Origin of the sequence: Massilia scottii, from assembly GCF_030846495.1 — a bacterium.
Lineage (GTDB): Bacteria > Pseudomonadota > Gammaproteobacteria > Burkholderiales > Burkholderiaceae_D > Telluria_A > Telluria_A violaceinigra.
In genome coordinates this window covers 228,030-276,045 of sequence record NZ_JAVCWM010000009.1, presented here as the reverse complement: position 1 = coordinate 276,045, position 48,016 = coordinate 228,030, and the positions used below count along the sequence as shown (strand labels likewise).

The 48,016-nt window shown below is 61.7% G+C and carries 54 protein-coding genes (1 of these 54 running past the window's edge); 41 read left to right on the top strand and 13 right to left on the bottom strand.

The annotated features are described in order from the left end of the window. Positions 1 to 88 precede the first annotated feature (88 nt). On the top strand, positions 89 to 1,522 hold the full coding sequence (gene creD, locus RBA41_RS15520; protein WP_306624952.1) for a cell envelope integrity protein CreD: 1,434 nt from the start codon (positions 89 to 91) through the stop codon (positions 1,520 to 1,522). Positions 1,523 to 1,575: 53 nt separating this feature from the next. On the opposite strand, the gene RBA41_RS15515 is transcribed toward creD, so the two are convergent. From RBA41_RS15515 to RBA41_RS15480, 8 genes are all read right to left on the bottom strand, one after another. Then, positions 1,576 to 2,766 (bottom strand): TerD family protein, encoded by a 1,191-nt coding sequence (locus RBA41_RS15515; protein WP_306624951.1) that lies wholly within the window; start codon positions 2,764 to 2,766, stop codon positions 1,576 to 1,578. A 28-nt stretch (positions 2,767 to 2,794) separates the two neighbouring features. Continuing rightward, complete coding sequence (locus tag RBA41_RS15510) at positions 2,795 to 3,709, bottom strand: HpcH/HpaI aldolase/citrate lyase family protein (RefSeq protein ID WP_306624949.1); 915 nt, start codon at positions 3,707 to 3,709, stop codon at positions 2,795 to 2,797. Continuing rightward, on the bottom strand, positions 3,702 to 4,793 hold the full coding sequence (locus RBA41_RS15505) for a cysteine protease StiP family protein (protein ID WP_306624948.1): 1,092 nt from the start codon (positions 4,791 to 4,793) through the stop codon (positions 3,702 to 3,704). The genes RBA41_RS15510 and RBA41_RS15505 overlap by 8 nt, the downstream gene beginning before the upstream one ends. Continuing rightward, on the bottom strand, positions 4,790 to 5,557 hold the full coding sequence (locus tag RBA41_RS15500) for an HAD family hydrolase (RefSeq protein WP_306624946.1): 768 nt from the start codon (positions 5,555 to 5,557) through the stop codon (positions 4,790 to 4,792). Before RBA41_RS15500 ends, RBA41_RS15505 begins: the two co-directional genes overlap by 4 nt. Next, positions 5,538 to 6,701 (bottom strand): phosphoribosyltransferase domain-containing protein, encoded by a 1,164-nt coding sequence (locus RBA41_RS15495; protein WP_306624945.1) that lies wholly within the window; start codon positions 6,699 to 6,701, stop codon positions 5,538 to 5,540. Before RBA41_RS15495 ends, RBA41_RS15500 begins: the two co-directional genes overlap by 20 nt. Before the next feature lie 2 nt (positions 6,702 to 6,703). Further along, positions 6,704 to 7,738, bottom strand: a complete 1,035-nt coding sequence (locus tag RBA41_RS15490; protein WP_306624944.1) for an ATP-grasp domain-containing protein — start codon at positions 7,736 to 7,738, stop codon at positions 6,704 to 6,706. Positions 7,739 to 7,776: 38 nt separating this feature from the next. Next, positions 7,777 to 9,111, bottom strand: coding sequence for a VWA domain-containing protein (locus tag RBA41_RS15485; RefSeq protein ID WP_306624942.1), 1,335 nt, complete (start codon positions 9,109 to 9,111; stop codon positions 7,777 to 7,779). 242 nt (positions 9,112 to 9,353) lie between these two features. Next, a complete protein-coding gene (locus tag RBA41_RS15480; RefSeq protein WP_306624941.1) occupies positions 9,354 to 9,929 on the bottom strand; it encodes a TerD family protein in 576 nt (191 codons plus the stop codon). A gap of 254 nt (positions 9,930 to 10,183) precedes the next feature. On the opposite strand from RBA41_RS15480, the gene RBA41_RS15475 reads away from it, so the two are divergent. The 29 genes from RBA41_RS15475 (at position 10,184) to rplQ (ending at position 25,305) form a co-directional block, all read left to right on the top strand. After that, positions 10,184 to 10,687 (top strand): hypothetical protein, encoded by a 504-nt coding sequence (locus RBA41_RS15475; protein ID WP_306624940.1) that lies wholly within the window; start codon positions 10,184 to 10,186, stop codon positions 10,685 to 10,687. A 270-nt stretch (positions 10,688 to 10,957) separates the two neighbouring features. After that, positions 10,958 to 11,614, top strand: a complete 657-nt coding sequence (gene rplC / locus RBA41_RS15470; protein ID WP_099873834.1) for a 50S ribosomal protein L3 — start codon at positions 10,958 to 10,960, stop codon at positions 11,612 to 11,614. A gap of 2 nt (positions 11,615 to 11,616) precedes the next feature. Further along, the gene (gene rplD / locus RBA41_RS15465; protein ID WP_099873835.1) at positions 11,617 to 12,237 is read left to right on the top strand and encodes a 50S ribosomal protein L4; all 621 of its coding nucleotides are present in this window, start codon (positions 11,617 to 11,619) and stop codon (positions 12,235 to 12,237) included. Continuing rightward, positions 12,234 to 12,551 carry a 50S ribosomal protein L23 gene (gene rplW, locus RBA41_RS15460; protein ID WP_054265822.1) on the top strand — a complete coding sequence of 106 codons (318 nt, stop codon included), beginning with the start codon at positions 12,234 to 12,236 and terminating at the stop codon, positions 12,549 to 12,551. Before rplD ends, rplW begins: the two co-directional genes overlap by 4 nt. Next, positions 12,551 to 13,378 (top strand): 50S ribosomal protein L2, encoded by an 828-nt coding sequence (gene rplB / locus RBA41_RS15455; protein WP_054265823.1) that lies wholly within the window; start codon positions 12,551 to 12,553, stop codon positions 13,376 to 13,378. The genes rplW and rplB overlap by 1 nt, the downstream gene beginning before the upstream one ends. A gap of 9 nt (positions 13,379 to 13,387) precedes the next feature. Continuing rightward, the gene (gene rpsS / locus RBA41_RS15450; protein ID WP_054265824.1) at positions 13,388 to 13,663 is read left to right on the top strand and encodes a 30S ribosomal protein S19; all 276 of its coding nucleotides are present in this window, start codon (positions 13,388 to 13,390) and stop codon (positions 13,661 to 13,663) included. After that, a complete protein-coding gene (gene rplV, locus RBA41_RS15445; protein ID WP_181002795.1) occupies positions 13,660 to 13,992 on the top strand; it encodes a 50S ribosomal protein L22 in 333 nt (110 codons plus the stop codon). The genes rpsS and rplV overlap by 4 nt, the downstream gene beginning before the upstream one ends. A gap of 9 nt (positions 13,993 to 14,001) precedes the next feature. Continuing rightward, positions 14,002 to 14,850 (top strand): 30S ribosomal protein S3, encoded by an 849-nt coding sequence (rpsC, locus tag RBA41_RS15440; RefSeq protein ID WP_054265826.1) that lies wholly within the window; start codon positions 14,002 to 14,004, stop codon positions 14,848 to 14,850. Between the two features lie 2 nt (positions 14,851 to 14,852). Further along, positions 14,853 to 15,272 carry a 50S ribosomal protein L16 gene (gene rplP / locus RBA41_RS15435; RefSeq protein WP_054265827.1) on the top strand — a complete coding sequence of 140 codons (420 nt, stop codon included), beginning with the start codon at positions 14,853 to 14,855 and terminating at the stop codon, positions 15,270 to 15,272. A gap of 12 nt (positions 15,273 to 15,284) precedes the next feature. Then, the gene (gene rpmC, locus RBA41_RS15430) at positions 15,285 to 15,476 is read left to right on the top strand and encodes a 50S ribosomal protein L29 (RefSeq protein ID WP_054265828.1); all 192 of its coding nucleotides are present in this window, start codon (positions 15,285 to 15,287) and stop codon (positions 15,474 to 15,476) included. Next, entirely contained in the window at positions 15,473 to 15,745 is a 273-nt protein-coding gene (gene rpsQ / locus RBA41_RS15425) for a 30S ribosomal protein S17 (protein WP_054265829.1), read from the top strand. Before rpmC ends, rpsQ begins: the two co-directional genes overlap by 4 nt. A 436-nt stretch (positions 15,746 to 16,181) precedes the next feature. Next, positions 16,182 to 16,550 (top strand): 50S ribosomal protein L14, encoded by a 369-nt coding sequence (gene rplN / locus RBA41_RS15420; RefSeq protein WP_008444317.1) that lies wholly within the window; start codon positions 16,182 to 16,184, stop codon positions 16,548 to 16,550. 9 nt (positions 16,551 to 16,559) lie between these two features. Next, positions 16,560 to 16,874 carry a 50S ribosomal protein L24 gene (gene rplX / locus RBA41_RS15415; protein WP_106756344.1) on the top strand — a complete coding sequence of 105 codons (315 nt, stop codon included), beginning with the start codon at positions 16,560 to 16,562 and terminating at the stop codon, positions 16,872 to 16,874. A 6-nt stretch (positions 16,875 to 16,880) separates the two neighbouring features. Beyond that, positions 16,881 to 17,420, top strand: coding sequence for a 50S ribosomal protein L5 (gene rplE / locus RBA41_RS15410; protein WP_054265831.1), 540 nt, complete (start codon positions 16,881 to 16,883; stop codon positions 17,418 to 17,420). Positions 17,421 to 17,424: 4 nt separating this feature from the next. Continuing rightward, positions 17,425 to 17,730 (top strand): 30S ribosomal protein S14, encoded by a 306-nt coding sequence (gene rpsN, locus RBA41_RS15405; protein ID WP_054265832.1) that lies wholly within the window; start codon positions 17,425 to 17,427, stop codon positions 17,728 to 17,730. A gap of 14 nt (positions 17,731 to 17,744) precedes the next feature. Then, the gene (gene rpsH, locus RBA41_RS15400; protein ID WP_054265833.1) at positions 17,745 to 18,140 is read left to right on the top strand and encodes a 30S ribosomal protein S8; all 396 of its coding nucleotides are present in this window, start codon (positions 17,745 to 17,747) and stop codon (positions 18,138 to 18,140) included. A 12-nt stretch (positions 18,141 to 18,152) separates the two neighbouring features. Then, the gene (gene rplF, locus RBA41_RS15395) at positions 18,153 to 18,686 is read left to right on the top strand and encodes a 50S ribosomal protein L6 (protein ID WP_099873837.1); all 534 of its coding nucleotides are present in this window, start codon (positions 18,153 to 18,155) and stop codon (positions 18,684 to 18,686) included. Positions 18,687 to 18,697: 11 nt separating this feature from the next. After that, complete coding sequence (rplR, locus tag RBA41_RS15390) at positions 18,698 to 19,060, top strand: 50S ribosomal protein L18 (RefSeq protein ID WP_054265835.1); 363 nt, start codon at positions 18,698 to 18,700, stop codon at positions 19,058 to 19,060. 12 nt (positions 19,061 to 19,072) lie between these two features. Continuing rightward, the gene (gene rpsE / locus RBA41_RS15385; RefSeq protein ID WP_054265836.1) at positions 19,073 to 19,591 is read left to right on the top strand and encodes a 30S ribosomal protein S5; all 519 of its coding nucleotides are present in this window, start codon (positions 19,073 to 19,075) and stop codon (positions 19,589 to 19,591) included. A 10-nt stretch (positions 19,592 to 19,601) separates the two neighbouring features. Then, on the top strand, positions 19,602 to 19,790 hold the full coding sequence (gene rpmD / locus RBA41_RS15380) for a 50S ribosomal protein L30 (protein ID WP_054265837.1): 189 nt from the start codon (positions 19,602 to 19,604) through the stop codon (positions 19,788 to 19,790). A gap of 28 nt (positions 19,791 to 19,818) precedes the next feature. Further along, positions 19,819 to 20,250, top strand: a complete 432-nt coding sequence (rplO, locus tag RBA41_RS15375) for a 50S ribosomal protein L15 (protein ID WP_054265838.1) — start codon at positions 19,819 to 19,821, stop codon at positions 20,248 to 20,250. A 32-nt stretch (positions 20,251 to 20,282) separates the two neighbouring features. Then, positions 20,283 to 21,617: a preprotein translocase subunit SecY gene (secY, locus tag RBA41_RS15370; protein ID WP_306624938.1), complete on the top strand. Its 1,335-nt coding sequence runs from the start codon at positions 20,283 to 20,285 to the stop codon at positions 21,615 to 21,617. A gap of 36 nt (positions 21,618 to 21,653) precedes the next feature. Then, the gene (gene infA / locus RBA41_RS15365; protein WP_005663428.1) at positions 21,654 to 21,872 is read left to right on the top strand and encodes a translation initiation factor IF-1; all 219 of its coding nucleotides are present in this window, start codon (positions 21,654 to 21,656) and stop codon (positions 21,870 to 21,872) included. Between the two features lie 37 nt (positions 21,873 to 21,909). Then, complete coding sequence (rpmJ, locus tag RBA41_RS15360) at positions 21,910 to 22,023, top strand: 50S ribosomal protein L36 (RefSeq protein WP_010394471.1); 114 nt, start codon at positions 21,910 to 21,912, stop codon at positions 22,021 to 22,023. 28 nt (positions 22,024 to 22,051) lie between these two features. Continuing rightward, positions 22,052 to 22,417, top strand: a complete 366-nt coding sequence (gene rpsM, locus RBA41_RS15355) for a 30S ribosomal protein S13 (RefSeq protein WP_054265840.1) — start codon at positions 22,052 to 22,054, stop codon at positions 22,415 to 22,417. A gap of 12 nt (positions 22,418 to 22,429) precedes the next feature. Then, a complete protein-coding gene (rpsK, locus tag RBA41_RS15350; protein WP_008444339.1) occupies positions 22,430 to 22,834 on the top strand; it encodes a 30S ribosomal protein S11 in 405 nt (134 codons plus the stop codon). Positions 22,835 to 23,063: 229 nt separating this feature from the next. Continuing rightward, positions 23,064 to 23,687 carry a 30S ribosomal protein S4 gene (gene rpsD / locus RBA41_RS15345; protein ID WP_054265841.1) on the top strand — a complete coding sequence of 208 codons (624 nt, stop codon included), beginning with the start codon at positions 23,064 to 23,066 and terminating at the stop codon, positions 23,685 to 23,687. A 133-nt stretch (positions 23,688 to 23,820) separates the two neighbouring features. Then, positions 23,821 to 24,798 (top strand): DNA-directed RNA polymerase subunit alpha, encoded by a 978-nt coding sequence (locus RBA41_RS15340; RefSeq protein ID WP_054265842.1) that lies wholly within the window; start codon positions 23,821 to 23,823, stop codon positions 24,796 to 24,798. A 111-nt stretch (positions 24,799 to 24,909) separates the two neighbouring features. Further along, the gene (gene rplQ / locus RBA41_RS15335) at positions 24,910 to 25,305 is read left to right on the top strand and encodes a 50S ribosomal protein L17 (protein ID WP_099873839.1); all 396 of its coding nucleotides are present in this window, start codon (positions 24,910 to 24,912) and stop codon (positions 25,303 to 25,305) included. Between the two features lie 172 nt (positions 25,306 to 25,477). On the opposite strand, the gene RBA41_RS15330 is transcribed toward rplQ, so the two are convergent. Continuing rightward, positions 25,478 to 25,672, bottom strand: a complete 195-nt coding sequence (locus RBA41_RS15330) for a hypothetical protein (RefSeq protein WP_306624936.1) — start codon at positions 25,670 to 25,672, stop codon at positions 25,478 to 25,480. 621 nt (positions 25,673 to 26,293) lie between these two features. Between RBA41_RS15330 and dsbD the strand changes: the two genes are divergently transcribed. Both dsbD and RBA41_RS15320 read left to right on the top strand, forming a co-directional pair. Continuing rightward, the gene (gene dsbD, locus RBA41_RS15325; protein WP_306624934.1) at positions 26,294 to 28,159 is read left to right on the top strand and encodes a protein-disulfide reductase DsbD; all 1,866 of its coding nucleotides are present in this window, start codon (positions 26,294 to 26,296) and stop codon (positions 28,157 to 28,159) included. A gap of 800 nt (positions 28,160 to 28,959) precedes the next feature. Further along, complete coding sequence (locus RBA41_RS15320; protein WP_306624932.1) at positions 28,960 to 31,182, top strand: bifunctional SulP family inorganic anion transporter/carbonic anhydrase; 2,223 nt, start codon at positions 28,960 to 28,962, stop codon at positions 31,180 to 31,182. A 75-nt stretch (positions 31,183 to 31,257) separates the two neighbouring features. On the opposite strand, the gene RBA41_RS15315 is transcribed toward RBA41_RS15320, so the two are convergent. Both RBA41_RS15315 and RBA41_RS15310 read right to left on the bottom strand, forming a co-directional pair. After that, positions 31,258 to 31,917, bottom strand: coding sequence for a hypothetical protein (locus RBA41_RS15315; RefSeq protein WP_306624930.1), 660 nt, complete (start codon positions 31,915 to 31,917; stop codon positions 31,258 to 31,260). Positions 31,918 to 32,162: 245 nt separating this feature from the next. Further along, positions 32,163 to 32,648, bottom strand: a complete 486-nt coding sequence (locus RBA41_RS15310; protein WP_306624928.1) for a Spy/CpxP family protein refolding chaperone — start codon at positions 32,646 to 32,648, stop codon at positions 32,163 to 32,165. Positions 32,649 to 32,822: 174 nt separating this feature from the next. Here RBA41_RS15310 and RBA41_RS15305 point away from each other — a divergent pair, with 174 nt between their 5' ends. From RBA41_RS15305 to RBA41_RS15280, 6 genes are all read left to right on the top strand, one after another. Continuing rightward, entirely contained in the window at positions 32,823 to 33,551 is a 729-nt protein-coding gene (locus RBA41_RS15305; protein ID WP_099873846.1) for a response regulator, read from the top strand. Next, entirely contained in the window at positions 33,548 to 34,912 is a 1,365-nt protein-coding gene (locus RBA41_RS15300) for an ATP-binding protein (RefSeq protein ID WP_306624926.1), read from the top strand. The genes RBA41_RS15305 and RBA41_RS15300 overlap by 4 nt, the downstream gene beginning before the upstream one ends. A gap of 80 nt (positions 34,913 to 34,992) precedes the next feature. Next, positions 34,993 to 36,165: an efflux RND transporter periplasmic adaptor subunit gene (locus tag RBA41_RS15295; RefSeq protein ID WP_306624925.1), complete on the top strand. Its 1,173-nt coding sequence runs from the start codon at positions 34,993 to 34,995 to the stop codon at positions 36,163 to 36,165. Continuing rightward, entirely contained in the window at positions 36,162 to 39,254 is a 3,093-nt protein-coding gene (locus RBA41_RS15290) for an efflux RND transporter permease subunit (RefSeq protein WP_306624924.1), read from the top strand. The genes RBA41_RS15295 and RBA41_RS15290 overlap by 4 nt, the downstream gene beginning before the upstream one ends. Before the next feature lie 95 nt (positions 39,255 to 39,349). Further along, a complete protein-coding gene (locus RBA41_RS15285; RefSeq protein WP_306624923.1) occupies positions 39,350 to 41,245 on the top strand; it encodes an FAD/NAD(P)-binding protein in 1,896 nt (631 codons plus the stop codon). 175 nt (positions 41,246 to 41,420) lie between these two features. Continuing rightward, entirely contained in the window at positions 41,421 to 42,320 is a 900-nt protein-coding gene (locus RBA41_RS15280) for a hypothetical protein (protein WP_306624922.1), read from the top strand. Between the two features lie 77 nt (positions 42,321 to 42,397). On the opposite strand, the gene hemB is transcribed toward RBA41_RS15280, so the two are convergent. After that, positions 42,398 to 43,408 carry a porphobilinogen synthase gene (gene hemB, locus RBA41_RS15275; protein WP_306624921.1) on the bottom strand — a complete coding sequence of 337 codons (1,011 nt, stop codon included), beginning with the start codon at positions 43,406 to 43,408 and terminating at the stop codon, positions 42,398 to 42,400. A 42-nt stretch (positions 43,409 to 43,450) separates the two neighbouring features. Further along, the gene (yihA, locus tag RBA41_RS15270; protein WP_099873853.1) at positions 43,451 to 44,167 is read right to left on the bottom strand and encodes a ribosome biogenesis GTP-binding protein YihA/YsxC; all 717 of its coding nucleotides are present in this window, start codon (positions 44,165 to 44,167) and stop codon (positions 43,451 to 43,453) included. A gap of 199 nt (positions 44,168 to 44,366) precedes the next feature. On the opposite strand from yihA, the gene RBA41_RS15265 reads away from it, so the two are divergent. The 3 genes from RBA41_RS15265 to ccsB all read left to right on the top strand — a co-directional run. Beyond that, a complete protein-coding gene (locus RBA41_RS15265; RefSeq protein WP_306624920.1) occupies positions 44,367 to 45,044 on the top strand; it encodes a c-type cytochrome in 678 nt (225 codons plus the stop codon). 132 nt (positions 45,045 to 45,176) lie between these two features. After that, positions 45,177 to 47,279: a cytochrome c biogenesis protein ResB gene (locus tag RBA41_RS15260; RefSeq protein WP_306624918.1), complete on the top strand. Its 2,103-nt coding sequence runs from the start codon at positions 45,177 to 45,179 to the stop codon at positions 47,277 to 47,279. Between the two features lie 36 nt (positions 47,280 to 47,315). Further along, positions 47,316 to 48,016, top strand: partial view of a c-type cytochrome biogenesis protein CcsB gene (ccsB, locus tag RBA41_RS15255; RefSeq protein ID WP_306624917.1) — the 5' portion only. It continues 478 nt past the right edge of the window; 701 of the gene's 1,179 nt are visible here — the first part of the coding sequence; its start codon is at positions 47,316 to 47,318; its stop codon lies beyond the right edge, outside the window.

Genomic DNA, 48,016 nt, shown 5'->3' with positions numbered 1-48,016 from the left:
AAACTTTCATGCGGGCGACTTCACACGCAGCGCATACCCAGCGCATACACGCTCCCTACACTGGCTCCACCACCAATCGGGAGCCTTCATGCAAAAAACACTGCTGTACAAAATACTCGCCATCCTGGCGCTCACCCTTGTGATCTGCCTGTTACTGGCGATGATCCAGGGCACCATCCACGACCGCTCCGAATTCCGCGCCGAGGCCGTGGCCAGCATCGCCGCCGATTCGGTGCGCGAACAGTCGATCATCGGTCCCGTCATGGTCATCCCGTACACCGATGAGTTCGATGTGACCGTGCCCGCCACCACCGATGCCGCCAGCAAGACCGAAACGGTGCGGCGCTCGGTCAGCCGGGTGCACCTGGTGTTTCCGAACCAGTTGACGGTCGATGGCCGCTTCGATACCGATTACCGTTACCGCGGCATCCACCGGGTCTTGTATTACAGCGGCCAGCACGCGCTGTCGGGCGACTTCGACCTGCCGCTCAAGTCTTCCCTGCCGCGCACCAACTCGCTCTCGCGCATTACCGTGGGCCAGGCCAGCATCGCGGTCGGGATCGAGGATGTGCGCGGCATCCGCAATATTCCGACCATTACCTGGGGCAAGCAGCCGATCGAATTCCAGCAGGGCACCGGCAGCATCGCCCTCGGCAGCGGCTTGCATGCCGATCTGCCGCCCATGGACATGGAGCAGAGCGGGCGCGTCAACTTCGCGTTCAACCTGGGCCTGGACGGCATCGAACGCCAGCATTTTTCGCCCGTCGCGCGCAATAACCAGATCACGCTGGCATCGAAGTGGCCCCATCCGCAATTCGGCGGCCGTTTCCTGCCGTCGACCAAGGACCGCAGCATCAGCGACGATGGCTTCAAGGCCAACTGGTCGATCTCTTCGCTGTCGACCGCCACCCAGCAGCAGTTGCGCGCCCTGCAGGAAGGCAGCGCGCCGGCCGCCAACGCCACCCCGGCCGAGCGCATCGCCGCCGCCGTCGCCGTGGGCGGCGGCACCGACCCGCGCGCCGACCGCTTCAGCGTGGCCTTCATCGAACCGGTGAATGTGTATTCGCTGGCCGGGCGCGCCACCAAGTACGGTTTGCTGTTCGTGGCGCTGACCTTTGCCGCGTTCTTTATTTTTGAAATTCTCAAGCGCCTGCCGATTCACCCGGTCCAGTACCTGCTGGTGGGGCTGGCGCTGGTGCTGTTCTTCCTGCTGCTGGTGGGCTTGTCGGAACATATCCCGTTCGTCACGGCGTACCTGATCGCCAGCACGGCCTGCATCCTGCTGCTGGGTTTTTACCTGAGTTTCGTGCTGCGCAACCGGCTGCGCGGACTGGGTTTCGGCGTGGCGCTGACCGTGCTCTACGGCGCGCTGTATGGCTTGCTCAGCTCGGAGAACAATGCGCTGGTGCTGGGCAGTATCCTGCTGTTCGCGGTACTGGGCGCGATCATGGTCGCTACCCGCAAGGTGGACTGGTATCAGGTCGGCAAGACCGAGCCGGTCGCGGCCGGGGAAGTGAACTGAGCAACAGCCGCCGGCCGGCCCGAGGGCGGGACCGGCGGCGCGCGCACCTGGTCTTAGTTCTTCGAGCCGGTGGTCCAGCGCAGGCCGAAGCCGAAGCGCCGGTCCATCAGCTCGTGCCCGCTTTCGCGGCCTTGCTGCGAGAAATATTCGGCCAGCTTGGTCACCTGCATGCTGCCGCCGCGGTTTTCGATCATGGCAATGGCGCACATCATCTGGTTGCCGCCCTGGTCGAGCCGCACTTCGATCGGTGCCTGGTCGGGCATGTTGATGGTCGCCACGCCATCGGTGGCGGCCCAGTTCGGCGCGCCTTCGTAGATGAAGGCGAAGATCAGGGCCCGCTTCATGTCGTGGAAGTGGTCGCCGTTGATGGCCAGGTTTTCGCCTTCGGCCGAGCGCCCGGTGCGGTCGTCGGCCGCCAGGCGCATGTAGGGCGGACGGTCGAAGTCGCCCCAGGCGTTGCCCAGCGCCTGTACCAGGCCCGGACGGCCATCGGCCAGTTCGTACATGCAGCCCAGGTCGAGGTCGATGCCCTTGCCGGCGCCGCCGCTGGCGCCGCGGTTCCAGTTCAGGTTGACGTGGATGCGCCCGAAGCCCTTGCTGCCGCCGCGCTTGTCGAGCGAGACCTTGTCGCCGCGCTTGTCGAGCGTGACTTTCGACAGCGATACCGTTTTTTGCTGCTGCTGCTGCTGCTGCTGCTGTTGCTGCGGCGCGGGCGGCACCGGCACGTTCGCCGGCGCCGCCTCGGTGCCGCCGAAATGCTTGAGCAGGGCCGACAGGCCGCCATTAAACCCCTGGCCGACCGCGCCGAAGCGCCAGATGCCGTCTTTACGGTAAATTTCGCCGACGATGACGGCTTTTTCATCCTGGAAATCGGCGCCCGACCAGGGGAATTGCACGCTGTCGCCCAGCTTCAGGCTGCTGGCGCCCACCTTGCGCATGGTGCCGCCGCCGTCGATGGCGGCCACGAACACCAGCTTGGCGACCGAGGCCGGCAGCGCGTCGAGGTTCACGGCGAAGCTGGCGCCACGCCCGCCCAGGGTCATCCTGATTTCATTGGCGGGGCTGGCCAGCTGGTTGTAGAACACCATGTAGCGCTCGTCCGAGAGCTTGTCGGCGCTGTCCAGGCCGAAGCAGGAGATGTCGATCACCATGCCGGCGGTGTCGATATCGAGCACCACATTGAAGGGCGCTGCCAGGCCGAGGTCGGCCAGCTTGCCTTTTTGTCCGCGCGAAAAATTTGTCACGATAGCGTCCTTTTCACTCAAATCAGGTTCAAAGTTCCCGTGGAATTGCCGAGCTCATCGGAGGGTGCTCATGATGAGCGCCAAACACGTTCGACTGTTCGATGGTGCGTTCGGCCCAGGCGCGGTGGGTGGCCACTTCGCACATCGAATTATGCATCTTGAACACGGCCGGCGCGTCGACGTCGAGAATGGCCCTGGCCGCCGCCAGGTCGTTCGGCTTGACCCGGTAATGCTGCTCGATCGGCGCGATCTGGCTCGGGTGGATGGCGGTCTTGCCGACCATGCCGTGGGCCAGGTCTTCGGCCACTTCCTGGTCCAGCAGTTCGGGCAGGTCGAGGTGCTCGAACACGGGCGCGGTCAGCACGAAGCCGTACGGACGGAAGGTGGTGACCAGGCGCGCGATCACCGGCCCCAGGGGAGTGCGGTACAGAGTCATGGTGCGCGGACGGCGCAGGCCCAGCAGGGCCAGCAGGTCGTTGCCGCCGATGCGCAGCGCCAGGATGCGCTGGCGCACGCCCGGCCCTTCGAGCATCTTGCGAAATTGCCGCATTTCCCAGTCGTTGAACACTTCGGCCGTTTCCAGCGTGGGCATGAGCATGTGATCGGTATTGCGGATCTGCTTGAAGTAGGCATCGAAGTTGTAGCGCGTGGCCTTCGGGATCACGAAGCCGGCCAGCTTGTCGGCGCCCGGCATGGCCAGCACGCGCGCCATCACTTCGGGATTGCGCACGCGCACGAAGCGCTCGGCCACGCCCTCGGTCCGCATATTGGCCAGCACCACGGACAGGTTGAACAGCGCCCAGCTCAGGTCGGCGTCGGCGACCGCGTCCTCGGTGCAGAAAATCAGCGAGCGCACGTGCCCCATGCGCTCGCCATTGGCCACTTCCATCAGGTATTTGTGATTCGCCGGCACGTACAGCGACGCTCCCATCGACTTAACCATCCAGTGCACTCCTGATCAATGAAACGGCGTGATACGGCAACGCGCGGTCGACGATCACGGGGATATTCTTTTCCTGCGCCAGCAGGGCCAGGTGGGCCACGTCGGGCGCGCCGGCGTCGCGCAGGATCAAGAGCCGCGGGCTGCGGCGCAACAACACGCGGGTCGCTTCGCCGATGCCGGGCTTGATCATGTTGACGTCGGTAATGCCATGCTGGTCCAGCGCGGCCAGCATGTAGGCGCGCGAAACGGCGCCGGCCTGTTCGCGGTCGACCGCCTGGACCTGCTGCGCGCCGCCGGCCGCGGCGATGTCCAGCGCGGCGGCCACCAGGCCGTCGGCGAAGCTTTGCGACTGGTCGTGCGCCTCGAACTGCTGATAGTACACGCAGCCGTGGAAGTCGCCCGGGCCGATCGCTTCGTTCAGGATCGAGCGGCTGATCAGGCCGGACACGGTGGCGTTCAGTATGCTCGACGGAATCAGATAGTCGTCGCAGGAAGCGGCGCAGGCGGCGCTGCCGGCCAGGTCGGACAGCACGTACAGGCCGCCGTCAATCGCCGTGCCGCGGCGGGTGTTGAATTCATCGATGGCGGCCGACAGCTCGCGTGAAATCACGCCCTTGCCGGTCCAGCCGTCGATGAAGACGATCGATTCGGGCGCGTGGCCCTGCGCCAGGATGTGTTCGAGCGCGACCAGGTCGATGCCGCGGTCGCGGATGATCGAGACCGAGTAATGGGTGCTGGCGCGGGCGTAGACCTTGGGCAGCAGGCTGTTGAGCACCACGCCGACCGGGGTACCGGCGCGCGCCAGCGAGACCAGGGTCACCGGGCCGCTGCGGCGCTGGGCGATCAGGCCGGCCAGGGTCAGGCAGTCGCGCGCCATGCGCGCCGTGTTGGCGGCGCATGCTTCGCGAAATACCGCCAGGTAGCGTTCCGACGGCAGCGATTCGGGCGAGAGCATTTCGCTGTAGTGGCGCTGGCCCGACTGGATCAGGAATTCTTTTTCCGGGACATCGACGAAGTCCTGCATCGCCAGCGGCTTGAGCAGGAAGCTGACGTCTTCCGAACGGTAACTGCCGGAAAAATTCATAGGGTCTCCAGGGTCAGGCCGGCGAGCTGGGTGCGGCTCGGCACGATGGCGTAGTCGCAGGCGGCCATGAAGCGCGCGTCCGATTTGCTGTCGCCCATGCCGAAGGTCAGGATATCGCCATGTTCGGCGCGCAGGCGCGCGCTCACGTGCGCCACCGCGTGCGATTTGTTCAGCGCTTTCGGCAAGATCGCCAGGTTGTTGCCGTTGCGGTGGATGAAGTAGTCGCGATTGCCGTCGTCAATCCATGGTTGGACCACGTCGCGCTCGATCGGCTCCAGCTTGGCCGCGATTTTTTGCGGGTCCTTGACCACCAGATAGAAGGGCGTGCCGAAATCCTCGATCAGGCGCGCGCGGTTGCCGAAACCGGTGCGCTCGGCCCAGGCGTCGATCAGCCCGGCTAGTTCCCGCAGGCCGGGCAGGGCGGCTTGCATGGCGCCGCGCATGTGCTCCAGCCATTCCTGGTCGACGCTGCCGTCGGGCAGCAGGATGATGCCGCCGTAGTCGAGCACGGCATAGCTGTGGAAGTCGATGCCCACCCTCTGGAACGCGTTCAGGTTGCGCGCCGTGGTGGGGATCATCGTCATGCCATCCTGGGCAAAGGCGAGAAAGGCGCGCTGGCCGGGCGTGGTGTAGGAGATCGGGCTGCCATCCTTGAGGAAGGCGGCCGCTTCGATCGGCAGGCCGCGGCCCTCGCACTTTTCCAGCGACTGGAACAGGGTGTCGTCCAGGTCGGCGAACAGGAATTTATGAAACTTCTTCAACATGGGTCTCGGTCTTAAAGTGGAGAAGACGCGCTTTGAGCGTGTCTGCAAGGTCCAGCAGCGCCTGTTTTGGCGCAGTTTCGTGGCAAATGAATACGTGCTCGTATTGGCCGGGGGTGACGTTATACAGGAAATTGGCGACACCCTCGCCATAATTGTCCGGGAACGTGAGCGCGGCTGTCACCGCGCCCCAGGTCAGGATCGGCGAGCGTGTGGTCGATTGCACAACGACGTTCACGCCCAGTTGTTCCAGGGCCGCGCCGAGCAGGTAGGACGGGTGCATGAATTCGCCCGTGCCCAGCACCAGCACGCGCTCGCCCGGCTTGACATCGCCCGCCAGGCGTTCGGCCAGGCCACCTGGCACGGTCAGGGCGCGGTGCAGGCCGTAGCGGCCGAACTCGCCGCTGGCACCACGGTCGGCGGAGGCATCGAACAGCTGGGCCGGGGCGCTGGCGCTGGCCAGCTGGCCGGGCGTGAAACGGTATTCGCCGCTGACCGGGGCGCCCATCGTCACCGGCAGGCCGAAACGCTCGGACAGGGCGGCGGTGGCGGTGGCGCCCATGAAGTTGGTGATCGTCGCCAGGTGCACGTGGGCGATGCCGGGATTGAGCTTGCGGCAGGCGTCGGTCAGGTTGAGGAAGGTGTTGCCGGTGCTCGCTTCATCGTCGACCAGCACCAGCGCCTTGGCATTGAGGAGCAGCTCGCGCGTGTGCGCGTCCGGCGGCATGTGCAGGAACTGGCGCGGGGCGTGGCTGTGCGCTTCCTCGAATTCGATGATGGGGGCGGCGCCGACCCGGTAGCGCGAGGTGTGCAGGAACAGGCCTTCGCGCCCGGGATGGGCGGCCAGCCAGGCTTCGAACACGCCCTGGCCCAGGCCGATGGCGGTTTCGGCCATGGCGATGAAGACCACCGGGCCGGGCAGTTCAGGCACGGTGTCGGCCAGGCTGGCGTGGACCTTGCGCATCATGCCCGGGGTGACCGGCCAGTGCTTGCCCAGCACCTTGCTCAGGAACAGGAAGCCGCGCTTGGCGTTGGCGCGCGCGGCAAAGCCCATCACGTCGTCCAGCGCAAACTGACTGTCGTGGATGTCGAGTTCGAGTTCGCCCGTGGGCAGGCTCAGGCGATGGCGCTCGGGTGCTTGCAGCATGCTCACACCAGGTCCACCGAGGTCAGCTCGGCCGGGGCAGTCAGTTCGGCCACGCGGATGCCGTCGCGCACCGGCGGCACGGCGACCTTGTCGAAACCGTCGGCGAAGCCGCACAGGGCGATGTAGGGCAGGTTGGGGCCGGCCACGCAAGCCATGCCGATGCCGCCCGACATGCGCGGGTTGATTTCGAGCAGGTGCAGCTTGCCGTCGCCTTCGCGGAACTGGACGTTGAACACGCCGTTCAAGCCATGGATGCGGGCCAGTTCGGCGGTCGCTTCCATGATGTCGTCGCGCATGTCGATCAGCTGGCCGCGGCCGGGCTTCATCGGCTTCTTGCGCGCCACCGCGCACACCAGGCGGCCATGGTCGCCCACGCAGTCGACGCTGTATTCGACGCCGTCGAGGTAGGCCATCAGCAGCATGGTGCGAAATTCGCCCAGCTCGGCCAGGCCGCGGCGCATGTCGTCGCGGCCGATATGGTATTCGGCGCCGGCCAGCAGCAGGGCGGCGCTGCTGCGTTCCTCGTCGAGGATGGCAAAGCCCAGGCCGTACACCGAGCGCGAGGGCTTGACGCACAGCTTGGGGTAGCGCGCGCGCAGCTCGGCGTAGGCGGCGTCGAACTGGGCGACGTTGTCGAACACGCGGAATTCGGCCACCGGTGCGCCGGCCAGGTTGGTGGTGGCGTAGAAACGCGCCTTGTCGTGGATCAGTTCGAGCTGTTCCTGCGAGGCGGCGCTGAGCACGCGCGTGCCCTGGGCTTCAAAGCGCGCGTGCGCGCTGGCCAGCTCGCTCGACAGGCGGCCGGGGATGAAGATGTCGACCTGGTGTTCGCGGCAAAAGTCCAGGCACCAGCCGATGTAGGCCTCGTTGTCCAGGCCGGTCGGCTCGACGAAGAATTCGTGGGCGACGCGCCCGGCGACGGCGTGCGGATTGGCATTGGTGTAAATGAGATGGAAACGGCCTTCCAGATCGGCTTCGCGGATGAGGCCGATTGCCGCGTACACGGACGAGAACGTCCTGTTGAACCAGACACGCATGTTTGCTTTCTTATTGAATCGTAATTGTTGCCGTCGTACTAAGCGAGCAGGCGGTGTTGTTTGGCCAGTTTTATCCAGCCCGGGTATTCTGCCATGAGCAGGTCGTACAGCTCGGAATCGGAATGTTCGTCGGGCGAGCTGACCGAAAAGTAGCCGGCATTGTCGACCAGGCGTCCGGAGAGCTCGTCGAGCTGTTCCAGGAAGGGGAAGTCGGAGTCGGCGAACTGGAACAGTTTCTTGCTTTTCGATTTCTTGCCCTTGCCGATGCCCATGAATTGCCAGAAGATCGGTTCGTAGCTAGCCCAGCGCAACTGTTTCTCGGTGAGCGGCTTGTCGGAGGTGCCGCCATCGGTGACGAACATGACGAACACCGGCAGCGGGGCCGACACCGCGCTCTTGCGCTCGCCACCCTGGGAATCCGGAAAGTAAAAGCGGCGTACCGCTTCCATCGCGCGGCCGTAGCGGGTGTCGCCTTCGAGCGGGTGGGCTTCGACGACGTCGCGGATGTAGGCGCGCGCGTTGCCGAGGTTCATGGGCGCCGGCTGGTGCACTTTCGACCCGAACAGGAAGACATCGATTTCGCCATCGTCGTCGAACTTGCAGCCCAGGGCCAGGATGCGGTCGGCGAATTGCTGTACCAGCCCCTTGCGGTAGAGGGTGCCCATGGAGCCGGAAATGTCGAGTACCAGCGCGACCTTGGCGCGGTGGTTGGCCAGGCCCGCTTTTTCCAGCGAGACGGTGGCATGCTTGACCAGGCTGACCAGGTGGGGCGCTTTGCTTTCGATGCGTTTTTCGAGCGAGATGCGGCCTGGTTCGGCAGCCGGGCGCGGCGCCGGCGCGGCCACCGGAGCGGGGGCGGCCACGGCACCGCCGAAGTGGGCCACCAGCGCGTCGAGGCCGCCGTTGAAGCCCTGGCCGACCGCCATGAAGCGCCACTGGCCATCCTTGCGGTACAGATTGCCCAGCATGATGGCGCGTTCCCGGGCGAAATCGGCGCCGGAAAAGGCGAAGCGCGCTTTTTCGTCGGTGCCGGCGAGCAGGCGCAGGTAGCCGCTGGTCAGTTGCGACATGGTGCCGTCGCCGTCGACGCTGGCGGTGATCGCCAGCTGGTCGATGTTGGCCGGCAGCAGGCGGGTATCGATGCTGAAACCGAGCAGGTCGCCGGGGACGTCGATCAGTTCGGCGCCGCCGCAGGGCGTGCGCGGCTGGTTGAAGAAGGTCATGTACGACTCATCGAGCAGCTTGCCGTCGGCGCCGAGGCCGAAGCAGGCGAAGTCGAGCCGCAGGCCGGCGGCGTTCAGGCCGATGTCGATGCGGCCGTTGGGGGCAATGGTGGCCAGCGGCAGACGCTGCCCGCGAGATAAGTTTTCCATGGTGTCCGTTCGAAAGGTGCAGGTATATGGAGATCGATGAGCTTGGAACCGTCGTCGCTGGCACTGCCAGAACCGACGTCGCGCCGAGTGCCGCCTTGGCGCGGGAAGTCATTTCTGCCAATGGCAGCAATGACAAGGCAGAGGGCGGCGCTTATACATACGCACCCTCCACACGTCACAACGCCCGCAAGGCGCCGCCCTGGGGCAGCCATCCTTGCGGGCGAGGACCAGCGGGTCGTGCTTTACGCGTTGACGCCGAACGACTTGGCCAGTGGCCCCAGGCCGCCCTTGAAGCCCTGGCCGATGGCCTTGAACTTCCATTCCGCGCCGGCGCGATAGAGCTCGCCGAAGATCATGGCCGTTTCGGTCGAGCCGTCTTCCGACAGGTCGTAACGGGCCAGTTCCTTGTCGCCGTCGGCGTTCAGGCAGCGGATGTACGCCTTGCCGACCATGCCGAAGTTCTGCTTGCGCGCTTCGGCTTCGTGGATGGTCACGCAGAACGAGAGCTTGTCGATCTCGGCCGGCACCGCGCTCAGGTCAACCATCACCTTCTCGTCGTCGCCTTCGCCCGCGCCCGAGGTGTTGTCACCGCCGTGCACGACCGAACCGTCGCTCGACTTGAGGTTGTTGTAGAAAATGAAGTCGGCGTCGGCGCGGACCTTGCCGTCGGCCTTGAGCATGAAGGCGCTGCCGTCGAGGTCGAATGCGCTGCCGTCGGTCGCGCGTGGATCCCAGCCGAGGCCGATGACGACCTTGGTCAGTCCCGGAGCTTCTTTGCTCAGGTTGACGTTGCCGCCTTTTTGCAAACTGATTGCCATGTATAACTCCTTGTAACGGTTGAGGGACACTTCACGCCAACGCTGTGGCGCTCGATAACAAAATTACAGTGTTGCAATTTCCGGTCGTAATATACAACGTGCTTGCCAGCCTGTATATGGGCGCACTTGATTCGTAGGCAAGCCTTATATTTTTGTTTTGAGGTTTTCCGGTCACGCCGACTGGGCGTTGCTGGACAGAAATCACCGCTGGCCATAAACTGGCGAGGTTACCCAGAAGCTTCGCCACCCTGTCCATGACCCCAGATCTTGCTATCCGCCGCTCCATCCGCAAGGTCACGCATGCCGACTTTGCCTCCTATCCCATCTGGGAATGGGCGATCGATGAAGAGGTCAACCTGGGCAATGGCGAGTCCTTCGTGCGCCCGACCAGCCTGGACGCGGTGCCGCTCGACCCGCTCGGCCACTATATTGTGGCGGCCAACACCACCCTGAGCGACGGCGTGATCCTGCCTTCCTGCGTGGAAGTGAGCATGCGCGGCAAGAAGCAGCATATCGAGCCGATGTTCGTGTTCCTGCTGGACCGGCACCTGGATTTTGCCGGGGTGGAAACCACCGCGCTGCTGAGCCGGTACACCAAGCGCGTGAATATTTATCCGGTGCGCTGGGAAATGGCCGTGCCGATGGCGGGCGAAACGCGCCTGCGCACCGGCAAGGTGCGGCGCGGGCTGTGGGAGCGGCTGATGCAGTTCTGGCTGCGCTTGCGGATCGGGTCGGGCGGACAGCCGCTGGCGCGGTAGCGGGAATGACGGGGGGGGCGAAACCAGTTGGCTTTACCCGCTTTCCAACGCTGCTGATCCCGTAAAACACCCCGCTTGCGCCCCTCGCAACACCCCCCGCATCCTCCGCAGTACAACACATCGACATACCTCCAACTAAGTTGTTGCGTCAAGCCTTTTTGCATGCTATCCTAGCCGGCTTCGGTATGGATTCGTGTGTTTTTGAATCTGTCCTTTACTTGGTAGTTAAACAGTCAGCCCCGCCCAATCGCAGGTGGGAATGGAGAAAAAATGAGCCTAGGCCTTCTCGGTCGCAAGGTTGGAATGATGCGCATCTTTACGGATGAAGGGGATTCGATCCCTGTCACCGTTCTGGACGTGTCGAACAACCGTGTCGCACAAATCAAAACCCCTGAAACAGATGGTTACTCCGCTGTTCAGGTCGCATTCGGTCAACGTCGCGCTTCCCGCGTGAACAAAGCTGTTGCGGGTCACCACGCCAAAGCTGGCGTCGAAGCCGGTACCATGTTGCGCGAATTCCGCGTCGACGCTGGTAAAGCTGCCGAACTGAAAGCTGGCGACGTTGTCGCCGCTTCCCTGTTCGAAGTCGGTCAGAAGATCGACGTCCAAGGCGTCACGATCGGTAAGGGTTACGCCGGCGTCATCAAGCGTTACCACTTCGCTTCCGGTCGCGCAACGCACGGTAACTCGCGTTCGCACAACGTTCCAGGTTCCATCGGTATGGCGCAGGATCCAGGTCGTGTTTTCCCTGGTAAGCGCATGACCGGTCACCTCGGTGACGTGAATCGTACCGTACAGAATCTCGAAATCGCCCGTATCGACGCCGACCGTCAGCTGTTGCTGGTCAAAGGTGCCGTACCAGGTGCGAAAAATGGCCAGGTGATCGTTTCGCCAGCCATTAAATCCAAAGTTCAGAAGGGAGCTTAATTATGGAACTCAAGCTTCTGAATGAGCAAGGTCAAGCAGGTTCGAACGTCGCCGCAGCCGATACCGTTTTCGGTCGTGACTACAACGAAGCGCTGATCCACCAGATCGTCGTCGCCTACGCTGCCAACGCACGTAGCGGTAACCGCAAGCAGAAAGATCGTGAAGAAGTTCACCACACGACCAAGAAGCCATGGCGCCAAAAAGGTACCGGCCGCGCGCGTGCTGGTATGTCGTCCTCGCCACTGTGGCGCGGCGGCGGTCGGATTTTCCCGAACTCGCCTGACGAAAACTTCACCCACAAAGTGAACAAGAAGATGTACCGCGCAGGTATCTGCTCGATCTTGTCGCAACTGGCACGCGAAGAGCGTCTGGTCGTGGTTGAGGGCATGAACCTGGATGCGCCAAAGACCAAGCTGCTGTCGCAAAAGCTGCAGGGCATGGGCCTGGAATCGGTCATGATCATCACCGACAAGCTCGAAGAAAACCTGCTGCTGGCATCGCGCAACCTGCCGAACGTGCTGGTCGTCGAGCCGAAGCACGCTGATCCGATGTCGCTGGTGTTCTACAAAAAAATCGTGGTCACCAAAGCAGCACTGGCCATGATCGAGGAGATGTTCGCATGAGCGGCGTAATCAAATTTTCCGAAGAGCGCCTGATGAAGGTGCTCCAGGCGCCAGTCATTTCCGAGAAGGCCACCATGGTCGCGGAAAAGAACGAGCAGATCGTGTTCCGCGTATTGCCGGATGCGACCAAGCCTGAAATCAAGGCAGCCGTTGAACTGTTGTTCAAGGTTGAAGTGCTGTCGGTGCAGACAGCCAATCGCGAAGGTAAGCAAAAGCGTTCGGGCCGTTTCAATGGCCGTCGCAACCATACCAAGCGTGCTTTCGTGTGCCTGAAGCCTGGCCAGGAAATCAACTTCTCCGAGGAGGCTAAATAATGGCACTCGTAAAGATGAAACCAACCTCGCCAGGCCGTCGCGGCATGGTGAAGGTTGTGAACCCGGACCTGTACAAAGGTCGTCCGTTCGCAGCCCTGGTTGAAAAGAAATCGAAAACTGCCGGCCGTAACAACAACGGTCACATCACCACCCGCCACATCGGCGGTGGTCATAAGCAGCACTATCGCCTGATCGACTTCAAGCGTCAGAAGGATGGTATTCCGGCAAAGGTCGAGCGTATCGAATACGATCCAAACCGTACCGCGAACATCGCCCTGCTGTGCTATGCAGACGGTGAGCGCCAGTACATCATCGCAACCAAGGGCATGTCCGTTGGCGATTCGGTGATGAATGGTTCGGAAGCGCCTATCAAGTCGGGCAACTGCCTGCCTATCCGTAACATCCCAGTCGGCACCGTGATGCATTGCGTCGAGATGCTGCCAGGTAAAGGTGCCCAGATGGCACGTACCGCCGGCGCTGGTGTTGTTCTGATGGCGCGCGAAGGTACCTACGCTCAAGTGCGTCTGCGCTCGGGTGAAGTGCGCCGCGTGCACATCGAATGCCGTGCAACGGTTGGCGAAGTCGGTAATGCCGAGCACAGCCTGCGCAAGATCGGTAAAGCTGGCGCGATGCGCTGGCGCGGTGTTCGTCCTACCGTTCGCGGTGTGGTCATGAACCCGGTCGATCACCCGCACGGTGGTGGTGAAGGTAAAACCGCAGCTGGTCGTCATCCAGTGTCGCCTTGGGGCCAACAGACGAAGGGTAAGAAGACGCGCCGTAACAAGCGTACGACTTCGATGATCGTCTCGCGCCGCGGCAAGAAATAAGGATAAGACATGACACGTTCATTGAAAAAAGGGCCGTTTATCGACGCCCACCTGGTGAAAAAAGTCGAAACCGCGCAAGCGAACAAAGACAAAAAGCCAGTCAAAACCTGGTCGCGCCGTTCGACGATCTCGCCAGACTTCATCGGCCTGACGATCGCAGTGCATAACGGCAAGCTGCACGTGCCGGTATACATCTCCGAGAACATGGTTGGTCACAAGCTCGGCGAATTCGCACTGACCCGTACGTTCAAGGGCCATGCCGCTGACAAGAAGGCGAAGAAATAATGGAAACCAAAGCTATCCTCAAAGGTGTGCGCCTGTCCGACCAAAAAGGTCGTCTGGTTGCCGATCTGATCCGTGGCAAGAAGGTTGATGCAGCACTCAACATCTTGCAGTTCAGCCCGAAAAAAGGTGCAACGATCATCAAGAAGGTTCTGGAGTCCGCGATCGCGAACGCCGAGCACAATGATGGCGCTGACATCGACGAGCTGAAGGTCGTCCAGATCTACGTTGAAAAGGGCCCGATCCTGAAGCGCTTCACTGCACGCGCTAAAGGCCGGGGTGATCGCATCTCAAAACAATCCTGTCACATCTACGTGACTGTCGGCAACTAAGGGGTCACGATGGGACAGAAGATTCATCCAACAGGCTTTCGCCTGTCAGTAACCCGTAACTGGGCATCGCGTTGGTACGCGGGCAATGGTAACTTTGCCCAAATGCTGAACGAAGATCTCAAGGCACGTGCGTTCCTGAAAAAGAAACTGAAGAACGCCTCGGTTGGCCGCATCGTCATCGAGCGTCCTGCCAAGAACGCGCGCTTCACGATCTACAGCTCGCGTCCAGGCGTGGTCATTGGTAAAAAAGGCGAAGACATCGAAGTACTGAAGTCGGCGCTGACCAAGATCATGGGCGTTCCCGTGCACGTGAACATCGAAGAAATCCGCAAGCCGGAAATCGACTCGCAGCTGATCGCCGATTCGATTTCGCAGCAGCTGGAAAAGCGGATCATGTTCCGCCGCGCCATGAAGCGCGCGATGCAAAACGCCATGCGTCTGGGTGCCCTGGGCATCAAGATCATGTCGTCGGGCCGCTTGAACGGTATCGAAATCGCCCGTAAAGAGTGGTATCGCGAAGGCCGCGTGCCTCTGCACACCCTGCGCGCCGATATCGACTACGGTACCAGCGAAGCAGCAACGACCTACGGCATCATCGGCGTCAAGGTCTGGGTATACAAGGGTGACCGCGCGCCAAATGGCGATGCACCAGTCATCGATACCCCGGCCGACGAGAAGAAGAGCCGCGGTCCGCGCCGTGACGATGGCAAGCCAGCAGGCCGTCCGCGTCCAGCCGGTGCTCCAGGCCGTCCAGGTTCAACCCCAACTGGCGCTCCAGTCGTCCGTGCTCGTCCTGCAGTCGCAGTGAAGAAGCCGGAAGCGGCTGCTGCTGCACCAGCTGAGAAAGCAGGAGAATAATCATGCTGCAACCAGCACGCAGGAAGTATCGTAAAGAGCAGAAAGGCCGTAACACCGGCATTTCGCACACCCGCGGCACCGCTGTCTCGTTCGGTGAATTCGGTCTGAAGGCAGTTGCCCGCGGCCGTATCACAGCACGTCAGATCGAAGCAGCTCGTCGTGCCATGACCCGTCACATCAAGCGCGGTGGTCGTATTTGGATCCGTATTTTCCCGGACAAGCCAATTTCGAACAAGCCAGCTGAAGTCCGTATGGGTAACGGTAAAGGTAACCCGGAGTACTACGTCGCTGAAATTCAGCCAGGCAAGGTACTGTACGAAATGGACGGCGTCGATGAGACGCTGGCCCGGGAAGCGTTCCGTCTGGCCGCCGCCAAACTGCCACTGGCGACGACGTTTGTCATCCGCCAAGTCGGCCAATAAAAGGAGTCGTATATGAAAGCAACAGAACTCCGCGGCAAAGACCAGGCAGCTCTCCAGAAAGAGCTGAATGATTTGTTGAAGGCACAGTTCGGCATGCGCATGCAAATCGCTACGCAACAGCTGAGCAACACTTCGCAACTCAAGAAGGTACGCCGCGACATCGCGCGTGTGAAGACTGTCATGAACTCGAAGGAAGCCAAATGACCGAAACTACTAAAGTCGCCCTGAAGCGCACCTTGGTCGGTAAAGTGGTTTCCGACAAGATGGACAAGACTGTTACCGTCCTGATCGAGCGTCACGTCAAGCACCCGTTGTACGGCAAGATCATCATGCGTTCGAACAAGTATCACGCGCATGACGAGACCAACTCGGTCAAGACCGGCGATACGGTCGAGATCCAGGAAGGTCGTCCGATCTCGAAGACCAAAGCTTGGACTGTTACGCGTGTCGTGCAAGCGGCGCAGGTAATCTAAATCGTTGCGGGACAGGGCATGGTTCATCGCCGTTGCCCTGTCCTCAACTGATCAGATAGGTTGCGGGACAGGGCGGGGTTCATCGCTTTCGCCCTGTCCTCAACTGACTAGAGACGGAGGGACGGTCCAGGCGCAAGCGGGGCGGTTCTTCCAGTAAGACCAGTGGTGCCGGATGGGGGTGTTGCACATTTGTTGTGCAGCAGCCAGCTTCCGGATAAAAGTTCTTGCGGGCCCGCCAGTATTGTGTGATACTAGCGGGCTTCGTTCATGTAACGCCGCATTTATCAGTCACCCCGGTGGCAGCGGCCTGCAACGAAAGTTTTTGGAAAGTCCATCACCCAATCAATCGACCCAGCAGGGGAGGTTGGCGGGACCAAGACTGACCGCAGGCCCACATTGTGGGGATTCTTCGGCTTAAGTTGGGAAAGAGAATACTATGATTCAAACTGAAAGCCGGCTCGAAGTAGCCGACAATACAGGTGCCAAGGAAGTCATGTGCATCAAGGTATTGGGCGGTTCCAAGCGCCGTTATGCTGGCATTGGCGACGTGATCAAGGTAACCGTCAAGGTTGCTGCGCCACGCGGCCGTGTCAAAAAAGGTGAAATTTATAACGCTGTGGTTGTGCGTACCGCTAAAGGTGTGCGCCGCCAAGACGGCTCCCTGGTGAAGTTCGACGGCAATGCTGCTGTTTTGCTCAACGCCAAGCTCGAGCCGATCGGTACCCGTATTTTTGGACCAGTCACGCGCGAACTGCGCACTGAAAAGTTCATGAAGATCGTGTCCCTGGCACCTGAAGTCCTGTAAGGAGTCGTAATGGATAAGATTCGTAAAAACGACGAAGTCATCGTTCTGACCGGGAAAGACAAGGGCAAACGCGGTGTTGTTCAGCAACGTATCGATGCTGAGCATGTCGTGGTTGAAGGCGTCAACATCGCTAAAAAAGCGACCAAGCCGAACCCAATGACCGGTGTAACTGGTGGTATCGTCGACAAGACAATGCCGATTCACGTGTCCAACGTTGCATTGTTTAATGCAGCGACTGGCAAGGCAGACCGCGTGGGCTTCAAAGACGTAGACGGCAAGAAAGTCCGCGTTTTCAAGTCCTCCGGCGAAGTAGTGAAGGTTTAAGACATCATGGCCCGTCTCCAAGCATTTTATAAAGATAAGGTCGTTGCCGACCTGGTCGCCAAATTTGGCTACAAATCGGCAATGGAAGTGCCGCGCCTGACCAAGATCACCCTGAACATGGGTGTTGGTGAAGCAATCGCCGACAAGAAGGTTCTCGAGCACGCTGTCGCCGATCTGACCAAGATCGCCGGCCAGAAGCCAGTGACCACCAAGTCGCGCAAGGCAATCGCGGGTTTCAAAATCCGTGAAGGCTATCCAATCGGTACCATGGTCACCCTGCGTGGTGCCCGTATGTACGAATTCCTGGATCGCTTCATCACCGTGGCCCTGCCGCGCGTGCGTGACTTCCGTGGCGTCAATGGCCGTTCGTTCGATGGCCGTGGCAACTACAACATCGGTGTCAAGGAACAGATCATTTTCCCTGAAATCGAGTACGACAAGATTGACGCGTTGCGCGGTATGAATATCAGCATCACGACAACCGCCAAGACCGACGACGAAGCGAAAGCTCTGCTCGCCGCCTTTAAATTTCCGTTCAGAAACTGAGATCATGGCAAAACTAGCACTGATTAACCGCGAACAGAAGCGTGCAGACCTGGTGGAGAAATTCGCCCCGAAGCGTGCCGCTCTGAAAGCCATCATCGACGACCAGTCTAAGTCGGAAGAAGAGCGCTATGAAGCCCGTCTGAAGTTGCAGGCATTGCCGCGCAACTCGGCCCCGACCCGCCAGCGTAACCGCTGCGCCGTGACCGGCCGTCCACGTGGCACATTCCGTAAATTCGGTCTGGCCCGTATCAAGCTCCGTGAATTTGCCATGCGTGGTGAGATTCCGGGTATGACTAAAGCAAGCTGGTAATAGGAGAATATGCAATGAGTATGAGCGATCCTATCGCCGATATGCTGACCCGCATTCGCAACGCACAAGGTGTCCAAAAAACGACCGTGGCCATGCCATCGTCGAAAGTTAAAGTAGCGATTGCTGTCGTCCTCAAGGACGAGGGTTACATTGAAGATTTCGCCGTCACCGCAGCTGGTGGCAAGGCGGAACTGAAGATCGGTTTGAAGTATTACGTTGGCCGTCCCGTCATCGAGCGTTTAGAGCGTGTGTCCCGTCCGGGCCTGCGCGTCTACAAAGGCAAAGATGACATCCCTACCGTGATGAATGGCCTGGGTGTGGCGATCGTGTCGACCCCGCAAGGCGTCATGACGGACCGCAAAGCACGCGCCACCGGTGTCGGCGGCGAAGTTATTTGCTACGTGGCTTAAGGAGTATCGACAATGTCCCGAGTAGCTAAAATGCCGATCGCTGTCCCAGCTGGCGCCGATGTGGCGATCACTGCAGCAGCGATCACCGTCAAGGGCCCGCTGGGCACCATGACCCAGGCCCTGAACGGCCTGGTAAAAGTAGAAAACAACAATGGCACGCTGAGCTTCGACGTCGTCGACGACAGCCGTGAGTCGAACGCGATGTCCGGCACCTTGCGTGCCCTGGTCAACAATATGGTGACCGGCGTGACCAAAGGCTTCGAGAAGAAGCTGTCCCTGGTCGGCGTGGGCTACAAAGCCCAGGCCGCCGGCGACAAGCTGAACCTGTCGCTGGGTTTCTCGCACCCTGTTGTGCATTCGATGCCAGCAGGCGTGACTTGCGCCACCCCAACCCCGACCGAAATCATCATCAAGGGTATCGATCGTCAACAGGTTGGTCAGGTCGCTGCAGAAGTGCGCGCTTACCGCTCCCCTGAGCCTTACAAAGGCAAGGGCGTCCGCTATGTGGACGAAGTGGTTAAGCTTAAAGAAACCAAGAAGAAATAATAGGGCTGACCATGGACAAGAAAGAATCACGTCTGCGTCGTGGACGCCAGACCCGCATCAAGATCGCGGAACTGAAAGTAAATCGTCTGTCGGTACATCGTACCAACCAGCACATTTACGCCAACCTGATCAGCCCGGACGCGAAAATCCTGGTGTCGGCGTCCACCGCCGAAGCCGAAGTTCGCGCCGAACTGGCAGGCAAGTCCGGCAAGGGTGGCAATGCCGCCGCTGCCGCACTGATTGGCAAGCGCGTCGCCGAGAAAGCACTGAAAGCAGGGATTACCGAAGTTGCGTTCGACCGCTCCGGTTTCCGTTACCACGGCCGTGTGAAGGCGTTGGCAGAAGCCGCGCGTGAAGCCGGTCTGAAGTTCTAAGGAAGAATCGTCATGGCAAAAATGCAAGCGAAAATGCAAAGCGACAAGCCGGATGATGGCATGCGCGAAAAGATGATCGCGATCAACCGCGTGACCAAAGTGGTCAAGGGTGGTCGTATCATGGGTTTTGCAGCACTGACCGTTGTGGGCGACGGCGATGGCCGTATCGGCATGGGCAAGGGCAAATCGAAAGAAGTGCCAGTGGGCGTGCAGAAGGCAATGGAAGAAGCCCGTCGTAACCTGATCAAGGTTCCTCTGAAGAACGGTACTTTGCACCACACAGTCACCGGCCGTCACGGCGCATCGAAAGTAATGATGATGCCTGCCAAGCCTGGTACCGGAGTCATCGCGGGTGGCGCAATGCGCGCTATCTTCGAAGTCATGGGCGTAACCGATGTCGTGGCGAAATCCACGGGCTCGTCGAACCCTTACAACCTGGTCCGCGCTACCCTGGACGGTCTGTCGAAAATGAGTACTGCAAGCGACATCGCCGCCAAGCGCGGCAAGTCGGTTGAAGACATTCTGGCTTAAGGCGGACAAAATGACACAAGCTACCAAAACAGTCAAAGTTCAGTTGGTCATGGGCCTGATCGGCACGCGCGAATCGCATCGCGCTACCGTTCGCGGTCTGGGTCTGCGTCGCGTCAACTCGGTTTCCGAGCTGGAAGACACCCCTTCGGTGCGCGGCATGATCAACAAAGTTTCGTACCTCGTTAAAGTTGTTTCGTAAGCCTTCGGGCTTATGAACGGAGAAAACAATGGAATTGAATACAATTCAACCAGCTGAAGGCGCCAAGCATTACAAGCGCCGCGTAGGCCGTGGTATTGGTTCGGGCATCGGTAAAACCGCTGGCCGTGGCCACAAAGGTCAGAAGTCGCGTTCGGGCGGTTTCCACAAGGTCGGCTTCGAAGGCGGTCAGATGCCTCTGCAGCGCCGTTTGCCCAAGCGTGGTTTCAAGTCGCTCAATGCAACGTTCAAGGCTGAAGTGCGTCTGTCCGACTTGAACAACCTGGCGGTCGGCGATGTCGACATCCTGGTGCTCAAGCAAGCAGGCGTTCTGCAAGTGCTGGCGCGCGATGTGCGCGTGATCCTGTCCGGCGAGATCACCAAAGCGGTGAACCTCAAAGGCTTGAAAGTAACGGCAGGCGCGAAAGCGGCCATCGAAGCAGCTGGCGGCACGGTAGCGTAAGTTGCAGGCTAACAGCTTGATCGGAGCATAAATTGGCGACTAATTCACAACTTGGTAAAAGTGCAGCGTCCGGTTTCCCCTGGAGCCGGCTCTGGTTTTTGCTCGGCGCATTGGTCGTGTACCGTCTGGGTGCCCATGTCCCTGTTCCAGGGATCAACCCAGAGGAACTGGCAGCGACGTTTAGCAGGAATCAAGGCGGCATCGTGGGCATGTTCAACATGTTCTCCGGTGGCGCGCTGGAGCGCGCGGCAGTATTCGCACTCGGTATTACGCCGTACATTTCGGCTTCGATCATCATGCAGCTGGCCGGCCTTGCAGTTCCGGCCATCGAGGCATTGAAGAAAGAAGGCGAATCCGGGCGCCGCAAGATCACGCAGTACACGCGCTACTTCACGGTGGTGCTGGCACTGTTCCAGGCGATGGCGATTGCCGTGGCATTGGAATCGCAGCCGAATCTGGTGGTCGAGCCTGGCATGGCTTTCCGGTTCGTGGCGGTGGTATCGCTGTTGACCGGTACGATGTTCTTGATGTGGCTCGGCGAGCAAATTACCGAGCGTGGTCTGGGCAACGGTATTTCGATCATCATCTTTGCCGGCATTGCCGCTGGCCTGCCGTCGGCGCTGAGTAGTCTGTTCTCGCTCGTGTCCAGTGGCGCTATCGGCAACCTGTCAGCGATCTTTATCGTGATCCTGGTCGGATTCGTTACTTTTGGTGTTGTTTTTGTTGAACGTGGCCAGCGCAAGATCCTGGTCAACTATGCGAAGCGCCAGGTTGGCAACAAAGTCGTTGGCGGTCAGACCAGCCATCTGCCTTTGAAGCTGAACATGGCCGGCGTGATCCCGCCGATCTTCGCATCGTCGATCATCTTGTTCCCTGCCACCATCGTGGACTGGTTCACGAAGGGCAAAGACTCCAGCAGCCCAGTGATCGGCTTCCTGAAAGACTTGGCGGCATCGATGGGGCCAGGCGAGCCTATCCATGCTCTGTTGTATGCAGTGGCAATCGTATTTTTCTGTTTCTTCTATACGGCGCTGGTCTTTAACAGCAAGGAAACAGCGGATAACCTGAAGAAGAGCGGTGCTTTCGTGCCGGGGATTCGTCCCGGCGACCAGACGGCGCGCTATATCGACAAGATCCTGATGCGCTTGACACTGGCCGGTGCGGTGTACATCACTTTAGTGTGCTTGTTGCCGGAATTTATGCAAGCCCGTTGGAAAGTGCCATTCTACTTTGGCGGTACTTCCCTGTTGATTATTGTGGTTGTCACCATGGACTTCATGGCTCAAGTACAAAACTACGTCATGTCGCAGCAATATGAATCGCTGCTGCGCAAGGCAAATTTCAAGGGCGGAATTCCGACGCGCTAACCGGCGGTTACCGCGAACCAGGAGTGTACAGACCGAATGGCAAAAGACGACGTCATACAAATGCAGGGCGAGATTCTTGAGAATCTCCCTAATGCAACGTTTCGAGTAAAGCTGGAAAACGGGCACGTGGTGCTCGGACACATTTCGGGTAAAATGCGGATGAACTACATCCGCATCCTGCCCGGCGACAAAGTCACGGTGGAGTTGACGCCGTACGACCTGAGCCGGGCCCGCATCGTGTTCCGGACCAAGTAAATTTAAGTAATCAATCCGAACATAAGAGAGTGCAAATATGAAAGTTCTCGCATCAGTCAAGCGGATCTGCCGCAACTGCAAGATCATCAAGCGCAAAGGCGTCGTCCGCGTAATCTGCGTGGAACCGCGTCACAAGCAGCGTCAAGGTTAATTTAACGTTATTTATTGAGGAATAACGAATGGCACGTATTGCAGGGGTTAATATCCCCAATCATCAGCACACCGTAATCGGCCTCACGGCTATCTACGGTGTTGGCCGCCCGCGCGCACAGAAGATCTGCGCACAAACGGGTGTTGCGACCAATAAAAAGGTCAAGGACCTGGACGACAGCGAACTGGAAAAACTGCGTGATGCCGTCGGCACTTTCGTAGTCGAAGGCGATCTGCGTCGTGAACTGTCCATGAACATCAAGCGCTTGATGGATCTGGGCTGCTACCGCGGTATGCGTCACCGTAAGGGTCTGCCTTGCCGCGGCCAGCGTACACGCACCAATGCCCGTACTCGCAAGGGTCCGCGCAAGGCCGCACAATCGCTTAAGAAATAATAGGACAACACCATGGCTAAGCAACAAAGCAGCGCCGCAGCAGCGCGCGTTCGCAAAAAAGTTAAAAAGAACGTCGCTGAAGGCATCGCACATGTCCACGCATCGTTCAACAACACCATCATCACGATCACCGATCGTCAGGGCAATGCCCTGTCGTGGGCGACGTCCGGCGGTGCTGGCTTCAAGGGTTCGCGTAAATCGACCCCGTTCGCAGCGCAGGTTGCGGCTGAAGCAGCAGGCAAGGTCGCTGTCGAATGCGGCGTGAAGAACCTCGAAGTACGTATCAAGGGCCCAGGTCCTGGTCGTGAATCGGCTGTTCGCGCTTTGAACAACCTGGGTATCAAGATCACCGAAATCCAGGACGTGACGCCAGTGCCGCACAACGGCTGCCGTCCACCAAAGCGTCGTCGTATCTGATACGGCCCGCTGGCGACCGGAACGTTGTTTCCGGCCGTTCGTTGTAAATTAGTCGTTGATGATCGCCGGCGCAGTCCCCGAATAGGGTATACTGCCCGGCTGTTGTCGCCTGCCGCGTTCTCGCGTGCGGGTTTATTGTCAGCCACCGTCCGACGCTGTTGGGTACGGACTAGCGCCTGGCCAGCATCACAGGATGCCGCCGGGGCGTCATTATTCTAAAGGAAACATTGTGGCACGTTATATCGGACCTAAAGCAAAACTGTCCCGCCGTGAAGGTACGGACCTGTTCCTCAAGAGCGCACGTCGTTCGCTCGATTCGAAATGCAAACTGGACGTCAAGCCAGGCCAGCACGGTGTCAAATCCGGTGCCCGCACGTCGGACTACGGCAACCAGCTGCGCGAAAAGCAAAAAGTCAAGCGCATGTACGGCGTTCTCGAGCGTCAGTTCCGCCGCTACTTCGCTGAAGCAAACCGTCGCAAGGGCAACACCGGCGAAGCGCTGCTGCGTTTGCTGGAAGCGCGTCTCGACAACGTTTGCTACCGCATGGGCTTCGGCTCGACCCGCGCTGAAGCGCGTCAGCTGGTCAGCCACAAAGCGTTCACGGTCAACGGTAACGTTGTGAACATCGCTTCGTACGCTGTCAAGACCGGCGACGTCATCGCTGTTCGCGAAAAGTCGAAAAAGCAAGTGCGTATCGTTGAAGCCCTGTCGCTGGCTGAACAAGTCGGTATGCCTAGCTGGGTTTCGGTTGACTCGAAGAAAATGGAAGGCACCTTCCGTTCGTTCCCAGAGCGTAACGAGATCGCTAACGACGTCAACGAATCGCTGATCGTCGAACTGTATTCGCGTTAATACTCGGCTCGATTGCGCGGCTTTTGGGCCGCGCAATGACCCGATTCCCCGCCCGCTCCCTGGAGTGGGCGTTTTCACTAATGCCATCAGCCTTATCGGTGTAATGAGCCGAGGGTATTGAAAAGGACATTTCATGCAAAACAGTCTGTTGAAGCCACGTATTATCGATGTAGAAGCCCTCGGTGCCGGTCACGCCAAAGTCGTGATGGAGCCGTTCGAGCGTGGCTATGGCCATACATTGGGTAATGCGTTGCGCCGCGTACTGCTGTCGTCGATGGTCGGCTACGCGCCAACCGAAGTGACGATCGCTGGCGTTGTCCATGAGTATTCGTCGCTGGACGGCGTGCAAGAAGACGTGGTCGACCTGTTGCTGAACCTGAAGGGCGTTGTGTTCAAAGTGCACAACCGCGATTCCGTCACGCTGACCCTGAAAAAGGAAGGCGAAGGCGCGATCCTGGCTTCCGACATCGACCTGCCGCATGACGTCGAGCTGATCAATCCAGACCACGTGATTGCCCACCTGACCGCTGGCGGCAAGCTGGACATGCAGATTAAGGTCGAAAAAGGCCGTGGCTATGTGCCGGGTAACGTGCGCCGCCTGTCGGAAGACACCAACAAGACGATCGGCCGCATCATTCTGGACGCCTCGTTCTCGCCGGTGCGCCGCGTGTCGTACTTCGTTGAATCGGCCCGCGTCGAACAGCGTACCGACCTCGACAAGCTGGTGATCAACATCGAAACCAACGGCGTCATCACGCCGGAAGAAGCGATCCGTCAATCGGCGCGCGTGCTGGTCGATCAACTGAACGTGTTCGCGGCGCTGGAAGGCACCGAAGCGGCTGCCGAAGCGCCTTCGCGCGCACCGCTGGTCGATCCGATCCTGCTGCGTCCGGTCGACGACCTGGAACTGACCGTGCGTTCGGCCAACTGCCTGAAAGCAGAAAACATTTACTACATCGGCGACCTGATCCAGCGTTCGGAAAACGAACTGCTCAAGACGCCGAACCTGGGCCGCAAGTCCCTGAACGAAATCAAGGAAGTGCTGGCGTCGCGCGGCTTGACCTTGGGCATGAAGCTCGAAAACTGGCCACCAGCCGGCCTCGAGAAGTAATTTGCAGCACTGTCCGGGACAGGTGTTCCGGGCATTTATCACTCCATACAAACCGGCCCGCGCTGAAAGGCGATCGAAGAGCTGGATTTAAACAACTCGAAAGGAATTACCATGCGTCACCGTCACGGCCTTCGCAAGCTGAATCGTACTTCGTCCCACCGTCTGGCAATGCTGCGCAACATGACCGTTTCCCTGCTGCGTCATGAAGCCATCAAAACCACCGTGCCAAAAGCCAAGGAACTGCGCCGCGTAGTCGAGCCGATCCTGACGATGGGCAAGACCGACACGCTGGCAAACAAGCGTCTGGCATTCGCCCGCCTGCGCGACCGCGAAATGGTGTTGAAGCTGTTCGCCGAACTCGGCCCACGTTACGCAAACCGCAATGGCGGCTACCTGCGTATCCTGAAAATGGGTTTCCGCGTTGGCGACAATGCACCAATGGCTTACGTTGAACTGATGGACCGTCCAGAAGTCACCGAAGTTGAAGACGCACCAACCGCTGAGTAATCGGCGCGGTACGTAAAAAAAGCCAGGCTCAGCCTGGCTTTTTTACGTTTGGGGCAGCCTGATTGCTGCTCGATGAAATCGCGGGCTGGTTCTTGTCCAGTCTGAACCTTGGCTGTGACGCGCTGCTGTGACGGGCGACGCTGGGGCTCCGGCTCCGTGTGGATGAGAGCAGTCACGAAAATACCTCGTCATGATGACATATTGCATCGGCCAGCGAATCAAACCAGGTACATCGCTCGCGTGGTGGAGTCTCGATGAAAAGCTCGGCAAACTGCATCGCGAAGTCATTTGTTGAGTTCGTCGTTAGGGGCAATCGGATAAAGTCTGCACTTTGCACCGCAAATTTGCCGTTTTCTAAATCGTTCACGCAAGAATATCGAACTGCCGACAAGGCGTACCAGTCGCAAATGTGATAGGAGGCATAAAAAGTTTAGTTATTATGCCATGGGATTATCCGGTGGCGTGCGGAGGCCCGCGCGCGCTTTTCCACTTGCGGTACCACGTCCGGTACGCCATCGAATTCATATCGATTGTAAGCGCTCGCCGGTGGTTAGCGGGTGAATGAATTGAAGCGATGTCCTGACTCCTCCGCTCACATCCATTATTCCGCTACCCGCGCGTAATCGAGAGTTTCCGCCGCGTACGCTGAAGCGTAGTTTTACTGTGCCAGGCTAGGAGTTATTTTCGTGCTGCAATCGGTGACCCCGCTAGCGTGCGAAACCAGAATTGGGGGAAGGGCGTCCGGACCCCGGCTTGGCGCTCAAATGTGCCGATGGCTGTTGGTCGACATTGAGGTGCCCGCCCCAGCTCGCTGACTCCGACGCCGTGCGTCGTAATGTAAGTGTTAAACGCGCCCGCTTCCAATACGTCAAACGCGCCTACACGCCGGCCGGCCCTCCGGTCATCCGTTGGCCGTCGTATGACCCTGCCGCAGACGAGACCTCTTCCCCCGGTGTACTATTCTGCTTCGCGTCCCGCTAAGGAAGTCATGTTTGCCTTTTCGTTGAAAGCGCCGGCTCACGCCCTCGCGCTGCTCCTGCTTGCCCTCTCGTTCCTGTTCGCCAGCCCGGCGCGCGCGGAGGAGGATTACCTGGCCCCCGAGGTGGCCTTCAAGTTCTCGGCCCGCATGGTCGATCCGCAAACCATCGCCGTCACCTACCAGATCGCCGACGGCTACTACATGTACCGCGAGCGCTTCAAATTCACCGCCGCCAACGCCACCCTCGGCACCCCGGTCATCCCGCCCGGCAAGGTCAAGTTCGACGAAACCTTCCAGAAGGAGGTCGAAACCCACCGCAAGACCATCACCATCACGATTCCGGTCCAGTCGTCCGGCATGTTTACGCTGACGGCCACCTCGCAGGGCTGCGCCGACGCCGGCCTGTGCTATGCGCCGCAGGATGCCGAGGCGCGCCTGGTGGGCGCTGCCGGCTCGTCGCCAGCGCCCGGCATGTCCAAGCCACCGATGTCCATTCCGGCCGCATCCATTCCCGCCGCCCAACCGAAGCAGGACCCCGGCAACGCCGACTTCACGTCCAAGGCGTCCACGCCCGCAGCGCAAGCCCCGGCCGCGGTCCAGCCCCCGGCCGCAACGCCCGCCACCGGCGACGGCGCCGCACTGCTCGGCGGCGGCAAGCTGTGGCTGATCATCCCCACCTTCATCGCCCTCGGCCTCGGCCTGTCCTTCACCCCCTGCGTGCTGCCGATGGTGCCCATCCTGGCATCGATCATCGTGGGCGAGGGCGCTGGCACCACGCGCGCGCGCGGCTTCATCCTGGCGCTAGCCTACTCGCTGGGCATGGCGCTGGTCTACACCGCTCTCGGCGTGGCCGCCGGCCTGATGGGCGAAGGCCTGGCCGCCGAGCTGCAAAAGCCGTGGATCCTGATCGGCGTCGGCATCATGATCGTGGCCCTGTCGCTGTCCATGTTCGGCGTGTATGAGCTGCAAGTGCCATCCTTCCTGCAAAACCGCCTGGTCGACGCCTCCGGACGCCAGTCGGCCGGCAAGCTGGTCGGCGTGTTCGTCATGGGCGCCATTTCCGCCCTGATCGTCGGTCCCTGCGTGGCCGCGCCGCTGGCCGGCGCGCTGACCTTCATCTTCCAGTCGCGCGACGGCGTCATCGGCGGCGTCGCGCTGTTTTCGCTGGCCATGGGCATGAGCATCCCGCTGCTGCTGGTCGGCCTGTCGGCCGGTTCCCTGTTGCCGCGTACCGGCGCCTGGATGAACCACGTCAAACGCTTTTTTGGCGTCACCATGCTGGGCATGGCCCTGTGGCTGACCTCGCCCGTATTGCCTCCGCTGCTGCAGATGCTGCTCTGGAGCGCGCTGCTGCTCGGCTACGGCGTCTACATGCTGCGTCACGTCCGCCATTGGGCCGGACTCGCGCTGGGCGTCGTTTGCGCCATCCTGGGGGCGATCCAGCTCGTCGGCGCGGCTACGGGCGGGCGCGATCCGCTCGCGCCGCTGGCCCATCTGGGCGTCGGCGGCCAGCAGCATGGGCTGGCCTTCACCCGCATCAAAACAGTGGCCCAGCTCGACGCCGCGCTGGCGCAAAACGCCGGCAAGACCGCCATGCTCGATTTTTATGCCGACTGGTGCGTGTCCTGCAAGGAAATGGAAAAGCTGACGTTTGTGGATGCGCGCGTCAAGCAGCAACTGGCCGGCACGCTATTGCTGCAGGTCGACGTGACGGCCAACGATGCCGACGACAAGGCCATGCTCAAGCGCTTCGGCCTGTTCGGGCCGCCAGGGATCATCTTGTTCGACAAGGGCGGCCAGGAAATTGCCGGCAGCCGCGTCATCGGCTATCAGAACGCGGACAAGTTCACGGTCTCGCTGAACAAGCTGAACTAATGTGGTGAGTCAGGGGGCGGGCGGGGGCCTACGGCGCCGCTGCCGGCGTCCGTCGAGCGGGGGCTGCCTCGCATGCCTGCCAAGTCCCTTCCTTGCCCCATGGCTGGCCATGGGGCCTTCTCGCGCCCTTGTGCGCTCTTGCCACCCATCGCCATGCACTTTGCCCTATCAGCTTGAATAGGCGTCAGGCCGCCGCTGGTGGCCCACGCGCATGTCACAATGAACCGCAATGCACTGTCACGCCGGGCCGCAAGCGCTGCTTGCGATGGCCGGGAATAAGCAGCCGCGTTTACGTCGTCGGCTGCGTCCCGAAGAAACGGGGGCGCATGCCTTCAGGTGGCAACCCACCGGCTTCGAGCCATCGTCAAGCGCACTCGCCAGTCTCCAACCCCGGCGCTGCCCGGATGACAGCCATATAACGCGTTTCCATACGCCTGCCGAGATTTGCGCCACCCGTCATGGGTAAATACGCATCCATAAGAATTATATATATCCGTTATCACGGGTTTTTATGCCGGAATTATTAACCATGCGCTCGCGGATAATATATTCAGATCGCATAAAAATGGGTTTCGTGAAACGGTTCTTTCAATATAGCTATAGTTTATTGTGCATCCCCCGACTTCAATGAACGTGTTATATTTCGCCGATTGAAAAATTCTCGCCCAACCGATAGGACGCAATATGTTCGCGCATGGGTTTTATTTGTAGGAATGTATTAATTTTCCTTGTGGCATGGCAACTGGTGCCGGCAAGCCGGCGCGCGTCCGCTTGATAACCGTTCGTAATCACGCAATCACATGAATATTCAAAATCTCAAACACGATCTGCCGGCGAGTATTGTCGTCTTTCTGGTTGCCTTGCCTTTATGCCTGGGCGTCGCCCTGGCTTCCGGCGCGCCACTGATTTCCGGGATTATCGCCGGCATTATCGGCGGCATCGTCGTCGGAATAATCAGCAAATCGCAGACCAGCGTCAGCGGCCCGGCCGCCGGCCTGGCTGCGGTGATATTGGCGTCGATTACCAAGCTGGGATCGTTCGAGCTCCTGCTCACGTCGATTCTTATCGCGGGTTGTCTGCAATTGGCGATGGGTGTTTTCCGTGCGGGCTTTATCGCGAACTATATACCCTCCAATGTAATCAAAGGCCTGCTCGCGGCTATCGGCATTCTCCTGATACTCAAGCAGATTCCGCATGCGGTCGGCTATGATAAACAGAGCGATGACGGTTTCTCGTTTATCCAGCCGAACGGAGAAAATACGTTCTCGGATATTATCCGCGCCTTCGATGTGCTCACTCCGGGCGCCGTCGTCATTGCCGTGCTGTCGGTGCTGGTCCTGTATTGCTGGGATAAAACGCCGCTGAAGAATCTCAAGTTGCTGCCCGCCTCGCTGTTCGTGGTCGTGATGGGCGTATTACTCAATCTGGTGTTCACGAGTTCCATGCCCTGGCTGGCGATCGGCAATGACCATCTGGTGCACCTGCCGCCTATCGACACCAGCAACCTGGGCACTTATCTGCACCTGCCCACCCTCGGCCATTTCACCAACGGCGATGTGTGGGTGGTCGGCATTACCATTGCGATCGTCGCTTCCCTGGAAACGCTGCTCAATATCGAAGCGGTCGACAAACTCGATCCCCATAAACGCGAAACCCCGCCGAATCGCGAACTGCTCGCACAAGGCGTGGGCAATATTTGCGCAGGGTTGTTCGGCGCCCTCCCGGTGACGTCGGTCATCGTGCGCAGCTCGGTCAATATCCAGACCGGCAACAAGACCAAGGCATCCGCCATCCTGCATGGCCTGTTCATGCTCGCCAGCGTCCTGGTTTTAAGTCCGGTACTCAATCTGATTCCCCTGTCGGCACTGGCGGCGATCCTCATCATGACCGGATACAAGCTGGCAAAAGTGTCGCTGTTCCGTGACATGTACCAGAAAGGCTGGTCGCAATTCCTGCCGTTTGCCATCACCGTGGTCGCTATCGTGTTCACCGACCTGCTGATGGGCGTGCTGATCGGCCTTGCGACCAGTATGTTTTATCTGGCGCGCAGCAATTTCCGCAATCCCTACTCGCTTGAGCAGTACCGTCTGCACATCGGCGAAGTCATCAAAATGGTCTTGCCGAACCAGGTGTCGTTCCTGAACAAGGCCACCATCAAAACCGCGCTGTGGGAGACGCCCAACGGCTCCAAGGTGCTGATCGACGCAAGCAATGCGGACTTCATCGACCACGATGTACTGGAAACCATCCAGGACTTCCGCGATGTGGTGGCGGCCGAACGTAACGTTCAGCTGAACGTGATCGGCCTGCGCGAGAAGTACAGCCTGAGCGATCCGATCCAGTTCGTCACCGTGCTGGATAAGGAAACCCAGAAAAGGCTGCGTCCTGAAGAAGTGCTGCAACTGCTGCGCGATGGGAATCAGCGGTTTTTCGAGGGACGCTGCACCGAAAAGTACTATCACCATCAGGTTGGCGCCACGGCGGCCAGCCAGCACCCCATGGCCGTGGTGGTCAACTGCATCGATTCGCGCACATCCCCGGAAGTGATTTTCGACGCCGGCCTGGGCGATCTGCTGACGATTCGCATTGCCGGCAACATCATCAGCCGCGAGATTATCGGCAGCCTGGAAATCGCGTCCAAGCTCGGCGCCAAACTGATTATCGTGAAAGGGCACTCCAACTGCGGCGCGATCGGCCTTGCGATGAAGGGCGAACAGGCTTACAGCATCGGCGCGATCACCGGCAAAATCGAGCTGGCCATCCGGCAGTGCCAATGTTCGGCGCACGATATCGCCGCTGGCGAGAAGGCGGTGCTCGAAAAGGTCGCGCTTCAGAACGTCGAAAATTCGCTCGCCGAAATCGTCAACAGCAGCGAATACCTGCGTGGATGCCTGCAGCGGGGCGAGATCGGCCTGGTCGGCGCCTACCACGACATCGCCGTGGGCAAAGTGCAGTTCGGCGAACTCGTTACGGACGAGAAGATCGCTCGTTTCCGGCAATTGCATACGCCCGCCGCGGCCTGAGCCGTCGAGCGCGTACTCAGGTCATCGCGACGCCCGGGTCGGGAAACGCATGCGGCCGCTGCGGGCCGCAGGAACTTAATTGTCCGGGAGGGTGAAGTCGTCGTGCACGGGCTTGCCGCCCAGGAGCTCGTCGAGGCGGCCGCGCAGGCTGCGCGCCATTTCGCTGCCCTTGGCCTTGAGCACCGCTTCCAGGTACTGCAGGCGCAGCGCGCGGAAGTCGTCGACGTTATTGCACTTTTCCACCTTGAGCTGCAGCATGATGCCGCGCAGCCCGATCGTGCTCTTGATGGTCTGGTTGTAGAAGTCGTACAGATGGCGAAAGCGCGTGGCGTCATCGAGCTGGCTCTCGGCCAGCGCCTGCGCGGACGGCGCCTCTGCGCTGGCGACTGCGGGCAACGGCGCTGCGCCGTCGTCGTGCAGGTCGTCATGGTGGGCGCCCTCGGCCCCGGCCGCGCGCCGCGCCACCTGGCGCGCACGCGCCGATGCCGGCAACTTGGGCGCTGCCGCTGCCGCCGGCTCTTCACCGCTGGCGAGGAAAATGTAGCCTTCTTGCAGTAATTCCTTGACGCTGTCCGCGGTCACGCCCACGCCGGCGAAATTGCGCAGCAAGTCCTCGAGCGAATGGCGTCCGTCGATCATCACCAGGATCGTACGCAGGCGCGACGACAGTTGATTTTTGCGCGTGGAAATTTCCTCTCGACCCTTGTCGGTCTTGTCGTACACCATTGTGCTCATGCTGCCCCCGGAATATGGTTTGATACCGCAGCCGGAAAACGGTTTGGAATTGCCGCGCGGATAGATTTTCCTGAGGATACACCACGTTACACTTTGCAGGAATGCCCGCACGGCTTTATTTGGTGCAGCGCGCAACAAGTGAGGTGTAAGTACAACGTTGCAGCGGATGAAACCCCTCCGCGCGAGGCCGGCGCGGAGGGCGCCGGCCTCGTTGCGCGCAGGGAATGGCCGGAATAAAACGCCGATCAGGCCTGGCGTTTGTGTTTGCCGTGATGGCCGCGCCGCATGCTTTGTTCGTCAAAAACTTTCTTTTGCTCCGCCGTTAGTGTCGAATAGAAAGTGTTCAGCGCGGCCAGCCGGGTTTCCATGGCCGCTACATGCTGCTTGGCCATCTCCAGCTGCTTTTCCATGCGCTCCGGCGCCGTCAGGCTGGCCCACTGGCCGCGTTCGCCGCGGGCAGGGCGCTGGCCCGGTTTGCTGGCGGCGGTGAAGGCGGCCCAGGCCGGTTCCTGAGCCGCAGTGAGCTTGAGCTGGTCGTGCAGGCGCGCCTGGCGCGCGGCCATGTGCGCGGCCCGGTTGCCATGGTCGCCGTGGTGGCCGCGGTGGCCTTCCACGCTGGCCGCTTTCGGGTTGACGTTCTCCTGTGCGTGTACGGCAACGGCGGCGCCGCCCATGCCCAGCACGGCAAGACTGATCACGAGGTTTTTGCGGACGGTATTGAGTACGTTCATGGCGTTTCCTTTTGGATGAATGGTGCGGGGTGCAACTGCATCATGTTCCCTGCATGTTTCCAAGCCGTGTCCGCTGCCAAAGAGTTTGTATCAATATGTATCGGCGCCATGGCAATATACATGACGATACAAAACCGCTATCCGGGGCCACGCTAAGTGGCGATAATTGCGGACATGGATACTCCTTCTACCATTCTCATCGTTGACGACGACCGCGACATCCGTTCCCTGCTGGCCGATTACCTCGAATCGAACGGCTACCGCGCCCTGGCCGCGGCCGACGGCACGGCCATGTGGAAGACGCTCGACGAAGCGCGTCCCGACCTGATCGTGCTCGACCTGAACCTGCCCGGCGACGACGGCCTGACCCTGTGCCGCAAGCTGCGCGCCACGTCGACCCTGCCGGTCATCATGCTCACCGCCCGCAACGAGCCGCTCGACCGCATCCTGGGCCTGGAAATGGGCGCCGACGATTACCTGCCCAAGCCGTTCGAGCCGCGCGAGCTGCTGGCGCGCATCCGCAGCGTGCTGCGCCGCAGCCACGCCATGCCGTCCAACGCGCCGTCCGACAATGCCCAGCAGATGCGCTTTGCCGGCTGGACCCTGGACCTGACCGCGCGCCACCTGCTCAATCCCGAGGGCATCGTCATCATGCTCTCCGGCGCCGAATTCCGCCTGCTGCGCGTGTTCCTCGAGCATCCCAACCGCGTGCTCAACCGCGACCAGCTGCTCAACCTGACCCAGGGCCGCGACGCCGATCCCTTCGACCGCTCGATCGACATCCAGATCAGCCGCCTGCGCCAGAAGCTCGGCGAAGATGCGCGCCTGCCGCAGATCATCAAGACAGTGCGCAACGGCGGCTACGTGCTGGCCGGCCAGGTGACGGTGGAGCCCGGCACGTGAAGGCCTTCTTCGGTTCGATGACCGGGCGCGTGTTCCTCACGCTGCTGCTCGGCGTCGTCATCACGGCCGTGCTGACCCAGCTGCTGGCCGAAAACGAACGCCAGCGCGTGATCGAAGCCTTCCGCGACCAGCACGCCATGGACCGCGCCGAACAACTGATCACCGCCACCGAAACCGTGCCCGCCTCGGCCCGCCTGGCCTATTTGTCTGCGGCCAACCGCCCCGGCATCCAGCTGGTCGTCATCAGTGACGAGCTGCCGGTCAAGCCGGCCCCATCGCCGTTCACGGCGGCGCTGGGGGTGCGCATGGGGCCGCAGTACAAGCTGGCCACCATCGCGGCCCGGCCCGCCGCCTGCGACGTGCCGCGCATCCAGAACAGCATGTTCGGGCCGACCGAGTCGCGATGGCAGGGCGTGTGCGAGAGCATCAACGTGCGCTTGCGCGATGGCGAACTGCTGCGCCTGCTGGTGCTGCCGCCGCCGCCCTCGCTCATCGCGCACGAAACCGATTACCGCATGATCATCGGTATGTTCCTGGTCAGCATCGCCTTCCTCGCCTACCTGGTTGCGCGCATGACCACGCGTCCGCTCAAGCAGCTGGCGCAGGCCGCCAAGGACCTGGGTAACGACATCAACCACCCGCCCTTGCAGCTGTCGGGCGCGAGCGAGATCCGCCAGGCCAGCGCGGCGTTCAACGCCATGCAGGCGCGCATCCGCCAGTACATTTTCCAGCGCACCCAGATGCTGGCGGCCATCACCCACGACCTGCAAACACCCTTGACCCGGATGCGCCTGCGCCTCGAAAAAGTCGGCGACGGCGAGCTGCGCGACCGCCTCGTGGGCGATTTGTCGGCCATGCAGGAAATGGTGCGCGAAGGGCTCGACCTGGCGCGCAGCACCGACACCACCGAAGCGATGCAGGCGCTCGACCTGGATTCGCTGCTCGACAGCGTGACCTGCGACGCCACCGACGCCGGCCAGCAGGTGGCGGTGCACGGCCACGCCGGCATGGCCCTGCTGGGGCGTCCGATGGCGCTGCGGCGCTGCCTGGTCAACCTGATCGACAACGCCGTCAAGTACGGCCAGCGCGCCTTCGTCACGGTGGAGGCGGGCGCCGGCGCGGCGCGCATCCGCGTGCGCGACAATGGCCCCGGCATCGCCCCGGGCGAACTGGCGCGCGTGTTCGAGCCGTTCTACCGCGTCGAAACGTCGCGTTCGCGCGAATCCGGCGGCACCGGGCTGGGCCTGACGATCGCCCGCAATATCGCCGAGCAGCACGGCGGCAGCATCGCGCTGGTCAACCATCCGGAGGGCGGCCTGGAGGTCACCCTGGTCCTGCCGGAGTACTACGCCGGCAAATAGCCCTGCCCGCCGGCACCGTCATCGCTTACCATTGAACTGAACCGATCATAAGCCGCCCGCAGTGGCGAGCAGGGATACGCATGAAAAAGAAGAGCATCGTCATCATCGTCGGCCTCGCCGTCCTCGCCGGCGCCGGCGCGTGGTATCTGGGCAGGGGAGAGCAGCAGGCCGCGACCCCTGCCGCGGGCGGGAAGAACGGCAAGGGCGGCGCCCAGCCGCCGGCCATCGTCAACGTGGTGGCGCCGCAGCGCCAGGACGTGCCGGTGGTGCTGCAGGCCAATGCCAGCGTGACCCCGGTCAGCACGGTCGACCTGCATCCGCAAACGACCAGCACGATCCGCAAGGTGCATATCAAGGAAGGCCAGTTCGTCAAGGCCGGCGAGTTGATGTTCTCGCTCGACGACCGCAGCGAGCGCGCCAATATCGACAAGGCGCGCGCCCAGATGGCGCGCGACGCCGCCACCTTCGCCGACCTGGAGCGCCAGTACAAGCGCAGCGAGGAATTGTTCGCGCAAAAATTCATCGCCCGGAGCGCCGTCGACACCCTCAAGAGCCAGATGGACTCGGCGCGCGCGCTGGTCGGCGCCGGCCAGGCCGCGCTCCAGGCCGAGCGGGTCAACGCCAGCTACAGCGCCATCCGCGCGCCGATGGCGGGCCGGGTCGGGGCCATCAATGTGTTCCCGGGCAGCCTGGTGCAGTTGTCGACGTCGCTGACCACCATCACCCAGCTCGACCCCATCAACATCGCCTTCAGCGTGCCGGAAGCGGCGCTGGGCGAACTGCTGGCCGCGCAAAAGAGCGGCGCGGTCACGGTCGAGGCGCTCGGCATGGCCGGCGGCAAGGCGGCCACCGGCAAGCTCAGCTTCATCGACAATACGGTCGATCCGCTGGCCGGCTCGATCAAGGTCAAGGCCCTGTTCGACAACAAGGCCACCAGCCTGTGGCCGGGCCAGTACGTCACCGCGCGCGTGACGGTGCAGACCATCAGGAACGCGGTGGTGATCCCGCAGGCGGCCATCATCAGCAACAGCCGCGGCACCTTCGTGTACGTGGTCGATGCCGATCAAAGCGCGAAACAGGTGCCGGTCGCGCGCGTGCACGCCTTCGGCGTGAACGCGGCCGTCTCGGGCTTGAACGGCGATGAAAAAGTCATCACCGAGGGCAAGCAGAACCTGCGGCCGGGAGGCAAGGTCAAGCTGGCCGAGGCCGCCAATCCGGCACGCGCCGCCAAGAGCGCGGTGGCGGCACAATGAATCTGTCCGAACTGTGTATCCGGCGCCCCGTCATGGTGGTGCTGCTGTCGCTGAGCATGATCCTGGTGGGCGTGCTGTCGTACATGGCCATTCCGGTGGCCGCGCTGCCCAGCTATAACACCCCGGTCATCAACGTCCAGGCCAACCTGTCCGGCGCCAGCCCGGAAACCATGGCCTCGTCGGTCGCGCTGCCGCTCGAAAAACAGTTTTCGACCATCGCCGGCATCAACCTCATCACCTCCACCAGCACCCAGGGCCAGACTTCGCTGACCCTGGAATTCGACCCCAGCATCGATGTCAACGTGGCCGCCATCGACGTCCAGGCCGCGCTGCTCGGCGCCCAGCGCCAGTTGCCGCAGGAGATGACGGAACTGCCGTCCTACCGCAAGGTCAACCCGGCCGACGCGCCGGTGCTGTTCATGGCCATGACCTCGCCCTCGATGAACCTGTCGGAACTGAACGACTACGCCGAAAACCTGGTCGCCCCCAGCCTGTCGACCCTGCCCGGCGTGGCCCAGGTGACGGTCAACGGCCAGAAGCGCTTCGCGGTGCGGGTGCGCGCCAAGGCCGACCTGATGAACGCGCGCAACCTGTCGATGGACGAGCTGGCGCTGGCGCTGCGCGCCGCCAACTCGAATGCGCCGCTCGGCGTGCTCGACGGCCCGAGCCAGACCATGACCATCCAGGGCAATGCCCAGCTGATGAACGCGGCCGCGTTTTCCGACCTGATCGTGGCCACCCGCAACGGCGAACCGGTGCGCCTGAAAGACGTGGCCTCGGTCGAGGACAGCTACCAGTCGGTGAAAGCGGCTGGCAGCTACAACGGCGAGCGCTCGATCGTGCTGCTGGTGCAGCGCCAGCCCAACGCCAACACGGTGCAGGTGGTCGACGCGGTGCGCCAGCTGCTGCCGCGCTTCCAGGCCCAGTTGCCAAGCTCGATCAAGATCACCCTGGTCAACGACCGTTCGGTGTCGATCCGCGAAGCCATCCACGACGTCAACCTGACCCTGGCCGGCACCGTGGCGCTGGTGGTGCTGGTGATCTTCCTGTTCCTGCACCGTGCCGCCGCCACCTTCATTCCGGCCGTGACCATGCCGATTTCGCTGCTGGGCGCCTTGTCGCTGCTGTACGCCTTCGGCTACAGCCTCGACAACGTGTCCCTGCTCGGCATCACCCTGGCTGTCGGCCTGGTGGTCGACGACGCCATCGTGGTGCTGGAAAACATCGTGCGCCACATCGAAATGGGCAAGAAGCCGGTCGAGGCCGCCCTGGTCGGGTCGCGCGAAATGGGCTTTACCATCGTCTCGATTTCGATTTCGCTGGTGGCCGTGTTCATTCCGATCTTCTTCATGCCGGGTGTGATCGGCCTGCTGTTCCACGAATTCGCGGTGGTGGTCGGGCTGTCGGTGCTGGTGTCGGCGCTGGTGTCATTGACCTTGGTGCCGATGCTGGCCAGCCGCCTGCTGCCGGCCCATTCGGAGCAAGAGGGCGGCGAGAAGAGCTTTATCGGGCGCCACTTCGAGGCCGGCTTCGCGCGCGTGCGCGATGGCTACGCGCGCTCGCTCGACCTGGCGCTGGCGCACCGCTTCATCGTACTGGCGGTCGCCGTCGGCACCTTTGTGCTGACGATCATCCTGTACACCACCATCCCCAAGGGCTTTTTCCCCGAGGAAGACCTGGGCCAGCTGCGCATGACCGTCGAAGCGGCCGAGGATACCTCGACCGAGGCCATGCTGGTCCTGCAGGAAAAAGTGGTGGCCGTGATCCGCGCCGACCCGGGCGTGCAGGATGTGACGTCCTTCACAGGCGGGGGCAACACCGGACGCGGCTTCATCGCCTTGAAGCCGCGCGACCAGCGCGTGAAAATGCCGCAGGTGGTCGAGCGTTTGCGCAAAGCCACGCGCCAGGTGGCCGGCGTGTCGGTGTTCCTGTCGCCGATCCAGAACCTGCAGCTGGGCGGGCGGCCCAGCAAGAGCCGCTACCAGTACACCCTGCAAAGCGTCAGTTCCGACGCGCTGGGCGACTGGGCCAACAAATACCTGGAGCGCATGCGCGCCGATCCGGCCTTTCGCGACGTCACCAGCGATTCGCAGAACCGCGGCCTGCAAGCGACCCTGAAGATCGACCGCGACAAGGCCAACGCCATGGGCGTGCAGATCGCCGACGTGCGCACCGCCCTGTACGCGGCCTTCGGCGAGCGCCAGGTCTCGACCATCTATTCGCCCGCCGCCAGCTACAACGTGATCCTGGAAGCCGAACCGGCCGACCGCCAGTCCGAGGATGCCGTGGGGCGCGTCTCGGTGCGCAGCAAGGGCGGCCAGCTGGTGCAGTTGTCGAGCTTCGCGACGGTCGAGCGCACCGTGGGGCCGACCTCGGTCAACCACCAGGGCCAGCTGCAGGCGATCACCCTGTCGTTCAACCTGGGCGCCGACGTGCCGCTGGGCGTGGCCACCGGCAAGATCGACAGGATGGGCGTGGACATGAAACTGCCGGCCTCGGTCATCACCAAATACGGCGGCGACGCCGCCGTGTTCCAGGATTCGCAGTCGAGCCAGATCATCCTGATCGTGGCCGCGCTGGGTGTCATCTACGTGCTGCTGGGCGTGCTGTACGAGAGCTTCATCCACCCGCTGACCATCCTGGCCGGCCTGCCCTCGGCCGCCGTGGGCGCGCTGCTGACCTTGCGCATCTTCGGGCTGGACCTGACCATGATCGCCATCATCGGCATCCTGATGCTGATCGGGATCGTCAAGAAAAACGCCATCATGATGATCGACTTCGCCCTGCACGCCCAGCGCAACGAAGGCTTGAGCCCGGCCGAGGCGATCCGCGAAGCCTGCATCCTGCGCCTGCGCCCGATCCTGATGACCACCCTGGCCGCGCTGATGGGCGCGCTGCCGATCGCGCTCGGCCTCGGCGCCGGCGCCGAACTGCGCCAGCCGCTCGGACTGGCCGTGGTCGGCGGCCTGCTGTTTTCGCAAGTCATCACGCTCTACATCACCCCCGTGATCTACCTGTTCCTCGACAAGTACAGCGGCAGCGGGCCGATGACCGATGCCCAGCTGGCCACCCTGGAAAAGGCGCATTGATATTTCCCGTCGGGATTTAATTGACTGGAAACAACACGATCTTTCGACCGCCTGCCACTATGGAACCTGCATTTTTTCATTGACAGGCGGTCACCATGAAACCTTACAGCGTCACCCTCATCGGCATGGGCCCGCGCGGCCTGTCCATTCTCGAACGCATCGCCGCGTTTGCGCGCGCGCACAACACGCCGCTGCAAGTCAATCTGATCGAACCGGGCGAGTGCGGGCCCGGGGTGCACTCGCCGAACCAGCCGCAGCACCTCCTGATCAATACCGTGGCCAGCCAGGTCACCATTTTCCCCTTCCGCGAGGCGGTCGAACTGGCCCCGGTCTGCGCCACGCCGTCGCTGACCGAATGGGCGCGCGACCAAGGCTACCGCCGCTTCGGCGAACAGTTCGTGCAGGTGGCGCCGGGGGAAGAGGGCGGCGCCGCCATCACCGAGTCCGACTACCTGCCGCGCCAGCTGCTGGGGCGCTACCTGATCTGGGCCTACGACACCATCCGCGCGGCCCTGCCGCCGAGCGTGACGCTGACCCACCTGCGGCAGCGCGCCATCGACATGTTCCAGATGCCGGACGGCAGCTTCATGGTGGAACTCGACAGCGGCTTTTCGGTCAGCAGCGATTTTGTCTTCATGACCACCGGCCACAGCCGCAATAACCTGACCGACGAGGAAGCCTGGTGCCACAAGTTTGCCCAGGACCACGCGCGCTACAACGGCAAGCTGGCCTTCATCCGCCACGTCTATCCGCTCGACAAGCTGGTCGGCATCGCCAGCGACGCCCGGGTCGCCATCGAAGGGCTGGGCCTGACGGCGCACGATGTGGTCTCGCAGCTGACGGTGGGCCGGGGCGGGCGCTTCGAGCCGGCCGGCAGCGGCCTGCGCTACGTCCGCTCGGGACGCGAGCCGGCGCTGATGCTGTTTTCGCGCAAATGCCTGCCGGCGGCGGCGCGCGGCGTCAACCAGAAAGGCTTGAACGGACGCCACCAGGCGCGCTTTTTCACGCGCGACGCGGTGCGCACCCTGCGCCAGCAAGCCCAGCGCGAGCGCGGCAGCCCCCAGCTCGACTTCGACCGCGAACTGCTGCCGCTGCTGATGCAGGAAATGGGCTGCGCCTGGCGCAGCGCGCTGGGGCGCCCCGTGCCGGAGGGGACGGCGTACGAGCTTGGCGCCGAGGAGCGCGCCGCGCTCGAGGCCATGCTGTTTCCCCTGCAGGGACGCAGTTTTGCCAACGCCGACGATTTTTCGACCTTTTTCACCTGCATGATCGCCGACGACCTGTCGGAAGCGCGGCGCGGCAACCAGGGCAGCCCGATCAAGGCCGCGGCCGACGTGCTGCGCGACGCCCGCACCGTGCTGCAGGACATGATCGAGCATGGCGGCCTGACCGCTTCCTCGCACCGCAAGTTTCTCAGTGTGTATAACCCGGCCATCAACCGCGTCACTTTCGGCCCGCCCAGCCATCGCAACGAGCAATTGCTGGCGCTGATCGAAGCCGGCGTGCTGAGCGTGGCGGCCGGCCCCAACGCGGCCATCCGCATCGACGAAGACCTTTCCCAGTTCGCCCTGCACACGCGCTTCGCCTCCGGCGCGGCGATCCAGCACGTCGATGCGCTGATCGTGGCCCGGCTCGACGTCTTCTCGCCCGAGACCGACGAAAGTGCGCTGATCCGCAACCTGCTCAAGCGCGGCACCATCCGTCCCTTTTACAATGGCACCTTCCACCCGGGCGGGGTCGATATCGACCAGGCCAACCATCCGCTCGACAGCGCGGCGCGCCCGGTCGGCAACCTGTGGGCGCTCGGCTACCTGGCCGAAGGGCCCCATTACTATACCCACGCCCTGCCCAGGCCCCGGATGCACTCGCGCCACGTGCTCGATGCCGAACGCTGCGTGCGCGAACTGTTCGGCCTGCTGGAAGAGCGCGCCAGCGCGCGGCGCCAGGTGCGTCCACGGGTCCTGGTGGCCGCCGAACGCGCCACCACCTGAGGGCTTCCGCTGCCCCGATTGTTGCAGCATTGATACATATAGTAACAACCATCAAGACACTCATCTTGTAAGCTGCACGAGGTGAGCTTGCCAGTGCGCAAAAACCACAAAACGTATAGACTTCGGCACCTGTGCCGCATTTCGTTGACGCCGTCCCTGGAAAGTTGTTTCTATTTTGCGTGACCATTCCCACCATTCGACCGAAAACACCGGCTACTGCGAGCATTGCGGTCAGCCCTTGCCCGGTTACGCGGTGCCCAGTTACGAGATCAAGCGCTTCAATTCGGTCGGGATCGCCGTCACGGTGCTGTTGCACTTGCTGCTGGTGCTGCTGTGGGTGCTCAAGCCCCAGGACGAGAAAAAGGCGCCGCCGCCGCCGTCGGGCGCGGACATGGTGTACGTCATGCCGCTGCCGCAGTCCAAGCCCCAGCCCAGGGAGCGGCCGACAGTCACGCCCAGGCCGACCACCCAGGCCCGGCCCGACAAGCCGACCGTGGCCAAGGTGCGGCGCTTGCCGAACACGATTACCATCCCCAATGAAAAGCCGGCCAGGGAAGTCGACGTTCCCGAGCCGCCCAAGCCGGTGCGTCCGGCCGCGGTGGCGCCCGAGACCGACATGGCGGCCGCCATCGAAGCGCGGCGGCGCGCGCGCGGGCAGACCGAGAGCGAGCCGGCCGAGGAAAGCGCGGCCGAACGCGGCATGCGCGTCGCCAAGGCGAATATCGCGGCCGCCAACGGCCGCAGCCAGGGCGACGACCGCAACGATACGGGCGGCGTGTTCGAGGTGAGGAAAAGCTCGATGAGCGCCACCGTCAAGTTCCGCGGCTGGAACCCGAGCTTCAAGCGGCGCTGGCTGCAGGAAGTCACGGTCGAGCTGGGCAACGAGAAGGATATCGAGACGGCCGTGATCAAGAAGATGATCGAGATTATCCGCAAGGAAAAGACCGGCGATTTCGAGTGGGATTCGCACCGCCTGCAGCGCGTGGTCAAGATGAGCGCGCGGGTGGAGGATACGGCGGAGCTGAGCGACTTCCTGTACAAGGAAATGTTCCCGGAAACGCGGCGCGGGCGCTAAGGCCGCATGAAAAAGGGGCGCCGCGGCGCCCCTTTCCGTGTGCTCCGCCGTCAATCCGGCGCAGTCGAGTGCGATCGCTACGCGCGCGCCTTGAGCAGGCGTGCGATATCGAGCGCGAAATACGTCAGCACGCCATCGGCGCCGGCGCGCTTGAACGCCATCATCGCTTCCATCATCACCTTGTCATGGTCCAGCCAGCCGTTCTGCACGGCCGCCTTGATCATCGCGTACTCGCCGCTGACCTGGTAGGCAAAGGTCGGCACGCGAAACTCTTCCTTCACGCGGCGCACGATGTCCAGGTAGGGCATGCCCGGCTTGACCATGACCATGTCGGCGCCCTCGGCGATGTCGAGCGCCACTTCGCGCAGCGCTTCGTCGCCGTTGGCCGGGTCCATCTGGTAGGTGAACTTGTCGCTCTTGCCGAGCGATGCCGCCGAGCTGACCGCCTCGCGGAACGGGCCGTAGAAGGCCGACGCATACTTGGCCGAATACGCCATGATACGGGTGTGGATGTAACCCTGTTCCTCGAACGCCTGGCGCAGCGCGCCGATGCGCCCGTCCATCATGTCCGACGGCGCGACCACGTCCACCCCGGCCTGCGCGTGGCACAGGGCCTGGCGGATCAGCATGGCGGTGGTTTCGTCGTTGAGCACGTAGCCCTTATCGTCGATCAGGCCATCCTGGCCATGGCTGGTGTACGGGTCGAGCGCGATGTCGGTCAGCACGCCCAGTTCCGGAAAGCGCGCCTTCAGTGCACGCACGGCGCGCGGAATCAGGCCGTCCGGATTGATCGCTTCGATCCCGTCGGCGGTTTTCAGGGATGCATCGATCGACGGAAACAGGGCCAGCACCGGAATGCCGAGGCTGACGCATTCCTCGGCCACCTGCAGCAGCAGGTCGACCGAGAGACGCTCGATGCCCGGCATCGCCGAGATCGGCTGGCGCTGGTTGGCGCCATCGACGATGAAGACCGGATAAATCAGGTCGGACGAGGTGATCGTGTTTTCGCGAACCATGGCGCGTGAAAACGGGTCGCGCCGCATGCGGCGCATGCGCGTGGCGGGGAACTGCACTGGAATGGTGGACATCGTTGTTTTCCGAGTGAACAAAAAATCAGGTAATCAACACACTTAGTCGTCGCTGTCGACCGGGTCGACCAGCGGCGTGTCGGGATCGGTCTCGATCGGCGTCAGGCCCAGCAGGTCGATGATCTTGTCGTTGGCTTCCTCGATGCCGACGCGCTTGAGCGCCGAGAACAGTTGCACCGTGAACGGGAAGCCTTCGCCATCCTCGTCGACATAGCTTTCGAGCATCATGCGCGCCTGGCGCAAGGCATTCGTCGATTCGTTGCGGTTGAGCTTGTCGGCCTTGGTCAGGATGCAGTGGATCGGTTTGCCGGTCGGGGCGAACCATTCGAGCATCTGCACGTCCAGTTCGGTGAACGGACGGCGCGAATCCATGATCAGCACCAGTGCGGCGAGCTGGTCGCGGCGCTGGACGTAGTCGCCCAGCAGCTTTTGCCAGTGCAGCTTGGCCGAACCGGACACTTCGGCATAGCCGTAGCCGGGCAAGTCGACCAGCAGCGCCTCGATTTCCTCGACGATGGTGGCATCCTTGCGGTGTTGCCCGACGTGGGCGCCACCGATCGAAAAATAATTGATGTGCTGGGTGCGGCCCGGCGTTTTGGATGCGAACGCGAGGCCTTTCTGATTTGTCAGAATGTTAATGGCGGTCGACTTCCCTGCGTTGGAACGCCCGGCGAAGGCGATTTCCGGTGCCTGCGTATTGGGCAGATCGCGCAGTTGGTTGACGGTCGTGAAGAAACGGGCTTGCCAGAGTTTGGACATGGGATGGGCAGAAAATGCAACAAGAGGGGCGATAACGCGAGAAAGCTATTGTACAATAAGGGGTTACGAATTGTTGTCACGCAAAAGCCATGGCGAGCACACAAGATCGTTTGCACTACATTAGAACCGAATTTCCGGCGCAGGTTTGGTCCGGAATTTCTCAACAAAACCAATTTTCGACTTGTCTCAGGGTGTTTGAATGAATCGTGCGTTTTTACCGGCCGCCGGAGCGGCGTTTGTGAAATCCTTGCTGGTGGCTACCTTTGCCGTATCGGGCCTCGTGTCCGCTGCCGAGCATGCACCCGCCCCAGCCAAGGCCGACGCCGCCAAAGGCGCGACCCTGTACGACAACGGCGATGCCGCGCGCGGCTTGCCCGCCTGCGTCTCCTGCCACGGTGCGGCCGGCAATTCGACCATCGCCGACAATCCCAAGCTGGCCGGCCAGTTCGACGCTTATACCCACAAGCAACTGATCGATTTCACCACGCCCAAGCGCAAGCAGGCCGTGATGACCATGTACGCCAAGATGCTGTCGGAAGACGAAAAGAAAAACATCGCGGCCTATCTCGCGGTCCAGAAACCAAAACCGGGCGCTGCCAAGAACAAGGACACCATCCTGCTGGGCAAGCAAATCTATCGCGGCGGCATTCCTGCCACCGGCGTGGCCGCCTGCGCCAGCTGCCACGGCGCCAACGGCAACGGCATCCCGGCGCAATTCCCGCGCCTGGCCGGCCAGCACCAGGCCTACACGGTCTTGCAGTTGCAAGCTTTCAAGGAAGGCAAGCGCGAAAACAGCGTCCAGATGACCACCCTGGCGCAGCGCATGTCGACCAAGGAAATGGAAGCCGTCGCCGATTACATCGCCGGCTTGAAATAAGCGGTACCGGCAGCGCGCCGCCAGGCGCGGGCCTGCCAAAGAAATCAGAGGGCGGCGGCGCGCAAGCGGGCTGCCCTTTTTGTTGGTATCCTCGCGGGTTATGTCGTGCCTGCACATAGGGATCTGTAGAGAATGAGCACCACCGGAATTGTTCTGAACACGCGCCGCCCCATCCTGGACGAGGCCGTCGAGCTGGTCTCGTCGATGCGCTTTGCCATCAGCATGCTCACCATCATCGCGATTGCCTCGATGATCGGTACGGTCCTGACGCAAAACCAGCCCATGCCTAATTACGTCAACCAGTTCGGTCCGTTCTGGTTCGATGTGTTCAACAAGCTCGGCCTGTACGCGGTGTATTCGGCCTGGTGGTTCCTGCTGATCCTGGTGTTCCTGATCATCTCGACCTCGCTGTGCATCGTGCGCAACGCGCCGAAAATGATCAAGGACATGCGCAGCTGGCGTGAAAACGTGCGCGAAACGTCGCTGCGCAACTTTCACCACAAGACCGAATGGAGCGCGCCGCTCTCGCGCGCCGAGCTTGCCCGCCAGAGCGCCGCGCGCCTGGCCGACGCCGGCTATGCGACCAAGATCGTGGAAAAGGATAAGGGCACCCTGGTCGCGGCCAGGAAGGGCGCGGCCAACAAGTTCGGCTATATCTTCGCGCACAGCTCGATCATCATCATCCTGGTCGGCGGCATGCTCGATTCGGACATTCCGATCCAGTTCCAGGAATGGTTCCTGGGCAAGAAGCCCTTCGTGGGTGGCGGCCTGATTTCGCAGATTCCCGCCGAGAACCGCCTGAGCCTGAGCAACCCGACTTACCGCGGCAATACCCTCATCCCCGAAGGCCAGTCGAGCGATATCGCCATCATTCCACGTCCGGACGGCTCGCTGCTGCAGCCGCTGCCGTTCACGATCGAGCTCAAGCGCTTCATCATCGATTTTTATTCGACCGGCATGCCCAAGCTGTTCGCCAGCGAAGTCGTGATCCGCGACCACGAAACCGGCAAGACCTTCCCGGCCACGATCAAGGTCAATGAACCGCTGATCTACAAGGGGGTGGCGGTGTACCAGTCGAGCTTCGAAGATGGCGGCACCAAGCTCAAGATGCTGGGCTACCCGATGAGCGGCACCGACACCGCCTCCTTCGCCATGGATGGCGAAGTGAACGCTTCCACGCCGCTGACGCGCGGCGGCGAGCAATACACGGTCGAGTGGAGCGGTTTCCGGCCGTTCAACGTCGAAAACACGGCCGGCAACCAGGATGTGCGCGCGGTGACCAAGGGCCAGAGCCTGAACCAGGAGTTCGCCGCGACGCTGTCGAAGTTTTCGGGTTCGGCCGGCAAGAACGCCAATAACAAGGACTTGAAGAACGTCGGTCCGAGCGTGCAGTACAAGCTGCGCGACAAGACCGGCCAGGCCCGCGAATACCAGAACTACATGCAGCCGGTGACGGTCGATGGCGCCGAAGTGTTCCTGGCGGGCGTGCGCGCCTCGCCCAACGATCCGTTCAGCTACCTGCGCATTCCGTCCGACGAAGCGCACACGGTCAAGGAATGGATGCGCCTGCGCGCCGCCCTGGCCGATCCGGCCCTGCGCGAGCTGGCCGCCGAACGCTATGCGCGCCGTGCCATGCCGGCCGCCAGCAACACCCCGGCGGCCACGCTGGCGCGCCAGCTGCAGGATTCATCCTCGAAGAGCCTGTCCATCTTCGCCGGCGACGGCAAGCAGGGCGGTTACGTGGCGGTGTCGCGCTTCCTGGAAAAAATTCCCGCCGCCGAGCAGGAAAAGGCCGCCGATATCTTCATGAAGATCCTCAACGGCACCCTCTGGGAACTGTGGCAGGCCGCGCGCGACAAGGATGGCCTGCCGCCGATGGCCGGCGACGACACCCATGCGCGCTTCCTGCAACTGGCCACCAACGCCCTGTCCGACAGCTTCTTCTACGGCGCCCCCGTGTATCTGCAGCTCGACGAATTCGTCGAGGTCAAGGCATCGGTGCTGCAGGTGACGCGCTCGCCGGGCAAGGCCGTGGTCTATCTCGGCTGCGTGTTCCTGGTGCTGGGCGTGTTCGCCATGTTCTACATCCGCGAGCGGCGCCTGTGGATCTGGGTGCGCGACGGCGCCGATGGCGGCCCGGCGCACGCGCTGATGGCGATGAGCACGCAGCGCAAGACGCTTGATTTCGAGCACGAATTTAACGATCTGAAAGCCAAGCTGCCGCAGTTGGCGTAAGCTGTACCAACAGTGTCAGCAGTACTGGAGAACAAGATGGAAGCATCCCAAGCAGCACAAGCAGCACAAGCATCGCAAGCGCAGACCTACCGCCAGGCCCCCGGCTATTTCAAGCGTCTCGACCTGTTCGACTGGGCCTTCGCCGCCGTGCTGATGGGCGCGGCCCTGTTCGCGCTGAACCGCTACGGCGCCTATATGGATATCTATGAAAAGGTGATCCTGGTCCTGACCGCGCCCACCTTTGCCGCCCTCGGCTGGCACTGGAAACCGGTACGCTGGCTCATTCCGGTGGTGGCCTTGCTGGCCTTCGCGGCCATCGGCCTGTACGACGGCTCTCTCGAGGCAGCGAACAAGAATTTCTTCCTGAAATACATGCTGTCGAGCCAGTCCGCCATCTTGTGGATGAGCGCGCTGTTCCTGTTTTCCACCGTGTTCTACTGGGTCGGCCTGCTCAGCCGCTCGAACTTCGGTTCCTCGGTCGGCTCCAAGCTGTGCTGGGCCGCCGTGGTACTCGGCTGGACCGGCATGATGGTGCGCTGGTACGAGTCGTACCTGATCGGCGCCGACGTCGGCCATATTCCGGTCTCGAACCTGTATGAAGTGTTCATCCTGTTTTCGATGATCACGGCCATGTTTTATCTGTACTACGAACAACATTACGCCACGCGCCAGCTGGGCGCCTTCGTGATGCTGATCATCGGTGCCGCGGTCGGCTTCCTGCTGTGGTACGCAGGCTC

What these genes read in the sequence shown, in the direction of transcription:
- rpsH (WP_054265833.1), top strand. Translation starts at nt 17,745, where the DNA reads ATGAGTATGAGCGATCCTATCGCCGATATGCTGACCCGCATTCGCAAC.
- rplF (WP_099873837.1), top strand. Translation starts at nt 18,153, where the DNA reads ATGTCCCGAGTAGCTAAAATGCCGATCGCTGTCCCAGCTGGCGCCGAT.
- dsbD (WP_306624934.1), top strand. Translation starts at nt 26,294, where the DNA reads ATGTTTGCCTTTTCGTTGAAAGCGCCGGCTCACGCCCTCGCGCTGCTC.
- creD (WP_306624952.1), top strand. Translation starts at nt 89, where the DNA reads ATGCAAAAAACACTGCTGTACAAAATACTCGCCATCCTGGCGCTCACC.
- rplX (WP_106756344.1), top strand. Translation starts at nt 16,560, where the DNA reads ATGGATAAGATTCGTAAAAACGACGAAGTCATCGTTCTGACCGGGAAA.
- infA (WP_005663428.1), top strand. Translation starts at nt 21,654, where the DNA reads ATGGCAAAAGACGACGTCATACAAATGCAGGGCGAGATTCTTGAGAAT.
- rpmC (WP_054265828.1), top strand. Translation starts at nt 15,285, where the DNA reads ATGAAAGCAACAGAACTCCGCGGCAAAGACCAGGCAGCTCTCCAGAAA.
- rplD (WP_099873835.1), top strand. Translation starts at nt 11,617, where the DNA reads ATGGAACTCAAGCTTCTGAATGAGCAAGGTCAAGCAGGTTCGAACGTC.
- rplB (WP_054265823.1), top strand. Translation starts at nt 12,551, where the DNA reads ATGGCACTCGTAAAGATGAAACCAACCTCGCCAGGCCGTCGCGGCATG.
- RBA41_RS15310 (WP_306624928.1), bottom strand. Translation starts at nt 32,648, where the DNA reads ATGAACGTACTCAATACCGTCCGCAAAAACCTCGTGATCAGTCTTGCC.
- RBA41_RS15480 (WP_306624941.1), bottom strand. Translation starts at nt 9,929, where the DNA reads ATGGCAATCAGTTTGCAAAAAGGCGGCAACGTCAACCTGAGCAAAGAA.
- rpsC (WP_054265826.1), top strand. Translation starts at nt 14,002, where the DNA reads ATGGGACAGAAGATTCATCCAACAGGCTTTCGCCTGTCAGTAACCCGT.
- RBA41_RS15295 (WP_306624925.1), top strand. Translation starts at nt 34,993, where the DNA reads ATGAAAAAGAAGAGCATCGTCATCATCGTCGGCCTCGCCGTCCTCGCC.
- RBA41_RS15320 (WP_306624932.1), top strand. Translation starts at nt 28,960, where the DNA reads ATGAATATTCAAAATCTCAAACACGATCTGCCGGCGAGTATTGTCGTC.
- RBA41_RS15510 (WP_306624949.1), bottom strand. Translation starts at nt 3,709, where the DNA reads ATGGTTAAGTCGATGGGAGCGTCGCTGTACGTGCCGGCGAATCACAAA.
- rpsS (WP_054265824.1), top strand. Translation starts at nt 13,388, where the DNA reads ATGACACGTTCATTGAAAAAAGGGCCGTTTATCGACGCCCACCTGGTG.
- rpsE (WP_054265836.1), top strand. Translation starts at nt 19,073, where the DNA reads ATGGCAAAAATGCAAGCGAAAATGCAAAGCGACAAGCCGGATGATGGC.
- rplN (WP_008444317.1), top strand. Translation starts at nt 16,182, where the DNA reads ATGATTCAAACTGAAAGCCGGCTCGAAGTAGCCGACAATACAGGTGCC.
- RBA41_RS15265 (WP_306624920.1), top strand. Translation starts at nt 44,367, where the DNA reads ATGAATCGTGCGTTTTTACCGGCCGCCGGAGCGGCGTTTGTGAAATCC.
- rpsQ (WP_054265829.1), top strand. Translation starts at nt 15,473, where the DNA reads ATGACCGAAACTACTAAAGTCGCCCTGAAGCGCACCTTGGTCGGTAAA.
- rpsM (WP_054265840.1), top strand. Translation starts at nt 22,052, where the DNA reads ATGGCACGTATTGCAGGGGTTAATATCCCCAATCATCAGCACACCGTA.
- RBA41_RS15285 (WP_306624923.1), top strand. Translation starts at nt 39,350, where the DNA reads ATGAAACCTTACAGCGTCACCCTCATCGGCATGGGCCCGCGCGGCCTG.
- RBA41_RS15305 (WP_099873846.1), top strand. Translation starts at nt 32,823, where the DNA reads ATGGATACTCCTTCTACCATTCTCATCGTTGACGACGACCGCGACATC.
- RBA41_RS15475 (WP_306624940.1), top strand. Translation starts at nt 10,184, where the DNA reads ATGACCCCAGATCTTGCTATCCGCCGCTCCATCCGCAAGGTCACGCAT.
- rpsN (WP_054265832.1), top strand. Translation starts at nt 17,425, where the DNA reads ATGGCAAAACTAGCACTGATTAACCGCGAACAGAAGCGTGCAGACCTG.
- hemB (WP_306624921.1), bottom strand. Translation starts at nt 43,408, where the DNA reads ATGTCCACCATTCCAGTGCAGTTCCCCGCCACGCGCATGCGCCGCATG.
- RBA41_RS15315 (WP_306624930.1), bottom strand. Translation starts at nt 31,917, where the DNA reads ATGAGCACAATGGTGTACGACAAGACCGACAAGGGTCGAGAGGAAATT.
- yihA (WP_099873853.1), bottom strand. Translation starts at nt 44,167, where the DNA reads ATGTCCAAACTCTGGCAAGCCCGTTTCTTCACGACCGTCAACCAACTG.
- rpmJ (WP_010394471.1), top strand. Translation starts at nt 21,910, where the DNA reads ATGAAAGTTCTCGCATCAGTCAAGCGGATCTGCCGCAACTGCAAGATC.
- rplR (WP_054265835.1), top strand. Translation starts at nt 18,698, where the DNA reads ATGGACAAGAAAGAATCACGTCTGCGTCGTGGACGCCAGACCCGCATC.
- RBA41_RS15260 (WP_306624918.1), top strand. Translation starts at nt 45,177, where the DNA reads ATGAGCACCACCGGAATTGTTCTGAACACGCGCCGCCCCATCCTGGAC.
- rplQ (WP_099873839.1), top strand. Translation starts at nt 24,910, where the DNA reads ATGCGTCACCGTCACGGCCTTCGCAAGCTGAATCGTACTTCGTCCCAC.
- RBA41_RS15490 (WP_306624944.1), bottom strand. Translation starts at nt 7,738, where the DNA reads ATGCGTGTCTGGTTCAACAGGACGTTCTCGTCCGTGTACGCGGCAATC.
- rplO (WP_054265838.1), top strand. Translation starts at nt 19,819, where the DNA reads ATGGAATTGAATACAATTCAACCAGCTGAAGGCGCCAAGCATTACAAG.
- rplP (WP_054265827.1), top strand. Translation starts at nt 14,853, where the DNA reads ATGCTGCAACCAGCACGCAGGAAGTATCGTAAAGAGCAGAAAGGCCGT.
- rplC (WP_099873834.1), top strand. Translation starts at nt 10,958, where the DNA reads ATGAGCCTAGGCCTTCTCGGTCGCAAGGTTGGAATGATGCGCATCTTT.
- rpsK (WP_008444339.1), top strand. Translation starts at nt 22,430, where the DNA reads ATGGCTAAGCAACAAAGCAGCGCCGCAGCAGCGCGCGTTCGCAAAAAA.
- rplE (WP_054265831.1), top strand. Translation starts at nt 16,881, where the DNA reads ATGGCCCGTCTCCAAGCATTTTATAAAGATAAGGTCGTTGCCGACCTG.
- RBA41_RS15505 (WP_306624948.1), bottom strand. Translation starts at nt 4,793, where the DNA reads ATGAATTTTTCCGGCAGTTACCGTTCGGAAGACGTCAGCTTCCTGCTC.
- rplW (WP_054265822.1), top strand. Translation starts at nt 12,234, where the DNA reads ATGAGCGGCGTAATCAAATTTTCCGAAGAGCGCCTGATGAAGGTGCTC.
- RBA41_RS15290 (WP_306624924.1), top strand. Translation starts at nt 36,162, where the DNA reads ATGAATCTGTCCGAACTGTGTATCCGGCGCCCCGTCATGGTGGTGCTG.
- RBA41_RS15500 (WP_306624946.1), bottom strand. Translation starts at nt 5,557, where the DNA reads ATGTTGAAGAAGTTTCATAAATTCCTGTTCGCCGACCTGGACGACACC.
- rpmD (WP_054265837.1), top strand. Translation starts at nt 19,602, where the DNA reads ATGACACAAGCTACCAAAACAGTCAAAGTTCAGTTGGTCATGGGCCTG.
- RBA41_RS15485 (WP_306624942.1), bottom strand. Translation starts at nt 9,111, where the DNA reads ATGGAAAACTTATCTCGCGGGCAGCGTCTGCCGCTGGCCACCATTGCC.
- RBA41_RS15495 (WP_306624945.1), bottom strand. Translation starts at nt 6,701, where the DNA reads ATGCTGCAAGCACCCGAGCGCCATCGCCTGAGCCTGCCCACGGGCGAA.
- RBA41_RS15340 (WP_054265842.1), top strand. Translation starts at nt 23,821, where the DNA reads ATGCAAAACAGTCTGTTGAAGCCACGTATTATCGATGTAGAAGCCCTC.